General features: G+C 72.7%; 49 protein-coding genes and 2 CRISPR repeat arrays (2 of these 51 running past the window's edge). Of the genes, 24 read left to right on the forward strand and 25 right to left on the reverse strand.

Annotated features, from left to right (window positions below; all coding sequences use genetic code 11):
* The 3 genes in view from AC0VX6_RS27590 to AC0VX6_RS27600 are tightly spaced (at most 60 nt apart) and all read left to right on the forward strand, a layout consistent with a single transcriptional unit that may run on beyond the window.
* Positions 1–3,381, forward strand: the 3' end of a protein-coding gene (locus AC0VX6_RS27590) for an ADP-ribosyltransferase (RefSeq protein ID WP_475466816.1). The gene continues 9,600 nt to the left of window position 1, outside the view; the window shows 3,381 of its 12,981 coding nt (coding positions 9,601–12,981); the start codon falls outside the window, past its left edge; its stop codon occupies positions 3,379–3,381.
* 13 nt (positions 3,382–3,394) lie between these two features.
* A complete protein-coding gene (locus AC0VX6_RS27595; RefSeq protein WP_212642244.1) occupies positions 3,395–3,769 on the forward strand; it encodes a hypothetical protein in 375 nt (124 codons plus the stop codon).
* 60 nt (positions 3,770–3,829) lie between these two features.
* Positions 3,830–4,327 (forward strand): hypothetical protein, encoded by a 498-nt coding sequence (locus tag AC0VX6_RS27600; RefSeq protein WP_212642243.1) that lies wholly within the window; start codon positions 3,830–3,832, stop codon positions 4,325–4,327.
* A 110-nt stretch (positions 4,328–4,437) separates the two neighbouring features.
* Here AC0VX6_RS27600 and AC0VX6_RS27605 read toward each other — a convergent pair whose 3' ends face one another.
* Entirely contained in the window at positions 4,438–5,139 is a 702-nt protein-coding gene (locus tag AC0VX6_RS27605) for a GntR family transcriptional regulator (protein WP_475466818.1), read from the reverse strand.
* Positions 5,140–5,254: 115 nt separating this feature from the next.
* On the opposite strand from AC0VX6_RS27605, the gene AC0VX6_RS27610 reads away from it, so the two are divergent.
* Entirely contained in the window at positions 5,255–6,421 is a 1,167-nt protein-coding gene (locus AC0VX6_RS27610) for an enolase C-terminal domain-like protein (RefSeq protein WP_475466820.1), read from the forward strand.
* Positions 6,422–6,682: 261 nt separating this feature from the next.
* Positions 6,683–8,356: an SLC13 family permease gene (locus AC0VX6_RS27615; RefSeq protein ID WP_475466822.1), complete on the forward strand. Its 1,674-nt coding sequence runs from the start codon at positions 6,683–6,685 to the stop codon at positions 8,354–8,356.
* Between the two features lie 66 nt (positions 8,357–8,422).
* On the opposite strand, the gene AC0VX6_RS27620 is transcribed toward AC0VX6_RS27615, so the two are convergent.
* The 5 genes from AC0VX6_RS27620 to AC0VX6_RS27640 form a co-directional block, all read right to left on the reverse strand.
* Positions 8,423–9,487: a MerR family transcriptional regulator gene (locus tag AC0VX6_RS27620; RefSeq protein WP_274975390.1), complete on the reverse strand. Its 1,065-nt coding sequence runs from the start codon at positions 9,485–9,487 to the stop codon at positions 8,423–8,425.
* The gene (locus tag AC0VX6_RS27625; protein ID WP_475466824.1) at positions 9,481–10,281 is read right to left on the reverse strand and encodes a HEAT repeat domain-containing protein; all 801 of its coding nucleotides are present in this window, start codon (positions 10,279–10,281) and stop codon (positions 9,481–9,483) included. The genes AC0VX6_RS27620 and AC0VX6_RS27625 overlap by 7 nt, the downstream gene beginning before the upstream one ends.
* A gap of 72 nt (positions 10,282–10,353) precedes the next feature.
* Positions 10,354–11,013, reverse strand: coding sequence for a response regulator (locus tag AC0VX6_RS27630; RefSeq protein WP_475466826.1), 660 nt, complete (start codon positions 11,011–11,013; stop codon positions 10,354–10,356).
* Positions 11,010–12,167, reverse strand: coding sequence for a sensor histidine kinase (locus AC0VX6_RS27635; RefSeq protein ID WP_475466828.1), 1,158 nt, complete (start codon positions 12,165–12,167; stop codon positions 11,010–11,012). Before AC0VX6_RS27635 ends, AC0VX6_RS27630 begins: the two co-directional genes overlap by 4 nt.
* On the reverse strand, positions 12,164–13,000 hold the full coding sequence (locus AC0VX6_RS27640; protein WP_274975393.1) for a CPBP family intramembrane glutamic endopeptidase: 837 nt from the start codon (positions 12,998–13,000) through the stop codon (positions 12,164–12,166). Before AC0VX6_RS27640 ends, AC0VX6_RS27635 begins: the two co-directional genes overlap by 4 nt.
* A 546-nt stretch (positions 13,001–13,546) precedes the next feature.
* Here AC0VX6_RS27640 and AC0VX6_RS27645 point away from each other — a divergent pair.
* Positions 13,547–14,485: an alpha/beta fold hydrolase gene (locus AC0VX6_RS27645; RefSeq protein ID WP_475466829.1), complete on the forward strand. Its 939-nt coding sequence runs from the start codon at positions 13,547–13,549 to the stop codon at positions 14,483–14,485.
* A 205-nt stretch (positions 14,486–14,690) separates the two neighbouring features.
* On the opposite strand, the gene AC0VX6_RS27650 is transcribed toward AC0VX6_RS27645, so the two are convergent.
* From AC0VX6_RS27650 to AC0VX6_RS27670, 5 genes are all read right to left on the reverse strand, one after another.
* The gene (locus AC0VX6_RS27650; protein WP_475466831.1) at positions 14,691–15,515 is read right to left on the reverse strand and encodes an SDR family NAD(P)-dependent oxidoreductase; all 825 of its coding nucleotides are present in this window, start codon (positions 15,513–15,515) and stop codon (positions 14,691–14,693) included.
* Positions 15,516–15,528: 13 nt separating this feature from the next.
* The gene (locus tag AC0VX6_RS27655) at positions 15,529–16,851 is read right to left on the reverse strand and encodes an MFS transporter (RefSeq protein WP_475466833.1); all 1,323 of its coding nucleotides are present in this window, start codon (positions 16,849–16,851) and stop codon (positions 15,529–15,531) included.
* 222 nt (positions 16,852–17,073) lie between these two features.
* Complete coding sequence (locus tag AC0VX6_RS27660) at positions 17,074–18,552, reverse strand: FAD-dependent oxidoreductase (RefSeq protein WP_475466834.1); 1,479 nt, start codon at positions 18,550–18,552, stop codon at positions 17,074–17,076.
* Positions 18,545–19,378 (reverse strand): SDR family NAD(P)-dependent oxidoreductase, encoded by an 834-nt coding sequence (locus tag AC0VX6_RS27665; RefSeq protein ID WP_475466835.1) that lies wholly within the window; start codon positions 19,376–19,378, stop codon positions 18,545–18,547. The genes AC0VX6_RS27660 and AC0VX6_RS27665 overlap by 8 nt, the downstream gene beginning before the upstream one ends.
* Positions 19,379–19,520: 142 nt before the next feature.
* Complete coding sequence (locus AC0VX6_RS27670) at positions 19,521–19,934, reverse strand: nuclear transport factor 2 family protein (RefSeq protein ID WP_475466837.1); 414 nt, start codon at positions 19,932–19,934, stop codon at positions 19,521–19,523.
* Between the two features lie 119 nt (positions 19,935–20,053).
* On the opposite strand from AC0VX6_RS27670, the gene AC0VX6_RS27675 reads away from it, so the two are divergent.
* The 3 genes from AC0VX6_RS27675 to AC0VX6_RS27685 all read left to right on the forward strand — a co-directional run bounded on the left by AC0VX6_RS27675 (position 20,054) and on the right by AC0VX6_RS27685 (position 23,807).
* Positions 20,054–20,758 (forward strand): IclR family transcriptional regulator, encoded by a 705-nt coding sequence (locus AC0VX6_RS27675; protein WP_274975400.1) that lies wholly within the window; start codon positions 20,054–20,056, stop codon positions 20,756–20,758.
* Positions 20,759–20,958: 200 nt separating this feature from the next.
* On the forward strand, positions 20,959–23,337 hold the full coding sequence (locus AC0VX6_RS27680) for a molybdopterin oxidoreductase family protein (RefSeq protein WP_475469455.1): 2,379 nt from the start codon (positions 20,959–20,961) through the stop codon (positions 23,335–23,337).
* Positions 23,334–23,807: a hypothetical protein gene (locus tag AC0VX6_RS27685; protein ID WP_475466838.1), complete on the forward strand. Its 474-nt coding sequence runs from the start codon at positions 23,334–23,336 to the stop codon at positions 23,805–23,807. Before AC0VX6_RS27680 ends, AC0VX6_RS27685 begins: the two co-directional genes overlap by 4 nt.
* Before the next feature lie 127 nt (positions 23,808–23,934).
* Here AC0VX6_RS27685 and AC0VX6_RS27690 read toward each other — a convergent pair whose 3' ends face one another.
* Positions 23,935–25,191: an FAD-dependent oxidoreductase gene (locus tag AC0VX6_RS27690; RefSeq protein WP_274975402.1), complete on the reverse strand. Its 1,257-nt coding sequence runs from the start codon at positions 25,189–25,191 to the stop codon at positions 23,935–23,937.
* Positions 25,192–25,567: 376 nt separating this feature from the next.
* On the opposite strand from AC0VX6_RS27690, the gene AC0VX6_RS27695 reads away from it, so the two are divergent.
* Positions 25,568–27,157, forward strand: a complete 1,590-nt coding sequence (locus tag AC0VX6_RS27695; RefSeq protein ID WP_475466839.1) for an FAD-binding oxidoreductase — start codon at positions 25,568–25,570, stop codon at positions 27,155–27,157.
* Between the two features lie 89 nt (positions 27,158–27,246).
* On the opposite strand, the gene AC0VX6_RS27700 is transcribed toward AC0VX6_RS27695, so the two are convergent.
* Both AC0VX6_RS27700 and AC0VX6_RS27705 read right to left on the reverse strand, forming a co-directional pair.
* Entirely contained in the window at positions 27,247–27,639 is a 393-nt protein-coding gene (locus tag AC0VX6_RS27700; RefSeq protein ID WP_475466841.1) for a hypothetical protein, read from the reverse strand.
* 68 nt (positions 27,640–27,707) lie between these two features.
* On the reverse strand, positions 27,708–28,457 hold the full coding sequence (locus tag AC0VX6_RS27705) for a L,D-transpeptidase (protein WP_274975405.1): 750 nt from the start codon (positions 28,455–28,457) through the stop codon (positions 27,708–27,710).
* 222 nt (positions 28,458–28,679) lie between these two features.
* Here AC0VX6_RS27705 and AC0VX6_RS27710 point away from each other — a divergent pair, with 222 nt between their 5' ends.
* The 4 genes from AC0VX6_RS27710 (at position 28,680) to AC0VX6_RS27725 (ending at position 33,035) form a co-directional block, all read left to right on the forward strand.
* Positions 28,680–29,384 (forward strand): response regulator transcription factor, encoded by a 705-nt coding sequence (locus tag AC0VX6_RS27710; protein ID WP_475466842.1) that lies wholly within the window; start codon positions 28,680–28,682, stop codon positions 29,382–29,384.
* On the forward strand, positions 29,368–31,539 hold the full coding sequence (locus AC0VX6_RS27715) for an ATP-binding protein (protein WP_475466844.1): 2,172 nt from the start codon (positions 29,368–29,370) through the stop codon (positions 31,537–31,539). The genes AC0VX6_RS27710 and AC0VX6_RS27715 overlap by 17 nt, the downstream gene beginning before the upstream one ends.
* A gap of 222 nt (positions 31,540–31,761) precedes the next feature.
* Positions 31,762–32,436 carry a hypothetical protein gene (locus tag AC0VX6_RS27720; protein WP_475466846.1) on the forward strand — a complete coding sequence of 225 codons (675 nt, stop codon included), beginning with the start codon at positions 31,762–31,764 and terminating at the stop codon, positions 32,434–32,436.
* Positions 32,433–33,035 (forward strand): hypothetical protein, encoded by a 603-nt coding sequence (locus AC0VX6_RS27725; protein ID WP_475466848.1) that lies wholly within the window; start codon positions 32,433–32,435, stop codon positions 33,033–33,035. The genes AC0VX6_RS27720 and AC0VX6_RS27725 overlap by 4 nt, the downstream gene beginning before the upstream one ends.
* 4 nt (positions 33,036–33,039) lie before the next feature.
* Here the strand turns inward: AC0VX6_RS27725 and AC0VX6_RS27730 are convergent, their stop codons facing one another.
* From AC0VX6_RS27730 to AC0VX6_RS27760, 7 genes are all read right to left on the reverse strand, one after another.
* Positions 33,040–33,870, reverse strand: coding sequence for an ABC transporter permease (locus AC0VX6_RS27730; protein ID WP_475466849.1), 831 nt, complete (start codon positions 33,868–33,870; stop codon positions 33,040–33,042).
* Positions 33,867–35,099: an ATP-binding cassette domain-containing protein gene (locus AC0VX6_RS27735; RefSeq protein WP_475466851.1), complete on the reverse strand. Its 1,233-nt coding sequence runs from the start codon at positions 35,097–35,099 to the stop codon at positions 33,867–33,869. Before AC0VX6_RS27735 ends, AC0VX6_RS27730 begins: the two co-directional genes overlap by 4 nt.
* A gap of 147 nt (positions 35,100–35,246) precedes the next feature.
* Positions 35,247–35,453 carry a BldC family transcriptional regulator gene (locus tag AC0VX6_RS27740; RefSeq protein ID WP_274975412.1) on the reverse strand — a complete coding sequence of 69 codons (207 nt, stop codon included), beginning with the start codon at positions 35,451–35,453 and terminating at the stop codon, positions 35,247–35,249.
* Positions 35,454–35,552: 99 nt separating this feature from the next.
* Complete coding sequence (locus AC0VX6_RS27745; protein ID WP_475466852.1) at positions 35,553–35,843, reverse strand: hypothetical protein; 291 nt, start codon at positions 35,841–35,843, stop codon at positions 35,553–35,555.
* Positions 35,840–36,088: a hypothetical protein gene (locus tag AC0VX6_RS27750; RefSeq protein ID WP_475466854.1), complete on the reverse strand. Its 249-nt coding sequence runs from the start codon at positions 36,086–36,088 to the stop codon at positions 35,840–35,842. The genes AC0VX6_RS27745 and AC0VX6_RS27750 overlap by 4 nt, the downstream gene beginning before the upstream one ends.
* The gene (locus AC0VX6_RS27755) at positions 36,088–36,249 is read right to left on the reverse strand and encodes a hypothetical protein (RefSeq protein WP_475466855.1); all 162 of its coding nucleotides are present in this window, start codon (positions 36,247–36,249) and stop codon (positions 36,088–36,090) included. Before AC0VX6_RS27755 ends, AC0VX6_RS27750 begins: the two co-directional genes overlap by 1 nt.
* Entirely contained in the window at positions 36,246–36,686 is a 441-nt protein-coding gene (locus AC0VX6_RS27760) for a hypothetical protein (RefSeq protein ID WP_475466856.1), read from the reverse strand. Before AC0VX6_RS27760 ends, AC0VX6_RS27755 begins: the two co-directional genes overlap by 4 nt.
* A 225-nt stretch (positions 36,687–36,911) precedes the next feature.
* Between AC0VX6_RS27760 and AC0VX6_RS27765 the strand changes: the two genes are divergently transcribed.
* From AC0VX6_RS27765 to AC0VX6_RS27775, 3 genes are all read left to right on the forward strand, one after another.
* Entirely contained in the window at positions 36,912–37,763 is an 852-nt protein-coding gene (locus AC0VX6_RS27765) for a DUF5753 domain-containing protein (RefSeq protein ID WP_168443972.1), read from the forward strand.
* Positions 37,764–37,789: 26 nt separating this feature from the next.
* On the forward strand, positions 37,790–37,990 hold the full coding sequence (locus AC0VX6_RS27770) for a DUF397 domain-containing protein (RefSeq protein WP_061082160.1): 201 nt from the start codon (positions 37,790–37,792) through the stop codon (positions 37,988–37,990).
* 159 nt (positions 37,991–38,149) lie between these two features.
* Complete coding sequence (locus AC0VX6_RS27775; RefSeq protein ID WP_475464928.1) at positions 38,150–39,385, forward strand: IS701 family transposase; 1,236 nt, start codon at positions 38,150–38,152, stop codon at positions 39,383–39,385.
* Between the two features lie 166 nt (positions 39,386–39,551).
* On the opposite strand, the gene AC0VX6_RS27780 is transcribed toward AC0VX6_RS27775, so the two are convergent.
* From AC0VX6_RS27780 to AC0VX6_RS27790, 3 genes are all read right to left on the reverse strand, one after another.
* Positions 39,552–40,688 carry a methyltransferase domain-containing protein gene (locus AC0VX6_RS27780; RefSeq protein ID WP_475466857.1) on the reverse strand — a complete coding sequence of 379 codons (1,137 nt, stop codon included), beginning with the start codon at positions 40,686–40,688 and terminating at the stop codon, positions 39,552–39,554.
* 295 nt (positions 40,689–40,983) lie between these two features.
* A CRISPR array of direct repeats spans positions 40,984–41,683; the repeat unit is 29 nt; unit sequence GGGACCATCCCCGCGTGCGCGGGGAGCAG.
* 171 nt (positions 41,684–41,854) lie between these two features.
* Positions 41,855–43,396, reverse strand: a complete 1,542-nt coding sequence (locus tag AC0VX6_RS27785; RefSeq protein WP_475466858.1) for a type 1 periplasmic-binding domain-containing protein — start codon at positions 43,394–43,396, stop codon at positions 41,855–41,857.
* A 28-nt stretch (positions 43,397–43,424) separates the two neighbouring features.
* Positions 43,425–45,479: a hypothetical protein gene (locus AC0VX6_RS27790; protein WP_274975426.1), complete on the reverse strand. Its 2,055-nt coding sequence runs from the start codon at positions 45,477–45,479 to the stop codon at positions 43,425–43,427.
* A gap of 323 nt (positions 45,480–45,802) precedes the next feature.
* On the opposite strand from AC0VX6_RS27790, the gene AC0VX6_RS27795 reads away from it, so the two are divergent.
* From AC0VX6_RS27795 to AC0VX6_RS27810, 4 genes are all read left to right on the forward strand, one after another.
* A complete protein-coding gene (locus AC0VX6_RS27795) occupies positions 45,803–47,569 on the forward strand; it encodes an ABC transporter ATP-binding protein (RefSeq protein WP_475466860.1) in 1,767 nt (588 codons plus the stop codon).
* A 188-nt stretch (positions 47,570–47,757) separates the two neighbouring features.
* The gene (locus AC0VX6_RS27800) at positions 47,758–49,485 is read left to right on the forward strand and encodes an ABC transporter ATP-binding protein (protein WP_274978282.1); all 1,728 of its coding nucleotides are present in this window, start codon (positions 47,758–47,760) and stop codon (positions 49,483–49,485) included.
* 105 nt (positions 49,486–49,590) lie between these two features.
* The gene (locus AC0VX6_RS27805) at positions 49,591–49,866 is read left to right on the forward strand and encodes a hypothetical protein (protein WP_475466862.1); all 276 of its coding nucleotides are present in this window, start codon (positions 49,591–49,593) and stop codon (positions 49,864–49,866) included.
* A gap of 238 nt (positions 49,867–50,104) precedes the next feature.
* Positions 50,105–51,474: a CRISPR direct-repeat array (repeat unit 29 nt; unit sequence GGGACCATCCCCGCGTGCGCGGGGAGCAC).
* 255 nt (positions 51,475–51,729) lie between these two features.
* Positions 51,730–52,293 (forward strand): DNA-3-methyladenine glycosylase I, encoded by a 564-nt coding sequence (locus AC0VX6_RS27810; protein WP_475466864.1) that lies wholly within the window; start codon positions 51,730–51,732, stop codon positions 52,291–52,293.
* Between the two features lie 19 nt (positions 52,294–52,312).
* On the opposite strand, the gene AC0VX6_RS27815 is transcribed toward AC0VX6_RS27810, so the two are convergent.
* Complete coding sequence (locus AC0VX6_RS27815; protein ID WP_475466865.1) at positions 52,313–53,923, reverse strand: ABC-F family ATP-binding cassette domain-containing protein; 1,611 nt, start codon at positions 53,921–53,923, stop codon at positions 52,313–52,315.
* A gap of 154 nt (positions 53,924–54,077) precedes the next feature.
* On the opposite strand from AC0VX6_RS27815, the gene AC0VX6_RS27820 reads away from it, so the two are divergent.
* The 3 genes from AC0VX6_RS27820 to AC0VX6_RS27830 all read left to right on the forward strand — a co-directional run.
* Positions 54,078–54,695: a TetR/AcrR family transcriptional regulator gene (locus tag AC0VX6_RS27820; protein ID WP_475466867.1), complete on the forward strand. Its 618-nt coding sequence runs from the start codon at positions 54,078–54,080 to the stop codon at positions 54,693–54,695.
* A 169-nt stretch (positions 54,696–54,864) separates the two neighbouring features.
* Positions 54,865–55,689 (forward strand): NAD(P)H-binding protein, encoded by an 825-nt coding sequence (locus tag AC0VX6_RS27825; RefSeq protein ID WP_475466869.1) that lies wholly within the window; start codon positions 54,865–54,867, stop codon positions 55,687–55,689.
* Positions 55,690–55,926: 237 nt separating this feature from the next.
* Positions 55,927–56,417, forward strand: the 5' portion of a protein-coding gene (locus AC0VX6_RS27830; RefSeq protein ID WP_248772745.1) for a TetR/AcrR family transcriptional regulator. Its footprint extends 289 nt past the window's final position; only the first 491 of its 780 coding nucleotides appear in the window; its start codon is at positions 55,927–55,929; its stop codon lies beyond the right edge, outside the window.

Consider the following 56,417-nt stretch of genomic DNA (forward strand, 5'->3'; position numbering starts at 1 on the left):
GACGTGGACCGCGTCCTGGAACTCTTCCGCCTCCTCGACGACGCCACCGGCAGCCCCCTTCCCGAAGGCCTGGTCGTCTCCCGGGGCATGCACTCCATCGACCACCTGCTGCAAGCGGCCGGCGTGTACGACGCCGACGACCTCGAAGGCACGGTCCACACCGAGCCCGGGTACATGTCCACCACCCTGGGCGACCGGCCCTTCAAGACCGACGCCGCACCCTTCCGCTACCTCCTGCGGCTCAACGTCCCCCAGGACGCGCACGGCCTCTGGATCGGCTCCCGCAGCCACGACCCAGAACAGCGCGAACTCACCCTCGCCCGAGGTTCCACCTACCGGATCACCGGTGTCCGGGAGACGTTCGACATGAACACGGGCGGGATCGTGACCGTGCTCTCCGCGGAGGTGGTCCTGCGCCCGGAGGCCTTCGCGGACCCGCTCTCGGACGGACGGGTGGACGCGTCCGGTGTCCGACGGTTCCGGACCCCCACGGAGGCCCACTGGTACGCGCACCAGGCCGCTCACGCGGAGAGCGGCATGCCGGGGCTGGACACCCTCCCCGCGGAGGCACGCCGCGTCGCCAAGGCGTTCTCGAACACCCCGTTGCTCGCGGACCTGGCGCTGGTGCCCCCGGGCGACATGCGGACGCAACTCGACCGGTTGCGCTCGATGAGCCGTCCCGAGCAGCCCTCGATCGCGGACTCCCGCGGCAGCAGCGGCTGGGAGGTCTACGAGGCCAACGGTCTCACCTGGCCCACCCCGGAGCGGCTGCGGGAGATCGTGGACGCCGCCGAGGAGGGGACCCCCGGAACGCACTTCCTGCGGATGGTCCTCGCGCTGGGGCGCCCCGAGGAACGGCTGGCCAGTCTGTACCACAGGAGCGGTATGGCCGGGGCTCTGGCCGCGGCCAACGGGGGGACCTACCCCTCCGCCGAGGGTGTGCGGGACCTGCTCGAAACCTACGACGAAGCGGTGGGGCGCCCGCTCCCGGAGGCGGTCGAGACGACGTGGGTCCTGACCGACACCGACGACCTCCGGTTCCCCGAGGGGTACGACGAGAGGGACCCCTCCAGCTTGGTGGGCACCGTCCAGAGCAGTCCGGGGTACACCACGGTCTCCGTGAACCCGGAACCGAAGGGCCTGGGGCACCCCGCGGCGACCGTCCGGCTGACCCTGCCCGAGGGCGCGCACGGGCTCTGGCTGGGCACGGAGGGCCCCCGGCCGTCGAACCACGAGATCGTCCTGCCCCGAGGAATGTCCTATCGCGTCACCGGCGCGGAGACGACCGCTGACGGCCTGCTGCTGACCGCCGAGGCCATCCTGCCGGTGCAGGCCGACACCGCGTCCGGGGCCCGGCCGCCGGCCGTGGAGGAGGCCCCTCCCGCGACCGGCGGGGGGACCGGTCAGGGCACGGCCGCCCCCGACGAGGGGACGGGACACACGGCGCCCCCCGGCGAGGCGACGGGACACACAGCCACCCCGGACGCCTCCCCGGACGCCTCCGCCACCGACGCCGGGCTCCCGGTCGGCACCGGTACCGCCGACGACGACGGCAGGGGGTACGTCGACGACTTGGGCGTGCGGCGGTTCCGCTCCGTGGAGGAGACCGACGCCTACGGCCGCTGGCTCCACGATCCGTCGAACAACCCGCACGCCTTCGACTCCCTCCACGAGCGGCAGCGCGGCGACGTGCGCAGCTACACGGCCGCCGGATGGCTCAACGAGGTCGTCCGCGAGAACCTCTCGGCCGAGCAGGTCCAGAACGCCCTGGACGAGGTGCGGGAGGCGACCCACCTCGAGACCAACACGGACCCGATGGAGGCCCGCGGCTGGAGCCTGTACGAGCTGAACGACCTGTCCTGGCCCACCGTCGAGCGCCTTCGGGAACTCCTGGCGCAGGACCGGGTGCCCGAACACACCGCGGGCTTCGTCAGGTACATCCTCGACGCGCCGGACCCGGAGGCGGAGCTGGCGGGCTGGCACGAGAACGCGGGTGGCGCCGGTGTCCTGGCGCGGTCCAACGGGGACGTGTTCCCCACCACGGCCGAGGTGGCCGCGTTCCTGGACCGCCTCGACCGGGCCGTCGACCGCCCCCTGCCCGAGACGGTCGAGATGGTCCGCGGCCTGTACGAGGTCTCGTTCCTCGACGGGTACCAGGACCTGAACCCCTACTCCCTGGTGGGCACCGTCCAGACCGAGCCCGGGTTCATGTCCGCGTCCCTGGGCAACAAGCTGGCCGGGCACCACCAGACCGAATCCGGGAACGTCATCCACCTGACCGTGCCCGCGGGCAGCCGCGGGCTGTGGGTCGGCGAGAGGAGCGAGTACCCGAAGGAGCGCGAGGTCATCCTCGCCCGGGGCACCACCTACCGGATCACCCGCGCGGGATGGGGCGGGGCGTCCGGACTGCCGGGGTTCCACATCGAAGCCGAGGTGGTGGTCCCGCCGCCGGAGACCGTTCCGGCCCCGCAGCAGCGGGCCGGGGACACCTCGGACGTCCAGGTGCTCACCGTGCGGACCGACACGGACACCACCGTGACCGGTCCCGAACAGACGGGACTCAGCGGTGGCACCGAAGCCTTCCTGACCGCGCTCCTGGGGCTGGACGACGCCGCGGCCTCCGCGGAGGGCTCCGCCGGTCCCCCGGAGTCCGGGACACAGGCCGCCGGGCCGGACCTGCCCGACGACCGCCCCGGACGGGTCGACCCCGACGGCGTGCGCCGGTTCGGCACCGACGACGACGGCTCGGGGTACGGGAAGCTCGTCCTCGGCGACCGGTTCCCGTCCCTGGCCCCGGAGCAGCAGGACTCCGCCCGGGCCTACACGAAGAACGCGCAGTTCTACAACGACTTCTCCCGGCACTCCAACCCCGAGTCCGAGGTCCTGCGGCTCAGCGAGCAGCGGTTCTTCGGCTCCTGGGTCGAGAAGTGGTTCGACGGGCACACACCGACCCGGGAGAACGCCGAGAGGACCTGGGACCTGCTGCGCGAGGGGATGGACCGGCTCGACCGGGCGGTGGAGCCGGTCCCGGAGGCGGTCGAGGTCCGGCGCTCGGTGTTCAGCGTGGGCTTCATGGCCCCGCCGGGGCGGCCATTCCACGACCCCACGGACCTGATCGGCACGGAGTTCCTCGAACGGGGGTTCCTCTCGGGGTCGCTGGGGGTCGAGACGGTGAACCGGACCGCCGCCTACCAGTTCCACCTGGCCGTGCCCGCGGGGCACCCCGCCCTGTGGATCGGCGAGAACAGCGTGCACCGGACCGAGAGGGAGCTCCTCCTGCCGCGCGGAACGCGCTTCAGGATCGACGACGCGCTCCAGGACCCCGACACCGGCCAGTGGACCCTGCGGGTGACCGTGCTGCCGTTCACCCCGCGACCGTGACGAAGGAGGAGGGATGACCGACGAGGAGCGGGCCGCGCGGGACGAGTTCCGCCCCGAGTTCACGGGCGCCGAGCCCCGGTTCGCCGCCGACACCGACGGGCCGGTGCTGCACGTCCCCGTGCTGCGGGAGGACGGGAGCGCGCTGGGCCGCCTCTGGGCTTCGCGGGACGGGACCGCCGCGGGGTTCCTGCCCGTGCCCGGCCCGGCGGGGCTGAACGCCAAGGGCGCCTGGGTGCGCCGCCTGATCCTGGCCCGGGCCCAGGGGCTGGACGCCCTCGGCGCGCTGGCACGCTGGACCGGGGCCCCTCAGGACGACCGGGCCGGGGCGGTCCCGCCGGGGAGCGTGCCCGAGCACGCCGACCGACCGGACGGGATCCCTCCCCCCTGATCCGGGCAGGACACCCGGTACCGCAGTGGCAGTTGGAGACGAGAGGAAGTGGGGACGGCCATGGACGGTGGGCGCTCACCCGAGGACGGGTACCGAACGGACCGGGGCGGGGCGGAGCCCGACCCGTACCGCGGGACCGACGGCGCCGGGGATCCGGCGCGTGCGCCGGGCGCGGGGCAGGGGGCGTTCGACCGGTGGAGCGACGAGGCGCTGTCCCCCGTACTGGTCGGCCGCTCCTACGCCCCGACCACCGCGGGCCCCGTGGTGTACCTCCCCGTGCACCGGGACGGCGGCCTCATCGGGTACCTGTGGGCCTCCGAGACCGAGGAGGCCAGCGACTTCCAGCCCCTCCTGCCGCCCGACACGGCGGGCAACACCGCCCGAGGCTGGTGGACGATGGAGCACGTGCGCCTGCGCGGCGAGGGGCTGACCGCGCTGGAGGCGCTCCGGTCCTGCGCCGGGAGGGTCGACGACCCCCAGGGGGGACGGGTGGACGCCGACGCCCCCGAGTCCCGTGCCGCGAGCCTGGAGGAACTGCGCGCCCTGGCCCGCGGCTGAGACGCGGGACCCCGGCCGCGCGGTCCGGCCGCCCGGGCCGCTGGACCGCGCGGGCGTCGGCGGGGCGCGGAGTTCCGTTGCGCGGTCGTGGGGCCGGCGCTCCGGCGGTCTCAGACCGAGCGCTCGGCGATGGGGTGGTAGGCGCGCTGCCTGCCTTCCAGGGTGTCCGTGACCACGGCTCCGAGGCTGTTGCGGATGTGGGAGCGCACCAGTCCGGCCGCGGCGGCGCCGTCGCCGACGACCACGAGTTCCAGGATCTCGTGGTGCTGGTTGAGGTCGAGGGTGCGCGGTTCGGCGCCCGCGGGCAGCTCCAGGCCGATCCGCCGGTACCGGTCGGCCTTGTCCCACAGGTCGTCCAGGAGCCTGGTCATCACGCTGTTGTGCGAAGCGGCGTAGATCGACCGGTGCAGGGCCCGGTGCGCCGCGATGGCCTCCTCCCCCCAGGTGCGGGTGACCGGCAGGAGCCGGTCGGCGGCCTCCCTCATCGCGGCGATGTCGCGTTCGGTGCGGCGCAGCGCGGCGAGTTCGGTGGCGGAGGGCTCCAGCGAGAAGCGGGCCTCCAGCAGCTCGCGCGCCTCGGAGGCGCTCATGGGCGCCACGCGCACGTCCCGGTGGGTGTCCATCACGACCCAGTCCTCGCTGGCCAGTCGCCTGACGGCCTCGCGCAGGGGCGTGATGCTCATCCCCATCTCCTCCGCCAGTTCGTACTGCGGCAGGCGTGAGCCCGGGGCGAGCTCACCGGAGGTGATGCGGCGGCGCAGCTCCGTGTAGGCCAGCCCGCCCTTGCTGGAGAAGACGTTCGCCCCGGTCATCGTGACCTCTCTCACCAAAATCCCGCTCACGGTCTTGTGACCCCCGTCTCGGCCAGTATAGGCTCCGCATAACTTATAAGTGACTTATAAGATCAAGTTCGGCAGGAAGAGACCCATGCGAATCGTTTCCGCCCACGTCGGCACCATCCCCATCAGCTCGTCGATGCGCAACGCGTACATCGACTTCAGCAAGATGGACTGCACGATCCTGGCGCTGGTCAGCGACGTGGTGGTCGACGGCGAACCCCTGGTGGGCTACGGCTTCAACTCCAACGGCCGGTACAACGCCACGGCCATCCTGAACGAGCGGATGCTGCCGCGGCTGCGCGAGGCCGCCCCGGAGGAACTGCTGGACGGGCACGGCGAACTCTCGCCCGCCGGGGCGTGGGACGTCATGATGCGCAACGAGAAGCCGGGCGGGCACGGCGAACGCTCCGTCGCCGTCGGCGTGGTGGACATGGCGCTGCACGACCTCGCCGCCAAGGCCGCGGGTGTGCCGCTGTACCGGTGGATCTCCGACCACTACGGCGACGGCGAGCCGGACGAGGACGTCTTCGTCTACGCCGCCGGAGGCTACTACGCGCCCGGCAAGACACTGGAGGACCTCCGGGACGAGATGCGGGGCTTCCTCGACGCCGGGTACGAGGTCGTCAAGATGAAGATCGGCGGCGCCGACCTGGCCGAGGACATCAGGCGCATCGAGGCGGTCATCGACGTCCTGGGCGGTGACGGGTCCCGGCTGATGGTGGACGTCAACGGCAAGTTCGACCTGCGGACCGCGCTGGAGTACGGCCGGGCCATCGACCGGTACGGCCTCTTCTGGTACGAGGAGGTCGGCGACCCGCTGGACTACGCCCTGAACGCGACGCTGTCGGAGGACTACCGCAACCCCATCGCGACCGGTGAGAACCTGTTCTCCCTCCAGGACGCGCGGAACCTGATCCGCTACGGCGGGATGCGCCCGGACCGCGACTTCGTCCAGGTCGACCCGGCGCTGAGCTACGGGCTGACGGAGTACCGCCGGGTCCTGGACATGCTCGCCCGGCACGGCTGGTCCTCCCGCCGGTGCATCCCGCACGGCGGGCACCAGTTCTCGCTGCACATCGCCGCCGCCCTCAAGCTCGGCGGCAACGAGTCCTACCCCGGGGAGTTCCAGCCCACGGGCGGCTTCGCCGACGACGCGGTGGTCACCCGCGGCCGTGTGGCGCCGGGCGACCTCCCGGGCATCGGGCTCGAAGGCAAGGCTGAGTTCTACGAGGTCCTGCGGGGCCTGCACGGCTGACCGCCCGGGAAGGGCGGCTCCCGCGGCGGTCGCGGACCCGGGAGCCGCCGCCCCCGCACACGACCGCTCCGAGGCGGCGCGAACGGCAGTCCGGGCCACGGGCGCCGCCGACGGAGCCGGTGCCACGACCGGCGACGGTCCCCTGTTTCCCTCGCGGAGTCCCCACGGCCCCGTTCCCCGGCCGATGCCGACCCGCGTACCCCCCGAACCGGTCCCCCGCCGCGCTCCGCGCCGGGCGAGGGGCCAGAAGAAGGTGCAGTGATGGCAACCTCTTACCCGTACCCCCTGTGGGAGAGCCTGTGGGCGTCGCACAGGGAGGTCAAAGGGCTCCTGACGTTCTCCGGACGCGGGAGGTCGCGCCGGGCCGAGCCGGTGTCCTCCGGCGGCGGGCCCGCCGCCGCCCATGAGGGCCCCGGGGCCGCGGAACCGGACGCGGAGTCCGGCGGGCCCGGCCCCGGCTACACGCCCGCGCGCGTCACCGGGCTGGTGCTCGGTCCGCTGCTGTTCGTGCTGACGCTCGTGTTCTTCGAACCCGAGGGGCTCTCCTCGGCGGGGCGGGCGGTGCTCGCCACCACCCTCTGGGTCGCGACCTGGTGGATCACCGAGGCGATACCCATCCCGGTCACGTCCCTGCTCCCGGTCGCGCTCCTGCCGCTGACCGGCGCGCTGGAGGGCGACGCCGTGGTCGCGGCGTACGGCAACGACATCATCTTCCTGTTCCTCGGCGGTTTCTCTCTCGCGATCGCGATGGAGAAGTGGAACCTCCACCAGCGCATCGCCCTCTCGATCGTCGCGGCGATCGGCACGAGCCCGCGCCGCATCGTCCTCGGCTTCATGGTCGCGACGGGCTTCCTGTCGATGTGGGTCTCCAACACGGCCGCCACGATGATGATGATCCCCGTCGGGCTGGCGGTCGTGTACCAGGCGTCCCGTTCGCTCCGGGGCGGGGAGTTCGCCGACGACCTGCCCAGGTTCGAGAAGTCCGTGGTCTTCGGCATCGGCTACGCGGCCACCATCGGCGGCCTCGGCACGCTCATCGGGACACCGCCGCTGGCCGTCCTCGCGGCGACCTCCGGGGAGCTCTTCGGCGAGAGCGTCTCGTTCGGCGGATGGATGCTCTTCGGGGTCCCGATCGCCGTCGTCCTCCTGGCCCTCGCGTGGTTCTACCTGACGGGCGTCAAGCTCAGGGTCCGCTTCAAGCAGCTTCCCGGCGGCAGGGAGATCATCCGGGAGGAGAGGAGGTCCCTCGGCCGGATGTCCACCGAGGAGAAGCTCGTCCTCTGCGTCTTCCTCGGCACGGCGTTCATGTGGGTGACCCGGTCGTTCCTCTGGGAGGGGCTCCTCCCGGGGATCAGCGACGGGGTGATCGCGATCGTCGCGACGGTGGTCCTGTTCACGCTGCCGACCCGCGGCGCAGGGGAGAAGAGGATCCTCCGGTGGGAGGACTCCAAGAAGATCCCCTGGGGGATCCTCCTGCTGTTCGGCGGCGGGTTGGCCATCGCCGCGGGGTTCGTGGACACCGGCCTCTCCGCGTGGATCGGCGAGCAGCTGCGCGTGCTCGACGGGGTCGACGTGATCCTGACCATCGTCATCGCCACCGCGCTCGTGCTGTTCCTGACGGAGATCACCTCGAACGCCGCGACGGCGACGATGATCCTCCCGGTCATGGCGGCCCTGGCGGTCTCCCTGAACATCCACCCGTACGCGCTGATGGTCCCCTGCGCGATGGCCGCGAACTGCGCGTTCATGCTCCCGGTGGGCACCCCTCCGAACGCGATCATGTTCGGCACCGGCAGGGTGACGATCATGGAGATGGTCAGGAGCGGGTTCTGGCTGAACCTCATCGCCCTCGCCCTCGTGGTCGCGGGGACGCTGTTCCTGCTTCCGCCGCTGTGGGGGATCGACCTGATGACCCTTCCCGCCGCGTTCCGGTGAGCGGTGCGTCCGGTTCCGGCGGAGCGCGCCCGGAACCGGACGCGCCGGCGCCCCGGCGGCGCGCTCTCAGGGGCCCTCGTCGGCCCGGTCCTCCCCCTGCCCGAAGGACCGGGCCTCCCCGGAGGAGCAATCCCGGAGCGTCCCGGCCAGGGCCGAGGCGACGAGGGCGACGGAGCGGTCCCCGTCCCCGGCCAGCCGGTCCAGGATCCCGCGTACGGCGGTTCCCCCGATCTCGACCAGCGCCTGGACGAGACGGATCCGTGTCGCGGAGTCCGCGCCGGGTGCGGCGAGCTCATCGGTCAGGGCGGCCGTGATCCGGTCCGCGCACGCGGGGTCCCGGGACAGCCCTCCCAGCGCCTCCGCCGCCTCCACGTCCCTGCGGCCGTCGACCACCATGCCGACCAGCGCGGGCACGGCCGCGGCCTCGCCGTGCCCGGCCAGGGCCAGGGCGGCGTGCCCGCCCACCACGGGGTCCGGGTCCCCGAGGGCGTCCGCGAGCACCGCGGCCGCGCCCGGGGACCCGGGCATCCCGGCGATCGCCAGCACCGCACGCCGCCGGACGTCGGTGTCCTGCGACCGCGCACCGGCTGCCAGGGTCGCCGGGACGTCGCCGTCCGAGCGGGCGAGCGCCCAGCGCAGGGCGCCCGCGACGTGGGGGTCGGCTTCGCTCAGGACCGCCCCGGCCAGCAGTTCGGCGGAAACCGACGCGTCCCCCGGCCGGGACAGGACGGCCTGCTGCCTGCGCGCGGCGCTGGTCGCGTCGAGCCCCCGCATGAGCTCGACGACGCCCAGGACGTCCTGCCAGTCGGCGGGCTCCGACGCGTCGATCGCGCGGAGCCGCCGGAGCAGTTCCCGTTCCCGGGTCAGGCGCTCCCGCGTCCACCGGATGAGGTCGCCCACCAGGGCGGACGGGGTGAAGGCCGGGTCCTCCAGCGCTCGCCCGATCTGCTTGAGCGAGAGCCCGAGGGTCCGCAGGCTCTCCACCTGGAAGATCCTGCGGACGTCCTCGTCGGAGTACTCGCGGTAGCCGCCGGCGGTGCGGCCCGTCGGCCGTACCAGCCCCAGGGCGTCGTAGTGGCGGAGCATGCGGGTGCTCACCCCGGAGCGGCGGGCGACGTCACCGATCAGCAATCCGCGTCCTCCGTGTCCTCGGCGGCCACCGCCGTCTCGGATGCCCCCGCCGTCCCGGAGGCCTCCGGCGCCCCGGTGTCCGCCGACGCGACCGCGGCGGCGGCAGCGGCGGCCCGCTCCGGGCCGAGTGCGACCACGCGTCCGGCCTCCTCGACGGCGGCGTCGAAACCGCTCTCCGGGTCCCGCCGGAGCAGCTCGGTGGCACGGGCGTGCGCCGCCACCTCCGGGTCGGGGTCCTCCGCCGCCCTCTCCAGGGCGGGCGCGATCACGTCACCGAGGTCGACGAGGGCCCGGCTCAGGCTCAGCCGCACATCGCGGTCGCCGCGGCCGAGTTGGCGGACCAGTTCACCGGCCAGGCCCCTCCTCTCCTCATCGTCCTCGGGTGCGAGGGCGACCGCGACGCGCCACGCGGTCCGCGCGACCCGGTCGTTGGCGTCGCGCAGCATGTCGCGGGTGATCCAGGCCCGCGTGCTGCCGTCACCGATCTTGGAGAGCAGGTGCAACGCCTGGGCGCGGGCCTGGACGCGCTCGGAGACGAGCTCCCGGCGGATCCGCGGCAGGACGGTCTCCGGCGGGAGGCGGGTCAGCGCCCAGGACAGCATGTCCCGTACGAAGAAGTCGGGCTCGACCGCGCACCGTTCGACGAGCGGCTCCAGCAGCGAGGGGTCGGGGTCGGACCCGGCCGCCAGGGCGGCCTGGAGCCGGACCGACGTGTTCCGGGCGGACAGGGCGCCGGCGACGCGGGCGCTCTTCGGGGTCGTGTTGGCCGTGTTGATCGGAACCACCTCCTGCACCCGAGTGAAGACCCTGTCACCGTGTCAAGGTCAAGCCCGTGCCCGGCGAACGGCGTGCGCCCCGCGCGGGGGTCAGGTCACCAGCCCCTGCCGGTAGGCGTAGACCACGGCCTGGACGCGGTCGCGCAGGTCGAGTTTGGTGAGGATGCGCGAGACGAAGGTCTTCACGGTCTCCTGGCTGATGAACAGGCTCGCGGCGATCTCGCCGTTGGACAGACCGTTGGCGATCAAACGCAGGACCTCCAGCTCGCGGGGGGTCAGCCGGGCGTCGGCCGCGGCGGCGTCGGGGGGCCGGATCCGGGCGGCGTACCTGCCCACCAGCTGTCGCGTGACCTCGGGGTCCAGCAGCGCCGCGCCGGTGGACACGGTGCGGATGCCGTGCAGCAGCTGGGCCGGGGGCGCGTCCTTGAGCAGGAACCCGCTGGCGCCCGCGCGCAGCGCCTCGTAGACGTACTCGTCGAGGTTGAACGTCGTGACCACCAGAACCTTGACGGGGCGGTCCACCCCGGCCCCGGCCAGGCGCCGGGTGGCCTCGATGCCGTCGAGCACGGGCATGCGCACGTCCATCACCACCACGTCGGGGCGCAGCCGCCCGGCGAGTTCGACGGCGGCCGCGCCGTCCCCGCACTCACCGGCGACCTCCAGGTCGGGCTGGGCGTCGATGATGGTGACGAGGCCGGTGCGGATCAGCACCTGGTCGTCGCAGACCAGGACCCGGATCGGCGCGCTCATGCCCGGTCGCCCACCGGGGCGTGCGCGGGGATGGTGGCGTGGACGGCGAATCCCCCGCCCTCGCGCGGGCCCGCGGTGAAGACACCGCCCAGGACCTCGACGCGTTCGCGCAGGCCGACCAGGCCCCGCCCGCTTCCGCCGGGGGAGACGCCCGGAGGCCCGGCGTGGTCGGTGCTGACGTTCACGGTGATCTCCTCGGGGCGGTGGCGCACCCGCACGGTGGTGGGGCTTCCGTGCGCGTACTTGAGGGCGTTGGTCAGGGCCTCCTGCACGACGCGGTGCGCGACGAGGTCGGCGCTGCCGCGCGAGGAGGCCGGGGTGCCCTCCTCGCTGAACTCCACCGGCTGCCCGGCCCGGCGCGTCTGCTCCACCACGGTGAGCAGCCCTTCGTCGGACGCGGGGGCGGAGTGGTCGGGGTTGAGCAGGTCGAGCAGGTGGCGCAGGTCGGTGATGGCCCGCCTGCCGGTGTCGCTGACCGCGGTCAGGGTCTGGTCGAGCCGGTCGGGCGCGGAGGTCAGGTAGCGCGCCGACTCGGCCTGCACGACCATCGCGGTCACGTGGTGGGTCACGACGTCGTGGAGTTCGCGGGCGATGCGGGTGCGTTCGGCGGTGCGGGTGGCCTCGGCGACGAGGCGGCGGCGTTCGGCCTCGGCGAGGCGGGTGGAGCGCAGCCACGCCCCGACCCCCCAGGCCAGGGCCAGCGCCCCGTAGAACGTCACGTACCCGGCCGGGGTCTCGCCCGTTCCGAGCCGGTCCACCCCGACCGAGAGCACCACGTAGGCGGCCGAGGCCGCGAGCACGGTGGCCCACCGGTACCGGTGGACGTGGGCGCCGGCGCTCACCAGCGCGATGGGCAACGCGGTGCCCGCGAACAGGTGGTAGCCGTTGAGCTGGTCGAGGGCGAAGCCGCTCGCCACCAGGGCCAGGGACAGGATCGGCCACCGCCGCCGCCCGGCCAGGGGCAGGCACTGGAGGGCGATCGCGACCAGGCCCAGGGCGTCCAGGGGGCGGTCGGCCACCCCGCCGAACTCGGTCCCCTGCCCGTGCAGTGACGGGATGAGCGAGGCGGTCAGGAGCAGCAGCCCCAGGGGCAGGTCCCGGAGGGTGACATCGAGTCGCTGCCACAGTTCGGGGAGCCGCCGGAGACTGGTCACTGGGGAAGTGTAGTGGTGGCGGCGGGGCGCTCGCCGCGCCGGCGGACGGGGACGATCCGGTCGCGGCGGCGGGCGATCCACATGAGGACCACGGTGACGATGACGCAGAACACCACGGAGTACATGCTGCCTTCGGGGCCGAAGTCGCCGCCGGTGATGATCGTGGGGCCCGAGATGGTGACGTCCAGCAGCCCCTGGGGGGTGTTGCTGCCCGAGACCGCGGTGCTGAAGATGGCGGATCCGGCGATGTTCCAGCCGAAGTGCAGGCCGATGGGCAGCCACAGGCTGCGGGTGGCGATGTAGGCGGCGGTGAGCATGCCGCCGGCCTCGATGGCGATGGCGATGGCGCCCCACAGGGTGGCGTGCGGGTTGATCAGGTGTACCAGGCCGAAGGCCAGGCCGGTCAGGGCGAGGGCGATCCAGCTGCCGGTGCGCTCCTCGATGATGCGGAACAGCACGCCGCGCCACATCAGTTCCTCGGTCACCGCGACGGCGGCCATGAAGCCGACCAGTCCCAGGGCGCTCATCGGAGAGCCCAGGCCGTTGACCTGGTAGCCGCCGAGGAAGACGATGTTGACGATGACCAGGGCGAACAGTCCGACGCCGAGGAGGGTGCCCCAGCTGGTGGCGGAGGCGGCGCCCTTCCAGGCCAGTTCGGTCACGGTGCGGCGCTCGGTGCGGCGCACCACCCACCGGTAGACGAACACCGAGGCCACGGCGACCAGGAGGCCCAGGACCAGGGCGACCAAGGGGACGTCCTGGAACGCCATGACTCCCTGTGCGCCGATGAAGGCGACCGCGGCGACGGCCAGGAGCTGCCAGACAAGTCTCATCGGGATTCCTTCGTTGGGGGTTTCGCGTCTGGCCGGAACGCTACGGAAGGCGGTGGTGCGCGGTCGTCACCGTGGAGTGGACACCTGCGCGTAGCTCGCACGGGGGACACGGGGGCGCGGGGCGGACCTTCACCGGTCCCCTCCGGTGCGCGGCCCGCGCCCGTCCGCGGCGGTCGGCGGTCTTCCGGAGGCGGTAAGCGGGGCGCGTCCCGGCGCCCCGGACACGGCAACGCGGCCCGGGAGGGGCGCGTCTTCGCAGGTGAACGGGTACCGCCCCGCGCAGGGGCGAGGTGTGCGGCTCGGCGCGGGCGGACGGGCGCCGCCCCGGGTCGGCTGCGTGGCCCGCCCCGGTAGACGGCCGGCCCGTCCCCCGGAGGAGCCACACACAGGTGTCCACCGTGAGGTGACGACCCGGGCGCCGCCGCGTCCGTAGGTTCTTCCCCAGTCGCGGAGTGCCGGTCCGCCGGAGCGGGCTCGACTCCCTCTTCCCCGGCCCCGCGGCGCCGCTCGACGACCCCCGTCCCGATTCCCCCGCTGGAGGCCCCGGTGTCACGCACCGTCCGGACGACCGCCCTGACCGCACTGTGCCTGGCCGTGGCCGGGACCGGCCTCGTCGGGTGCTCCGACGTGCGGTCCGGCCTGGAGGACGTGGGCGCCGGTCTGGAGGAGGTGGAGTCCGACCTGGAGTCGGCCGCTGAGGACGTGATGACGGACGGGGAGCTGTTCACCGGGACCAAGACGCTCGACGTCGAGGGCGGTTCCCTGAACGTCTCCTGCTCCGGCGCCCCGGCCGACGAGCGGCCGGTCGTCGTCCTCCTGGCCGGGATGGGCGACGGCCTGGACACCATGGCGGATTTCCAGGAGACCCTGGCCGAGGGGGACCGGGTCTGCTCCTACGACCGGTTCGGCGAGGACGGGAGCGACCAGCCGCCCGGCCCCCAGAGCGTCGCCGACGCCGGGCGGACCCTGACCGCCGTCCTGGACGACGTCGCCGGTGACGGCCCGGTCGTCCTGGTCGGCCACTCGCTGGGCGGGCTGATCGCCGCCCGCTACGCCCCCGACCACCAGGACCGGGTCAGGGGCCTGGTGCTCCTGGACGCCACGTCCCCGACGATGCTCGACGACATCACCGAGGTGATCCCCGAGTCGGCCACCGGCCCGGGCGCCGAGGTGCGCGAGCAGAACCTCGCGGTGTTCGGGGGCGAGAACCCCGAGGGCATCGTCATCGACAGCGACGCGGAGGTCCGCTCCGCCGGGGACATCTCGACCGAGGTCGTCCAGCACGGGGTCCAGTACCTCGGCGAGATCCCCGAGTACGGCGCCGAACTGGAGCGCGTGTGGACCGAGGGACAGGAGCAGTGGCTCCAGGTCTCCGGCGACAGTCGGCTCAGCACCGCCGAGGAGAGCGGCCATTACATCCACGTCGACCAGCCCGGACTGGCCGTCGAGGCGGTCCGGAGCGTCACCGACCGGGCCGCCGCCTGACGGCACCGGCACGGCTCGGGCGTGGTGACCCGGCCCTACGGCCCGGGGCCCGCGCGTGCGGGTCCCGGGCCGCGGACCGGCCCCGGAGGCGCCGCGGGCCGCGCCGGTTCCGGCAGCCCTGGGGGCACCGGAGCCCGCGCGTGCTCCGGGGACCGGGGAGGCGCACCTGGACGGTGGGCGCCTCCCCGGAGCCGTGTCCGGACACTCAGACGGGCCCGTTCCGCAGGCCCGAGGTGATCCGGTGGTAGAGGCCGCCGGAGGTCAGGCCGCCGTCGACGACCAGTTCGGCCCCCGTCACGTACCGGGAGGCCTCCGACAGCAGGAACAGGACGACGTCGGCGACCTCGCCGGGTTCGGCCACCCGGCCCGCGGGCACCGAGCGCAGGCTCTCCTCGACGAAGTCGTCGGTCCCCGAGCGCAGCAGCGGGGTGTCCACCAGCCCGGGGTGCAGGGAGTTCACCCGCACCCCCCAGGGCGCGAACTCCAGCGCCCCCACCTTGCTCAGGCCGCGCACGCCCCACTTGCTCGCGCCGTAGGAGGCGGAGAAGTAGCCGGTCATCCCGGCGATGGAGGACACGTTGACCACCGAGGCCGACCCCGACGCGCGCAGCAGCGGGGCCATGGACCGCATTCCGTAGAACACGCTGGACAGGTTGACGTCGAGCACGCGGCGCCAGTCCTCGTCCGTGGTGTCGGCGATCCCGAAGCGGTGGCTGACCCCGGCGTTGTTGACCAGCCCGTCCAGGCGTCCGCCGTCCTCGTCCGCGATCCGGTCGCGCAGGCGCGCCCAGTCGTCCGGGTCGGCGGCGTCCAGGCGGGCGAACCGGGCCGTCGCGCCCAGATCACCGATCTCCCGGGCCGTGTCCTCGCCCCGCTCCGCGTCCAGGTCCGCCACCCAGACCCGGGCGCCCTCGCGTCCCAGTGCCAGGGCCTCGGCCCTGCCCATGCCGCCCGCGGCGCCCGTCACCAGGACGACCCGCCCGGCCAGTCCGTGTCCGGTTCCGCCGCTCGTCGCGTCCGCTGTCCTCATGTCCCTCGTCCTCTCAGTCGATCGGCAGTTCGGTGCCGCGGGTCTCGGTGACGAACAGGACGGCCACCAGCGTCACCAGGGCGGTGAGGACGAAGTAGCCCGCGGGCGCCAGCGGCTGGCCGGTGGCGCTGATCAGCCAGGTGGCGACGAAGGGCGCGGTGCCGCCCAGGAGCGTGTTGGTGACGTTGTTGCCGAGCGCGATCCCGCTGTAGCGGGTGGAGGCGCTCAGCATCTCGGCGTAGGTGACGAACGAGGCGCCGTTGACGACCGAGACGCACACGAACAGCACCGTCTGGCCCACGATCGCGGCCCAGGCCGGACCGGCGGACATCATCATGAACATCGGGAAGCCCAGGAGCGCGGCCCCGACGCTGCCGATGAGGATGACCTTCTTGCGGCCGATGGTGTCGGCCAGGTAGCCCGAGAGCGGCAGCGTGGCGGCGCCGACGACCATGGCGACCGAGGTCGAGGCGAAGGCCAGCTGGGCGGAGTGCCCGGCCGTGGTCTGGAGGTAGGTGGCCGCGTACACCGAGACGATGTAGTAGCCGCCGGTGATCACCGCGCCCAGGCCGATGATCTTCAGCACGGACCGCCAGTTGGTGACCAGCAGGGTCCGGATCGGCATGCGCTCGGTCTCGCCCTTGTCCTCCAGCTGCTTGAACTGCGGGGTGTCGTCCAGGTGGCTGCGGATGTAGAGGCCGATGACGCCGATGGGCAGGCTGAGCAGGAACGGCAGGCGCCACGCCCAGTCCAGCATCTGCTGCTCGGTGAAGACCGTGGTGAAGGTGAGCGCCACCAGCGAGGCGAACAGCGAGCCGAAGTAGGTGCCCGAGTTGACCAGGGAGGTCTGGGTGGCCCGCCAGCGGGCCGGGGCGGACTCGGCCACGAAGGCGTTGGCGCCGCCGAGTTCGCCGCCCGCCGCGAAGCCCTGGACACAGCGGCACAGGACCAGCAGGACGGTCGCCCAGACGCCGAGCGTGTAGTAGTTGGGCAGCACGCCGATGGCCGCGGTGGCCAGGACCATCAGCAGGATGGTCCAGGACAGGGCCCGCTTGCGCCCGTAGCGGTCCCCGATGTGGCCGAAGAGGATCCCGCCGGGCACACGCATGAAGAACGCGACGGCGAACGCGGCGAACGTGCCCAGCAGGGCCGCCGTCGGGTCCTCCGAGACGAAGAAGAGCATCGCCACGAACGTGGCCATGTAGCCGTAGATGCCGAAGTCGTAGTACTCGACGACGGTGCCGATGACCGCCGCGCGGATGACCTTGATCCGCGACTGGAAGCCCTCTTCCGGCGCCGGTGCTGGCCCGGACGCCGACTGCTGGTGGAGTGACATGCTGCCTCCCTGGGGAGAGGATCGGATCGGTGTGTGCGCCGCCCGATCCCTTGGTCGTGGGGGATGGCGGGGGGCCGGGGCGCGTGCTGTCGGCTGTCGGGAGGACAGCGGGAGCCGTGCGCCGAGGGGACCGCGTGAAGCGTCCGGTGCGGTGGGGCGGAAGGTGCGGGGCGGGTGCGCCTCAGGACATCCGCCCCGGGGCGTGTCCGGTGGCGCCGCCCGTCACGCGACGGGTCGCGCCCGCCGGGCGGGTCCGGTCCGCGCGCCCGCCGCTCCCCGGCCGGCGACGCGGCCCATGGTGAGGGCGTTGGCGACCGCGTTGCCGCCGCCGACGTAGCGGGGGCCGAGGACACCGGCGCCCGCCTCGCCCGCGGCGAAGAGCCCGGGGACCGCGGTCCCGGTGCGGTCGCGCACGGCGGCGGCGGAGTCGATCTCCAGACCGGCGTGCGTGCAGACGATCTCGGCCGGGAGCACGCGGGCCGCGTAGTACGGAGCGGTGTCCAGGGGCTCGGGATCGGTCTGCGCCCCCTTGCCGCGCAGGGTCAGGTGGCGCAGGAAGTCCGGGTCCCGCCCGTTCGGCAGCTGGGAGTTCCAGGTCCGCACCGTGGTGAGCAGCGCGGCCTCGGGAACCCCCATGAGGGCGGCCAGTTCCTCCAGGGTGTCGGCGCGCAGGGTGCGGCCCGCGTCGGCCTCCTCGGTGACGCGTTCGGGCGTCCAGTCCGCGTACCCGGCGGGCAGCGAGGCCCGGGCCCGGTCGTCGAACACGCACCAGACGGAGCCGCCCTGGGCGTCGATGATGCCGGTGGAGACGGCGTAGGAGGCGTCCTCGTCCATGAAGCGGCGCCCGGCCCCGTTGACGTACACGCGCGAGAGCGGCGGGAACCCCGACTGCCAGTGGTGCTGGCGCTGGAAGTAGACGGTGGGCAGCCGCAGCCCCCAGCCCGTGCCGGTCACGGAGGCGCCCACCTGTTCGGCGAAGCGCATGTGGTCGCCCCGGCTGCCGGGCGCGGCCACGACGAACGCGTGCTCGCCCGCCTCCAGGGCGTCCGGGTAGTACTCCTTGAGCAGTTCGGGGTCCTGTGCCAGGCCGCCGGTGGCGACCACGACGGCGTTCGCGCGGACGGTGACGCCGTCGGCGACGACGCCGCGCACCCGGCCGTCCTCGAACAGCAGGTGCCGCACCCGCGTGTTGAGCACGGTCTCGACCCCGAGGCGGCGGCAGGCCGCGGCGAGCACCTGGACCAGTCCGAGCCCCTGGTCGGCGGGGACGTGGGCGCGCCAGACGTCCTCGACCCCGGCCCGGGTCAGGCCGGGCATGTGCGCGTTGGTGGAGGTCCGGGCCGGGAATCCGGCGCCCAGTCCGATGAGCCATTCCAGGGTGGGTCCGGCGTTCTCGCAGAAGGCGCGGACCAGCCCGGGTTCGAGCATCCACTGGTTGAGGTCCATGTAGTGCTGGTAGAAGCGCTCGGCGCTGTCCTCCACGCCCGCGCCGCGCTGGACGCTGGTCGCGGCGGCGGTGAAGAGCCCCGCCGAGAGCTGGGTGGAGCCGCCCAGTTCGGACTCGGACTCGAACAGCAGGACGCGTGCGCCCTCCTCGGCGGCGGTGACGGCCGCGGCGAGCCCGGCCCCTCCCCCGCCGATGACGACGACGTCGGCGGTCTCCTCGTCGTCGTGGTCGTGCTGGCCGACGTGCTCAGACATGGCGGGAACCCCCGTCGACGGCGATGCTGTGCCCGGTCACGTAGCGGCTGCTGTCGGAGAGCAGGAAGAGCAGGACGCCGACGACCTCCTCGGGGGAGCCGACCCGGTGCAGCGGCACGTTGTCCAGGGCGGCGGCCAGGGCCTCGGGGTCGTCCTGGAGCCAGCGCGTCATCTCGGTGTCGATGAAGCCGGGGGCGATGGAGTTGACGCGCAGCCCCTTGTCGCCCAGTTCGACGGCGAGGGACTCGGTCAGGTGGGCGACGGCGGCCTTGGACGCGCAGTAGGCGGCGCGGCCCCGGCGCACGCGCACCGCCGACACCGAGGACATGTTGACGATGACGCCGCCGGGCCGCATGCGGCGGGCGGCGGCCTGGGCGCCGTGCAGGACTCCCTGGACGTTGACGTCGAGGACGGCGGACATCTGCTCGGCGGTGATCTCGCCGACGGTGGCGTACGGGAAGACCCCGGCGTTGTTGACCCAGTAGTCGAGGGTGCCGAACTCGTCGACGGCGGCGCGGGCGAGGTCGTCGTGCTGCTCGGGCACGACCACGTCGACGCGGCGGGGGGCGACCCGGCCGGGCCTCTCGTGCAGAGCGCTGTCGGCCAGGTCGCGGTTGATCTCGTCGGCGACCCGCTTCATGTCGACGTCGTTGATGTCGGCCGCGACGACGTTGACGCCGCGGGTGGCCAGGGCGGCGGCGAAGCTGCGGCCCATGCCGCGCGCCGCCCCGGTGACGACCGCGGTGCGGCCGGCCATCTCGGGGTGGACGGCCTCCATCACGCGGTGGACGACGCGGGCGGGGCCGGTGCCCTCGTGCTGGGTCATGGTGTGCGGCCTTTCCTTGGTGGGACGGGACCGGGGTGGCGGGTCCGGGTCTGGTGGGGAGCGGGTGCGGTGGAGCCGGTCGTGGCGCGGCCGGGGTTCAGCGGGTGCGGCGGGCGCGGGTCCGGTCGGGCGCGGTCGGGGTTCAGGCGGTGTCGTCGCGCCGGACGTCCCGGCGCGCGACGCGCCAGTCCTGTCCGTCGTGGACCAGCCGGTCGCTGACGGTGGTGAACCTCAGGATTGCGGTGTCGCCCGTCACACGGGTGCCGATGACCTGAAGATAGGCGCTGACCTGCGCGTGTGTGGTGTCCGCGGACTCCACGAAGAGGTTGGTGACCACGTGGCGGCGCACCTCGCCCGCCTCCCGGGCCGCGTGCGCGAAGTCCTCGGCGAAGGCCCGCAGGCGGTCGCGTCCCACGACCGGCGCGGGATAGGTCGGTGAGTGGAACTCGCCGTCGGGGGCGAAGGTCCGCGCCCAGGCGTCGGCGTGGCCGCCGTCGATCAGGTGGGACTGGCGCGCGTAGAGCTGGTGGATGCCCGTGACCAGCGATGCGTCCATAACCTCCCCCTTGATGTGCGATAATCGCACTAGGTGTGCAATTAAGGCTTAACGTATGTGTCACACGTCACCTGCGTCAAGAGGCGGGAGGTGTATCTTCGCGGTGCGAGAGGAGCCAGATGCCCGAGACACCGGCCGACAGGCCCAACACCCGGACGTCCAAGACCCTGCACAACGGGATCGAGGTGTTGGAGCTGCTCAGCCGCAGTCCGCACGGACTGTCGCTCACCGAGATCGCCGAGGGGGTGGGGGTGCACCGCACGGTCGCCCACCGATTGGTGCGCACGCTGGAGGAGCACCGGCTGTGCAAACGCGGCCCCTTCAAGCGCATCACCCTGGGGCCCGGACTGGTAGCGCTGGCCGAGTCGGTGGAGGCGGACCTGCGCCAGGTCGCCGGTCCGGTCCTGGCCGAGCTGGCCGAGTCGCAGGCGGCCACCGCGCACCTCGTCGTTCCCGAGGGTGAGGGCGAGGCGCGCGCCCTGATGGTGGTGGAACCGCGCGGGGCCACGGCCCACATCGCCTTCCGGACCGGGCGGGTCGATCCCATCGACAAGGGGTCGGCCGGGCTGGCGCTGCTCGCGGCCATGCCGCCCCGGCCCGGGGAGCGCGAGGAGGTCGCCCTGGCCCGCGAGCGGGGCTACGCCGTCTCCCACGCCGAGGTGACCAACGCGGTGACCGGGGTGTCGGCGGCGGTGGTCGGGACGCGTTCCGAGCCGGTGGCCAGCGTCGGCGTCTCGCTCCTGGAGCTGGACGATCCCGCCCCCTTCGGCGCCGCCGTGCGGGAGGCGGCCGGCCGGATCGCCGGGATGGTGCACCTGCCCTGAGCCGGGGCCGGGCGCGATCGGCCGGCCCCGCCCGGGCGGCGCAGGTCCCCGTACCGTTTACGCGTTCGCCCCCCGGGTAGCGGCGTCCACGCGTTTCGGCCGCACGGGAAGGGGTGGTGTCGGTGCCGTCCAGGGACAGGATCGCCGAACCATGGGGGACGCGCACCCCGTACGGGCCCGGTCAGGAGTGGCCGGCCAGAGTGGACGGCCACCTGGCCGAGGGGGTGGCCCCCGACCAGGTGGACCGCTGGGTCCAGTCCGCGTCGATCCTGCACTCCAACGGCGACGCGCTCGACATCGCGGTCAAGGACGACCGGATCGTGGGGGTGCGGGGCCGCGGGGGCGACCGGGTCAACCACGGGCGCCTGGGCCCCAAGGACCTCTACGGGTGGCAGGCCAACCACTCACCCGACCGGCTCACCCGGCCCCTGGTGCGCCGGGACGGCGAACTGGTCGAGACCGACTGGGACACCGCGATGGACCTGGTCGTGCGGCGCAGCAGGGAGCTGCTCGACGAGCAGGGCCCCAGCGCGATCGGCTTCTACACCAGCGGGCAGCTCTTCCTGGAGGAGTACTACACGCTCGCCGCCATCGGGCACGGCGCGATCGGCACCAACCACATGGACGGCAACACCCGGCTGTGCACGGCCACCGCCGCCGCCGCGCTCAAGGAGTCGTTCGGCTGCGACGGGCAGCCCGGCTCCTACACCGACATCGACCACGCCGACGTCATCGCCCTGTACGGCCACAACATGGCCGAGACCCAGACGGTGCTGTGGACGCGCGTGCTCGACCGGCTGGCCGGGCCCAACCCGCCCCGGATCCTGTGCGTCGACCCCCGGCCGACCCCGGTGGCGCGGGAGGCCGCGCTGCACCTGGCGCCGATGCCGGGGACCAACGTCGCGCTGATGAACGGCATCCTGCACGAGATCATCCGGCTGGACATGGTCGACCACGACTACGTCGAGGCCCACACGGTCGGCTACGAATCCCTGGTCGCGGAGGTGGAGGGGTACCCGCCCGAGCGCGCCGCCGGGATCTGCGGGGTCCCCGCGGAGCGGATCCGCGAGGCCGCCGCGCTCCTGGGCGGCGCCGAGCGGCTGATGTCGACCGTGCTCCAGGGCTTCTACCAGTCGCACCAGGCGACCGCCGCGTCCGTGCAGGTCAACAACATCCACCTGATCCGCGGCATGCTCGGCAGGCCGGGCGCGGGCGTCCTCCAGATGAACGGGCAGCCCACGGCGGAGAACACGCGCGAGTGCGGTGCCGACGGCGACCTCACGGGCTTTCGCAACTGGAGCAACGACGACCACATCAGCGACCTCGCCGCGGTGTGGAACCTCGATCCCATGCGGATCCCGCACTACGCGCCGCCCACGCACGCGATGCAGATCATGCGGTACGCCGAGAAGGGGTCGATCAGGTTCCTGTGGGTCAGCGCCACCAACCCGGCGGTGTCACTGCCCGAGCTGGCGCGGATCCGCTCGGTGCTCGCGCGGGAGGGGCTGTTCCTGGTGGTGCAGGACATCTTCCTGACCGAGACGGCCGAACTCGCCGATGTGGTGCTGCCCGCCGCGACCTGGGGCGAGAAGACCGGCACGTTCACCAACACCGACCGCACCGTCCACCTGTCCGACAAGGCCGTCGAGCCGCCCGGCGGGGCCCGGTCGGACCTGGACATCTTCCTGGACTACGCCCGGCGGATGGACTTCCGCGACAACGACGGCGCGCCGTTCCCGCAGTGGCACGACCCCGAGTCGGCCTTCGAGGCCTGGAAGGGCGCCACCGCCGGACGGCCGTGCGACTACACCGGCCTCACCTACGGCAAGCTGCGCGGCGGCAGCGGCGTGCAGTGGCCCTGCAACGACCAGAACCCGGACGGCACCGAGCGCCTGTACGCCGACGGCCGGTTCTGGGCGGCGCCCGACCAGTGCGAGAGCTACGGCCGCGACCTGATCACCGGGGCGCCGCTGGAGCCGACCGAGTACAAGGCGATGAACCCCGAGGGCCGGGCGATCATCAAGACCGCCGAGTACCTGCCGCCGCACGAGGAGCCCGGCGGGGAGTACCCCTTCGCGCTCATCACCGGCCGCACGCTCTACCACTTCCACACGCGGACCAAGACCGGGCGGGCACCGCAGTTGCAGGGGGCGGCCCCCGAGGTCTGGGTGGAGGTCTCGCCCTCCGACGCCCGGGAGGCCGGGATCTCCGAGGGCGACCCCGTCGAGGTGGCCTCACCCCGCGGGGTGGTCCGGGCGCGGGCGCGGATCAGCGGCATCCGCCCCGGGGTGCTGTTCGTCCCGTTCCACTACGGCTACTGGGACAGGGACGCCGACGGCGGCTCCCCCGACCGGGACCGGGCGGCCAACGAGACGACCGTCACCGACTGGGACCCGGTGTCCAAACAGCCCCTGTTCAAGACCTCGGCGGCCCGGCTGCGGCGCCTGGGAGCCGGGGACGGCACACCGGCGCCCGCGCCGACGACGACCGCGTCCCGGCCGGTCGGCGGCGGGGTGCCCGAGACCGCGGGCGGCCCCGACGCCGCCTCCGAGGAGAACGTCACCGGAGGTGCGCGATGAGGATCACCGTGGCCCTGCGCGAACTGCACGACGCCGAGAGCGCCCTGGCCGGGGAACTGCTCAGGATCGCCGACCGGCACGAGAAGGAGCAGGAGATCCACCACGTGGCCCGGGACCTGGTCCGCTGGTCGCGTGAGCACGTGCGGGAGATCGCCGAGGCCGGTGCCCGTTACGGCCTGGACCTCGGGGAGCCGGAACCGGAGAACCCGGGCCCGCCCACCGAGGAGGCGGGCGAGCTGCCGGGGGACGACTCCGACCCCGACCTGCTGCTCCTGGCGGACCTGCGTCGGCTGTACCGCATGGCCGCGGGCGTGTCCCTGGACTGGGACCTGCTCGGACAGGGCGCGCAGGTAACCGCGGACGCCGAGCTGCTGGCGCTCACCAAGCGGTGCCATCCGCAGTCGCTGCGGCAGATGAGCTGGGCCGACGCGATGCTCAAGACGGTCTCGCCGCAGATCCTGGTCACCTGAGGCAGCGCGCGGATCCGCTCCGCCCGAGGCTGGCACGGAACCGTTCCGCGCGAGGCCGGTGCGGATCCGCTCCGCGCCGGGCCGACGCGGCCGCCCGCACCGACTCGTACGCGCGGCCGCGTCGGGCTCACCGCCCGTCGAGGTCGGCCAGGACCGCGGCGGCGGCCCGCGCCCCGCTGACCAGCGCCCCCTGGAGCGAGGGCGTGTCGCGGTGGTCGCCCGCGACGTAGAGGCCCTCCTCCAGGCGGACCGGACGGCGCAGGTCGCCCAGGGGCGGCGGCGCCGCGGGCAGGGCGTCGGGCACGTGCACCGTCTCCAGGTGTTCCCAGTCCCCGTCGCGCGTGCCCAGGATTCCGGCGGCCTCCGCCCGCACCTCGGCCTCCGGGGGCTGGTGGGGGCCCACCGTGGAGGAGGCGATCAGCGCCCGGCCGGGCGGCGCGTAGGACGGGGCGGTGGCCGTCAGCACCATGACGCTGCTCAGCCTGGTCCCGCTGCGCCGGGAGCGCCCGTCCACGTGCAGGAGCGGGTCGTCGTCGGGTCCGGCGGGACGGGAGTGGTAGTAGGTGGTGGCGGGGTTGAGCACCGGCGCGGGCAGCGAGGGCAGGAGCCTGGGCGCCGCGCCCGGGCCGACCGCGACCACGACGGCGCGGGCCCGCACGGTGCCCGCCTCGGTGCGCACCAGCCCCGGCGCCACCTCGTGCGCGGGCGTCCCCAACAGGAACCGCGCGCTCCCGGCGCGCGCCGCGAGCTGGTCGGAGACGGCCTGGATGCCCGCCTCCGGAACGGCCAGCCGACCCCGCGCGAAGCTGCGCCAGACCAGGTCGTTGACCCTGCTGGACGTACTCAGGGACTCGTCCAGGAAGACGCCGGTCAGGAAGGGGCGCACCAGGGTGTTCACGGCCCGTTTGCCCAGGCCGAGGCGGCGCAGCGCGGTGAGGGTGTCGGTCTCGGGCCTGGCCTTGATCCGGTCGGCCGGTTCCAGGGCGTCCGCGGCCACGGCGCGCAGCAGGCGGAAGAGGTCGGAGGGCCGGACGAGCGATCCGGACAGCAGGGACAGCGACGACAGGGCGCCGGAGGGCGACGGGTGCAGCCGCAGCAGCCCCCGGTCGGTGCGCACGGCCATCCCCTTGGGGAAGGACCGCAGGCGCAGGGCGTCCAGGTCCAGGCGGCGGCGCACGGCCGGGTAGGCGGTGTTGAGGATCTGGAAGCCGCGGTCGAGCACGTAGCCGTCCCGCACGTCGCTGCGGACGCGTCCCCCCACGGACTCCCCGGCCTCCACGACGGTCACGTCGAGCCCGGCGGCGGCGAGGTCGGCGGCGGCGACCAGTCCGGCCATGCCCGCCCCCACGACCACGGCGTCGCAGCGCTGCGGCAGATCAGTCATGGCGCCAGCGTAGGTCAGCCGCCCGCGCCCGGCCCGGACGCGGACCGGCGAGCCGCGCGGGCCCGGGGCCCGGGGCCCGGAGGGGCCCTCCCGGTCGCCCGTGGGGCTCCAGAGGGACTGGAACGGTGCCGGGAGGCCGAAGGAGTTCCATGAGGGTTCAAGGACCCGGGGTCTCGGATGCCGCAGAGGGGTCTCCTGCGGCTCCGCCCCTGCTCGGGGGCGGATGTGCACCAAAAGCCTTTTCGGCGACCGGCCCCGCCCCTTACGGGCCTCCGTCACCGTCCGTAACCACACAGGGCGGTCGGTTGCTTTTCGCATCCGAACACGCTGGGTAACCACATGGCGTCTCTTCGTCCTCGCAGCTCAGGCGGCTCACATGTCCCATGACCACGGCATTCCTCCCCTGACCACCGTCAAGCCCTCCGACAAGCGCTATCCCGCGCTCAACCGGGGGTTCAACCAGCGCTGGATCGCCCGTCCCGACTACGTGCGGATGGTGGCCACGCCCGAGGGCGCCGCCCGCGCCCTGTCCGAGGCGGTCAACCAGACGGCGGCGGACACGGACCGCACGCGGATCACGGTGCGCTCGGGCGGCCACTGCTACGAGGACTTCGTCTGCGGCGACGACGTCCGCGTGATCCTGGACGTCAGCCCCATGTGCGGGATCGGCTACGACCCCGAACTGGAGGCGTACTGCGTGGAGGCGGGCGCCACCAACTGGCACGGCTACAGCCACCTGTACCCGCTCAGCGGCAGGGCCCTGCCTGGCGGGTCCTGCTACTCGGTGGGTGTGGGCGGGCACATCACCGGGGGAGGCTACGGTCTGCTCTCCCGCCAGTACGGGCTCACCGTGGACTACCTGTACGCGGTGGAGGTGGCGGTGGTACGCCCCGACCGCTCGGTCGAACTCGTCCTGGCCACCCGGGACGACCCCGACCCCGACCGCCGGGAGCTGCTGTGGGCGCACACCGGGGGCGGCGGCGGGAACTTCGGGATCGTCACCCGGTTCTGGTTCCGCGACCTGCCCGAACCCCCGTCGAACGTGCTGCTCAGCGGCCTCTCGTGGAAGTGGTCCGACTTCACCAAGGACGACTTCGCCGCCCTGGTCACGGCGTACGGCGAGTACTTCCGCGACCACCAGGACCCGGACGAGGCGTCCGGCAGGCTCTTCGCGCTGCTCAAGCTCAACCACGTCAGCAACGGTGAGATCGGCCTCGTCGCGCAGGTCGACGCCGACGGCTCCGAGGGCGGACGGGCCATGGAGGAGTTCCTGGACGCCGTAGACGGCCGGATCGCACCGAAGTCCGGGCAGATGACGACCCCCATGGGGGAGCACCCCGCGGTCCGGGGCATGCAGACCCCCCGGAAGCTGCCCTGGCTGACGGCCACCCAGGTGCTCAACGGCTCCGGCGAGAACCAGTGCGGCAAGTACAAGTCGGCCTACCTGCGCAGGCCCTTCAGCCCGGCGCAGATCGAGGCCATGTGGGCCTACCTGGGCAAGGAGCACTACACCGACTACGTCAACAAGGAGGCCCTGATCCAGGTCGACTCCTACGGCGGGGCCGTCAACCAGCCGCCGGTGGACACCGCAGTGCCCCAGCGCGACTCCGTGCTCAAGGTGCAGTACCAGGTCTACTGGAAGCGCACCGAGCCGGAGTCCGACGTGGCCCGGCACATCGCGTGGATCCGCGACACCTACCGCAAGACGTTCGCCTCCACCGGCGGGGTCCCCGTGGTCGGCGACGCCACCGACGGGTGCTACGTCAACTACCCGGACGTCGACCTCGGCGACCCGGCCTGGAACACCTCGAAGGACCGCTGGTCGAAGCTCTACTACAAGGACTCCTACCCCCGGCTCCAGCGGGTGAAGGAGCGGTGGGACCCGCTCAACGTGTTCCGGCACCGGCAGTCGGTCGAACTCCCCGCGTCGGCGGGCGGTGCCGGTCAGGGCTCCGGGGCCTCCTGAGGGGACCGGCCCCGCTGAGGGGACCGGCCCCGTACACGCGGTGTCACCCCGTGCGCGCCACGGGGTGACACCGGTCGTGGACCAGCTGGTCAGCCGGTGTAGTTCGGGTCCGCGGGCATGGGGACCGGAGCCGCGGCCTCCTCGATCTCCCGCTCGCGGTCCCGCTGCTCCTGCTCGGCCGCCTCGTCATCCTCGGCCGGGGCGGGCTCCTCGGACGGAACCGCGCTCTCACACGGCTCGACCCCCGCACCGGACTCCTCGCCCGGCGCACCCTCACCGGGCGCCCATCCGCCGGGCTCCTCGGACGGGGCCACGGCACCGGAGTCCTCGGCGGGGGCCGCGGAACCGTCCTCGGCAGGCAGCCCCGCGCACTCGGCCGGGGCGGGGGCGGGGGCGGACGATTCGTCGGCCCAGACGGGAGATCCGCCGAACAGGGCGGCGGCCGCGAAACCGGCGACGATCAGGTAGTTCTTCAGACGCATGTCGGTCCTCGTGTGTGAGTTCGTGTGCGCGGGATACCGTCCCGCGCGGCGGTCCGGAGCCGGTCGCCTCAGCCGGAGATCTCGACCGGGGTGCCGATCGGCAGGTTCTCGGCCATCCAGGTGATGTCCTCGTTGGAGACCCGGACGCACCCGTGGCTGATCTCGCGGCCCAGGGCGTCCTCGTCGTCGGTGCCGTGCACGGCGAGCTGGCCGGGCCCGCCGGCGAACGTCTCCAACGTCTCGGAGAACCCGCTCAGGCCGAAGGCGTAGACCCCGTAGGGCCCCTCCGGGTCCGGCGGCTGGAGCAGCTCGGTGAAGTAGTAGCGGCCCTCGGGGGTGGGGGTCTCGCCCTCCCCCGTGCCGATCACCCCGGTGCGCACCTCCTCGTCCCCGTCGAAGACGGTGAACTCGAAGTCGCCGGTGTCGACCTCCACGCGGTACGCCGTGGAGGTCAGCCACACGTCGTCGCTCCTCACCCAGCCCGTGCTGCCGTTCGGTCGGACCGGCAGCAGGACCTGGAGCCACTCGCCCTCGTTGCGCTCGACGAGGAACGCGCGCTCCACCCCGAAGTCGTTCGGACTCGCGAGGGTGTGCAGCACCTCCTCGCCGCCGGGCTCGGCGTGGACGTCGACCCCGTCGCCGACGACCGTCGCGATCTCCACGCCCTCGACGCCGTTGCCGGCGGCGTCGACGGGCGCGTCCTCCGACGCCGGTTCGTCGGCCGTGGCGGACGAGCAGGCCGTGAGCGCTACCAGGACAGCGGCGGCCGCGAGGGACGTCAGAGTCCGGCTGGGGCGTGCGGGCATCGTTGGGCGCATGGGGTTTCCGTCCGGCTTCGTTCGGGGAGGCGTCCGGCGTGCTCGCGCTCCGGACGACAACGAACACTGGCCGACGAATGTGAAGAACCCGTGTGCCCGTCGTGTGGGACCTGTGTGGTGACCTGCGGAGGCTCCACCGGCCCGCCCCGGCGCCCTCGCGCGCACGCGTACGATCGAGCCGCACCGAGGCCCGACCGGGCCGGAAGCCGATCGGAGGTCACCGTGTGCGCGCATGTGCTGGTCGCCGAGGACGACGTCAACCAGGCCGACCTGATCCGGCGCTACCTGGAGCACGAGGGGCACTTCGTCCGCGTCGTGCACGACGGGCGCGCGGCGGTCGCGGCGCATCACCGGGACCGCCCCGACCTGGTCGTCCTGGACGTGATGATGCCGGTCATGAGCGGCCTCGACGCGTGCCGGGCCCTGCGGGCGGAGTCCGACGTGGCGGTGCTGATGCTCACCGCCCGCTCCACCGAGGAGGACTTGCTGACCGGGCTCGACCTGGGCGCGGACGACTACGTCACCAAGCCCTACAGCCCGCGTGAGCTGATGGCGCGGGTGCGCACGCTGCTGCGCCGCTCGCGCAGGGACCCCGCCGAAGCGGACCGGGTGCTGCACGCGGGCCCGGTCTCGGTGGACCCGTCGCGCCACGCCGTGCGGGTGGACGGAACTCCGATCACCTGCACGCCCGCCGAGTTCCAGCTGCTCGCCGCACTCGCCGCCCAGCCGGGCCGGGTCCTGACGCGCGCGCAGCTGCTGGAGCACATCCACGGCATGAGCCGGTTCATCACCGAGCGCACCATCGACGTGCACGTGAAGAATTTGCGCCAGAAGCTGGAGCCGGACCCGCGCAGACCGGTGCGGCTGGTCACCGTGTACGGCGTCGGCTACAAGCTCGTCGGGAAGACCGATGACCGGTCGGCGTAGGGGCGCGCTGCGGCACAGCCTGCTGGCGCGCCTGCTGGCGAGTTCGGTGCTGGTGGCGGTCTGCTCGATCTTCGCGACGGCGTGGCTGGCGGTGCAGAGGACGTCGGAGTCGCTCACCGTGCAGCAGGGGGAGACCCTGGCCGTGGACACACGCATCCACGACACGCTCGTCGCCTACGCCGCCGCCCACCCCGGGTGGGACGGCGTGGGCGAGACTGTGCGGTACCTGTCCGAGGACACGGGTCGGCGGATCGTCCTGACCACCGAGAACCACGGGCTGGTCGCGGACTCGGCCGAGGAGGTCCGGCCGCTTCCGCCGCGGACGACCTCGGTGGTCGATCCGCTGGCCGTGGACGTCACCCTCGCCTCCGACGTCACCGGGCGCATCGACCCCCGCGCGGTGGGGCCGTTCGCGCTGCCGGAGCGGGAGCGGCTCCACCTGGCCGAGCGGGCGGAGAACACCGCGTCCTGCCTGCGCGACCTGTACGGGATGGCGGTGGAGGTGGAGGCCGGGCCCAGCGGACGCCCCGCCGTCACCGTGGCCCAGGCGGACCGGTACGCGTGGCTGGACTGCGGGCTGGAGGCGCTGGAGGAGCCGACCGACGGCGAGCGGGAGGCGCTGGAGGAGCTGAACGGCCTGGTCAGGACCTGCCTGGGCGTGGAGACTCCCGAGGAGGCGGAGGCGGAGTACCGGATGGACGGGGTCCTCGGGGTCCCCGTGGCGTTCTCCGTCAGCTCCGCGACGGCCCCCGGGGGCTTCGCGGACGAGGCCCGCGCCCCGCGCGACCTCCCGGCGCCCGGGGAGGAGACGGTCGCTCCCGGAGAGGTGCCGGGCGACCCCGGCGGCGGGAATCCCGTGCCCGTGGAACCCTCCGAGGAGGTCCGGGACCCGGCCGGGGGCTCGGGCGCGCCTCCCGCTCAGGACGAACCGGCGCCGTCGCGGGAGCCGTCGCCGCCTCTGGTGCCCCAGGAGGTCCCGACCCCGGGGGCGGTTCCCGAGGAGATGGGCGGTTGGGGGTCCGGGGCGCCCCAGCCGCCGCGCTTCGACGCCCGCACCTCCGCGTGCCTGGACTCCGCCCGGCGCGAGCAGTTGGACCCCTACGTGGCCCCGGCGGCGCTGCTGTTCACCGACGATCCCGAGGCGGAGGCGTCGGGTGTCGTGCCGCTGACCGGCGAGGGTCTGGGCCGGGTCTTCGGTGTGGTGCTGCTGGTACTGGTGTTGACGGTGGTGGTGAGCGTGGCGGTGTCCACGCGGCTCGTCCGCCCGGTGCGCGCGCTGACCGACGCGGTGCGGCGGATGCGCGAGGGGCGGGGGGACTCGCGGGTGGAGGTGCGCGACTCCGGCGAGCTGGGCCAGCTGGCGGACGCGTTCAACGAGATGGCCGAGCACCTGGAGCGGTTGGAGAAGCAGCGCCGGGCGATGGTCAGCGACGTCTCGCACGAACTGCGGACGCCGCTGAGCAACCTGCGCGGCTGGCTGGAGGCGGCCCAGGACGGGGTCGCCGACCTGGACCGGGAGCGGATGGGGATGCTGGTCGGCGAGACGCTGCTGCTCCAGGACATCGTCGACGACCTCCAGGACCTGGCGCTGGCGGACGCGGGCAAGCTGCGGCTGTCCCCGGAGCCGGTGGACGCCGGGGCGCTCGTGGAGCAGGTGGTGGACAGCCAGCGGCTGAGGGCCGCCGGGGCCGGGTTGCGGCTGGTGGCGGAGGCCGGGGACGAGGCCGGGCATGAGGCCGGGAGCGTGGTGGTCGTCGCCGACCGGACCCGGCTGGTGCAGGTGGTCGGGAACCTGCTGGGGAACGCGCTGCGGCACACCCCGGCGCCCGGAACGGTGACCGTGCGGGCGCGCCGCTCGGGCGGGGAGGCGGTCGTCGAGGTGGCCGACACCGGTGTGGGCATCCCGGCGGAGGACCTGCCGCACGTGTTCGACCGGTTCTGGCGGGCGGACAAGTCGCGCAACCGGCGCACCGGCGGGAGCGGGCTGGGGCTGGCCATCGTGCGCAACCTGGTGGAGCTGCACGGCGGGTCGGTGGCGGTGGAGAGCGTCGTCGGTGAGGGAACCACGTTCACGGTGCGGCTGCCGTTGGAGGGACCGCGAGGGGCGGAGGAACCGGAGTGGCCGGAGGGATCGGAGTGGCTGTCGGAGGACTGAGGGGGTCGTGCCGCTGGCCGCCGGGGCCGGAAGGCGGAGCCCAGCGCGGCAGCCGGTGGCGGTGACGGTGACGGTGACGGTGACGGTGGACCGTACATGGAAACGCGTGCGCGACCGGAGGCGGCCACGCCACGTCCGGAATGCCCTGTCTCGTCTAGGATTCGGACAGGCGCGACACCGGCCCGACCGCGCTTCCCCCTGCCCCGGGCCCGCGGAGGATGTGTGCACCAGCCCCCGAACGTCCGCCGCCCGAGCTACACGGACCTGTACGGCCCGGGGTTCGGCGCGATGGTGGTCTGCTGGATCACGTCCTTCCTGCTCCTCGTCATTCTTGCGGTGGCGAAGGGCCTCCATGCCGTCATGAGGGATCTCGCCTGGTTCGGCGTGGACGCCGCCTGGGCGGACGCCGCCGCAACCTTCTCCGGCACTCTCGGAACCGCCTTGTTGGTTCCTCTTCCCCTGCTCAACGTCCTCGCTCTGTTTCTCACCGCCTCCTTGGACGCGGTGCACCCGAAGAACCTGCCTCCATGGACAACGCGCGAACAACTGCGTGAGGCGCGGGTCCTGTCGAGCAACGCCGTCATGGGCGGTGACCCCTGGACGAACTTCCTCGCGCGTGTCCACGCCGGAGTGCACCTCAGGTCCTTCGGTTGGGTGTTGCCCCGTTGGGGGCTGGTCAGCTATCTCGTCCTGAACGGGCTGATGATCGGCAACGCTGTGTTCCTACTCGTGCGAGGGTTCCGACACGAGGACCCCGCCCTCATGGCGATAGCTCTGAACAACATCTCCCTCTTCGCCGGATTCGCCACCCTTATCCTGGCTCTCAGGGCCCGGCGTCAGCGAATGCGCACCTTCTGCGACCTCTACGACGCGGCCCAGGGACGGATGGTCCGATGAGCCAGGAGCGCCCTTCCCTCTCCTACCGCATGCGTCTCTACGCCCACCGGAACCCGCAGCGGTACGCAGTTCGCTCCGGGGTCCTCGGCGGCGTCTTCTTCGGCTGCTTTACGGCGCTCTTCTTCGCGTTCTTCCTTCCGAGTGTCGGGAGTAGCGCTCTGTGGTACTTACTGATCGGTGGGTTTTCTGCAATCCTCTTCGGACTGTTCATCGGGGTGGTCACCAGGGGGGAAATCCCCGAGGAGCTTCTCCCGGACGTCGGCCGCGCCCGCTTGCGCGCGGCCGGGCGTCTGGTCCTCCGTGGAGTTCCCGGAACCGATCCTGAGACCAACCAGATCGCCCGGCACCAGGCCAGGGCGGTTCTGAGGGCGCCGTACTGGCCGAAGACCATGGTCGTGCTCTTCGGTCTGAGCTTCGCGCTGCAACTGTGGATAGCGTTCACCAATACCGGACCGCTGGCTTGGGGAAACGCCGTGACCCTAGCCGTGTCCGCCCTCGCGCTGTTCCTGGTGGCACCGCTCACCGCACGCCAACGCAGGCGGGCCCGGGCCTTCCTCGCCGCGCTGGAGGAGGACCCGGGCCCGCGCCCGGACGCCTGAGCCCTCAGCGGCCGAGCGCCCGGAACCGCCGCACGCACAGCGGGAAGAAGACCGCCGTGAGCACCAGCGGCCAGACCACCGCCATGAGCACCGCGTTCTGCGCGATCCAGCTCTCCCCGCCCCACCCCGGGTTGCCGAACAGCTCCCGGGTGGCGGCGACCGTGGACGACAGCGGGTTCCAGTCCGCGACCGCGCCCAGCCACACCGGCATGGACGCCGTCGCCACGAAGGCGTTGGACAGGAAGCCCAGCGGGAACTCCAGCATGTGCACGGCCCCGAGGGCGCCCTCGCCCCGCACGGCCAGGCCCACGTAGACGCCCACCCACACCAGCGAGAAGCGCAGCAGCAGGAGCAGCCCGATCCCGGCGGCGGCCTCACCGAGGGTGCCGTTCCACTGCCACCCCACCAGTAGGCCGCACAGGACCAGCAGGACCAGGGTGATCGCCGACCGGAGCATGTCCGCCGCGCACCGGCCCACCACGACGGCCGAGGGCGCCATGGGCATGGAGCGGAACCGGTCGGTGACGCCGCGCGCGGCGTCCTGGGACACGGCGGTGACCGTCTCGCCCACCCCGAAGACCATCGCCATGGCGAACATGCCGGGCATCAGGAACTCCCGGTAGTCCCCGCCGCCGGGCACGGTCATCGCCCCGCCGAACAGGAACCCGAACATCAGCACCATGACCACGGGGAACAGCAGTCCCGCGACGAGCTGGCCGGGCTGGCGCAGCCAGTGCACGACGTCGCGCCGGGCGATGGTCCACCCGTCCGCCAGCGCCCAGCGCAGCCGGTCGGCGGGCGCGGACACCGCGCCCCGGATGACGGTGTCGTTCATCGGCTCTCCCCCACTCGGTCGTCGCTGTCCTCGTGCTCTCCGCGCTCGCCGTGTTCCCCGCTGTCACCGCGTTCCCCACGAACGTCGTGGCCGTCACCGCCACCGGCGTCGCGGTCACCTCCGTCACTGACGTCACGGCCGCCATCGGCGTCACGGTCGCTCCCGCCACTGCCGTCACGACCGCCACCGCCGTTACCGACTTCGCCAGCTTCACCGACGCCCTCACGGCCACGGCGGTCCCCGTGGCCGTCGCGGTCACCGTGGTCACCGCGGTCCCCTCGGTCGCCATGACCGCCGGTCAGGTGCAGGAAGACCTCGTCCAGGGTCGGGCGGCGCAGTGCGACGTCCTCCACCTCGATCCCCTCCTCCTCCAGCGCCCTCACCACTTCGGTGAGGGCCGCGACCCGGTTCCGAACACCGGCGCCGATCCGGCGCGCGTCGGCCTCGACCTCGGGCCGCTCTCCGGTCACCCGGCCGATGAGGGCGGCGGCCCGGTCCAGCGCGGCGGCCTCGTGGAGCACCACGTCGAGCCGGTCACCGCCCAGCCGGGACTTGAGTTCCTCCGGCGTGCCCTCGGCGACGACGCGGCCGGAGTCGACCACCGAGATCCGGTCGGCGAGCTGGTCGGCCTCCTCCAGGTACTGGGTGGTGAGCAGCACCGTGGTGTCGCCCGCGACCAGGGCGCGGACGGCGTTCCACACCTCGTTGCGGCCCCGGGGGTCGAGTCCGACGGTGGGCTCGTCCAGGAACAGCACGGGCGGGGACAGGATCATGCTGGCGGCCAGGTCCAGGCGGCGGCGCATTCCGCCGGAGTAGGCGCTGACCGGCTTGCGTCCGGTGTCGGCCAGGCGGAAGCGTTCCAGCAGCTCGTCGGCCCGCGCGGCGGCGCGCCGGGCGCCCAGGTGGTAGAGGCGGCCGAACATCTCCAGGTTCTGCCGTCCGCTGAGCACCTCGTCCACGGCGGCGTTCTGGCCCACCAGGCCGATGCTCCGGCGGACCGCGTCCCCCTGGGAGGACACGTCGTACCCGGCGACGTGCGCGGTGCCCTCGTCCGCGCGCAGCAGCGTGGCCAGGACGCGTACGGCGGTGGTCTTGCCAGCGCCGTTGGGCCCGAGCAGCCCGCACACGCTGCCCGCGGGCACGTCCAGGTCGAACCCGCGCAGCGCCCAGCTCTTCCCGTAGCGCTTGCCCAGACCGCGCGCGGTGACCGCGCCTCCGGTCGTGTTCACAGCGTTCCCCTCTCCACGCTTGTCGTACGCCGTACAGTACGGCCTACGATCGAGGGAACACAAGGGATTCGGAGATAATTCCGTACGGCGTACAGAATCTTTTTTTCCGGCCTGGGACGGGGTACCGCCTCCACTCCGCGCCGGGGTTCAGGCGGTGGGCCGCTGGTCGGCCCGGAGCAGTCGGCGGACCTCGGCCGGGACGAAGCGCAGGTGGCCGCCGGGAGTACGGACCACGGGGATGCGGCCCTGTGCGACCCACCGGTTCACGGTCCTGGGATTGACCCTGAACAGGTCGCCCACCTCGGCCACGGTGAGCAGGGAAACGGGCAGGTCGGTGCGGGGTGCGTGGGCCATGGGAGTCCTTCGTCAGGGGCGTGGCGGGGCGGAAGCCAAAGGGGTTAAGGGTGGAGGGCCGCGCGCCGGGGGCCCGGAGCCGCCCGGCGCGCGGCCGGTTCAGGGAGTGCGCTGCCGGGGGATGGACGGCGGCTTCTCCAGTGGCAGTGCCTCCAGTGGTGACCTCCACACGACCGGGTGGAAGCGGTGGTGTTCCCACGGGGTGCGGCAGACGCGGACCTGCGTGCCCTGCTGGGCGCCGTAGACCTCCTCGTGCTGCCAGGTCGAGCCCAGGTAGCGGACTCTCACCCTGTGGGCGCGGGCCCAGGCGCGCAGGGCCTCCCTGCTCTCGACCTCGTGCACCTCGAACACGGTCCTCGGTTCGCGGCGCGGCTCGGGCACGGCGGTCATGGCTTGTTCCCCTGCCGTTGACCGGATTCGCGCAGCTCGCGGGCGGCCTGCTGAGCCAGGCGGGCGAGCTTCTCCAGGGCGGCGACGCGTGCGGCGCGGCCGTGCGCGCTCCAGCCCGGGGAGAGGTCGACGTGGCAGGCGGCCACGGCCAGGGAGACGAGAGAGCCGGAACCGTTGGCCTCATGACACAGGCGGACGTCGTCGCACGTCAGGTCCGTGATGGTGACGGCGGTGGTCGCGGACATCATCGCTTCGCCTCCCGGAGTGCCTGGTGTGCGGCGGTGAGCACGATCGGGAGGGCGCCCGTGGCGACGCTGACCCATGCCGTGGGCAGGACGGTGAGGAAGGGGCGGACGCGGTTGCTGCGGCTGCGGCTGCGGCGCGACCGGAAGGCGAGGGAGTTCACGCCCTCACCCCCTCGAAGGTTCGGGCGGCCTGGATGGCCTGGACAGTCTGGGCGGTCTGGGCGGCCTGGGCGGTGTGCCACTGGCGGACCACGGCGGTGAGGTCGGTGAGATCGCCCGGTGGGCGCGGTGGTGGCGCGGCTGGAGCGATGACGTGCAGGAGGTCGCCGCCGAGGTGGTCGGGGACGGACCGCTTGTCTGTTCGCGCCTGTTCCCATGCCCGGTAGTAGGGCGGGATGAGGTCGCGCTCCACCGGGGGTTCGACGGGCTCCGGAGGAGGGGGCGGCGGGTCCTGCCACTCCCAGCGGCGGCGCACGGGCGTGCAGCGGCTCGGGGCTTGGGTTCGAGCGGGAGGCGGCGCGGACCGCGTGTGGCGGCCCCGGGCGGGCGGGGCTATCGCCCGCCACAGCATGACGAAGAACTGGATCAGGTATCGCACGAGGCGACTCCTCAGTCGGGCGCCGGATGGGTGGTCCGGCAAGGGCACTTAGGTGCCTCCATGGTGACCCATCGTCACCGAATCTGCAATATCCACCTGACATGAATAATAAGATCAAGGTGAACCAGTCGATACATGTGGATGGTGCGAACAATGTCTGCTTCGCGTGCACGGAGCGTAGGATCGAAGGCCAAGAAGCCCGCCCGACCAAGGAGTCCTGCGCCGTTGCCCGCCTCCCCCACGTTGAGAAGAAAGCGCCTGTCGCGGCAGCTCGACGCGCTGCGCGAGGCGAACCATCTGACCGTGGACGCCGCCGCGAAGAAGGCGAAGGCGCTCCGTCCAGACCGGCCGTGGTCAGCCGCCAAGATCACCAGGATGGAAAACGCGGACTGGAAGAGACTCCACACCGATGACGTCCTCACGCTCCTCGACGTCTACGGGGTGACCTCCAAGGAGGAGCGCACCTCCTACGTGCGCACCGCGACGGAGGCATCCCAAACGGGCTGGTGGACCAACTACGGCGACATCTTGGGCGCAGGTCTCTACGTGGACCTGGAGACAGAGGCGATCCGTCTTCGTACCTACGAGTGCCTGTACATTCCTGGCCTGCTGCAGACCGAGGAGTATGCGCGCGCCGTCATCAGCGCTGGCACCTCGGACGAACGAGAGATCGAGCGCCGGGTTGAGGCGCGCATGATGCGGCAGACCTTGATGGAGCACGGACAGGGTCCGCGGCTGTGGGCGATCATCGACGAGGCGGCCTTTCACAGGATTCCGCCTGAGGTCGTGGACGGACAGATCCAGAAGCTCCTTGACGCACAGCTGCCGTCGCGACGGGTTCAGATCCAAGTGCTGCCCTACAGCGTCGGTCCGCATGCCGCGATGACGGGCCAGTTCGTCATCATGGACTTCCCCGCTGACCCGAGCACTCTCTACCTCGAACAGGCCATGAGCAGTTTGTTCCCCGAGGATTCAGTGGTCCTGGAACACTACGAGGGTCTGTATGACCGTGTACACGCGCAAGCGCTGTCCGTGGATGACTCGCGCCGCTTCATGCAGGAACTCATCACCAAGTAACCGCCCGGTACCGGTAGAGGACGCCGATGCTTACCCACAGCTCCACCCACCTGACCTTCCGCAAGTCGAGCTACTCCTCCGCGCAGGGCGAGAACTGTGTGGAGGTCGCGGACCTGCCCAGCGGTGCTGCGGTTCGCGACAGCCAGAACCCTGCTGAGGGACACCTGGCGTTCTCCTGCAGTCAGTGGACGGCGCTCCTGGGGACTGTGCGCTCCAGCAGCCTGTAGACCGCCCACGAAGAAGGCCCCCGACGACGTGCGTCGAGGGCCTTCCCCGTGCTTATACCTAAGCACCCGCCACGGAGTGTACTCGTGTTCGCGTCCTTTCGACTAGTAGTACTTCGTTAAGTCTATGATTTCGCGGTCTGGTTCCGCCATCATGGACCCGTGGACCTGACCGCTGTAGAAGAACTCCGTGAGGACCTCGACGCGTTCTGCGCCGAGGTCCTCGCCTCCATCCCCCGTAAGGACTCCCGGGCCTGGGGCAGCTGCTACCTGCGCGGATTAATGCTGGACGGGCGACGCAAGTCCATCCAACCCATGGCCGAGCGCCTGCCCGACGGCAACATGCAAGCGCTGCAGCAGTTCGTGGGCCAGTCCCCCTGGGACCACGTCCCCGTCCAACGCCGCGTGGCCACCAAGGCCAGCCGGGCCATCGATCCGGATGCGTGGGTGATCGATGACTCCGGTATCCCCAAAGCGGGCACCGAGTCGGTGGGAGCGGCCCACCAGTGGTGCGGCGCCCTGGGCAAGCAGGCGGTGTGCCAGAGCGCGGTCAGCTTGCACGCGGTCACCGACACCGCGTCGGTGCCGCTGAACTGGCGGCTCTACCTGCCCAAGGAGTGGGCCAACCCCGCCGATGAGCGCCGCGCCAAAACGGGTGTGCCCGAGCAGGTGGGCCACCGGGAGAAGTGGCGGCTGGCCCTGGACATGGTGGATCAGGCCCGCTCCTGGGGGCTTGAGGACCAGGTGGTGGTGGCCGATGCGGGGTACGGGCAGATCCACGGCTTCCGGCAGGGTCTGGCCGAGCGCGGTTTGGACTACGTGGTCGCGGTACGCGGTGATCTCAACGCCCACCCCGGTGGGGTGGTGCCCCAGGCACCCGAGCGGCCTGGTCCGGGTCCGCGTCTGCCGCGCTATCGGACCCCGGCCCGGACGCTGAAGGAGTTGGCGCTGGAGCGGGGGCGTGGGGCCTTGCGCCGGTGCACCTGGCGGCAGGGCTCACGTGGGGCGATGCGGGGCCGGTTCCTGGTCATGGACGTGCGTTTGGCGGGTAAGTCCGCCCGCGAGGCGGCTCTGGCCCGGGCAGGAGGCCGGGGTGGTTGGGACGGGGTGCTGCCCGCTCAGACGCTGATCGCCCAGTGGCCCCCGTATGAGCAGGCGCCGACCGATTACTGGTTGACCAGCCTGGATACGAAGACCGCGCTACGGCATCTGGTGCGGTTGGCCAAGATCCGGTGGCGGATCGAGCACGACTACCGCGAGCTCAAGCACGGTCTGGGGTTGGATCACTACGAGGGACGGACCTGGCGGGGCTGGCACCACCACGTCACGCTGGTCAGCGCGGCCCAAGCGTTCCTGACCCTGCGGAGGCTGGACCCAAAAAGTCGGACGTCGGTCTGAGTCTGTACCAGGTGTTGGAGGAGCTCCAACGGGTGCTGCTGTGCTGGACCGGCGTGTGCCACACCTGTCACCGACCACTCGCACAGCAGCACCCACCCGACACAAGTTAACGAAGTACTACTAGATACCGCCCCCGGGAGACGAGCCTGCACGAAACGAGACACGGTCACGCCGGGGCCGCCACCAGGCGGGTGGGCTCGTCGAGCCACACCTCCTGGCCCTCGGTAGTGACTGTCAGCCCGAACCGGGCCCGGCCGGGCTGACCCCAGCCGACCCAGGTGAGGTAGGCGCGCTCCAGTTCCTCCCACAGGGCCCGAGGCCCCTGCTGCTCGACGCCGCACCGCGTGTACCGCGGATCGTAGGCCACGCGTGCGGCCGACCCGTTGCCGTCCCAGAGCCAGAGCTGGAACGTGCCCGCCTCGCCGTTCGCGCCATGCCCGAACAGACCCGGGAGCATTCCCGCGATGGCGACGTGCGCACCCGGGTCGGCGCCGACAACGCGCCGCGGATCGAGCAAGGTGGAACCTTCCCGCCAGTCGCCGCCCTCGTCGGCCGCTGGGGCGGGCGGGCGCTGGGAGCGCAGCATCATGTACGTGCTGCCGTTGGTGAACCGACCGACCGCACAGTCTTCACCGATGACGGTGAGTCGGGTCTGGTGGCCATGGCCGAAGCCGGGCACCCACGGCAGGACTATGCGACCACCGGGCCGGGTCTGCGCGACCCAGGCGCGCGGGACGGTGCGGACGCCGCAGGTGACGTGTACACCGTCGTAGGGAGCCCCGTCCGCCCAGCCGTCCGTGCCGTCACCGACGATGAGGGTCGGTGCCCACTCGGCGCGCTCCAGGTTGGCGGCGGCGCCCTTGGCGACCTGGTCGTCGACCTCGATGGTGGTGACCGCCCCCGCTCCCAGCTCGGAGGTGAGCAGGGCGGCCGTCCATCCGGTGCCGGTGCCGATCTCCAGGATCTGGTCTCCCGGATAGGAGTCCAGCAGCTCCAGGAAGTCGACCACGATCCCGGGGGCCGACGCGGAACTGGTGTAGTCGCCGACGCCCACGGACAGCTCGGTGGCGCCGTCGTCGAGCTGGGTGACGATAGCGGTGTCGGTGTACACGGCGGTGCGCCAGGCGTCGGGGGCGGCGTCACGGTCGATCGGGTACGGGGGTGAGCCGTCCACCGGCACGGCCATCGCAGCGGCCGGGATGAACAGCTCCCGGGGGACGGCGGCCAAGGCGGCGTGCCAGCGCCGGTCGGTCAGGTACCCCGACCGGCTCAGGTCGTCCGCGAGGGACGCGGGGCCCGTCATCCCTTGGGCTTCTCACGGGTGCCGCCGCCAGGTGTCGGGGAGTCCGGCGAAGGCGGTTCGGGCTCGAACGGCCTGCTGGGCTTGGGCTGGCCCTCATGCTTGGCCATGGCGCTCCTTACACAGGGGAACAGGTCACACAGAGGGTAACCCTCCTGCCACTACCTGCCATGAAAATCGGCCGGTCCCGGACAGCGCCGGTTGCGCGGTGCCGGACCGGGGTAGCGCTGGCTCCCAGCCGTTCGTGTCTGTCGCCTTCCCTGTCGGCGATCACAGCCTGGCTGTCGAAAATCTCCATGGGACCATCCCCGCGTGCGCGGGGAGCAGGGCCTACCGGAGGTGCCTGCCGACATCGTCATGGGACCATCCCCGCGTGCGCGGGGGGCAGCGTGAGCGTCCGCGAGGTGACCCGATGAGCGAGGGACCATCCCCGCGTGCGCGGGGAGCAGCCGAGGCTGCCGTCCGCATCCAACTGGCGGGCGGGACCATCCCCGCGTGCGCGGGGAGCAGCTCGGCGCGGTCATGCTCATCGGTGCCAGCTGGGGACCATCCCCGCGTGCGCGGGGAGCAGCCGAGCGTGGTCTGCAAGGTGAGGCGGTTGCCGGGACCATCCCCGCGTGCGCGGGGAGCAGCAACTAGTCATTGACTAAAAATAGGGACCTCGGGGACCATCCCCGCGTGCGCGGGGAGCAGGGAGGTCGCCGCCGCCCGCGCCGAGGTCGCCGGGGACCATCCCCGCGTGCGCGGGGAGCAGCGCACCGGCGCGTAGTACAGGCGGGTGGCGTCGGGACCATCCCCGCGTGCGCGGGGAGCAGTGCCCCGAGGGGCAGCACCGGCACAGGCCGGAGGGACCATCCCCGCGTGCGCGGGGAGCAGGGGGGTGTGCAGGGGAGCGGCGCGCCAACGCCGGGACCATCCCCGCGTGCGCGGGGAGCAGCGTGCCCGGCCGGGCACGGGCGAACTCTCTTTGGGACCATCCCCGCGTGCGCGGGGATCAGACTCGCTGAACTGGGAACTTACCAGCGGCAAGCAGCCGAATTTCCAACTTCCCGAGAAACAGACATTCCACCCACAAAGCCGAGTCCGATCCAACCGATGATTCCACACAGGCCCACGCGTTCACCGTGCCGAACGGGCACACGATCAGCGAGCCGCCCAGAACCAGGAAGTCACACCCCTGCGACACCGCCGATGACGTGCGGGTGGGCCCTGGGCTCCTCACCCTCCAGAGGCAGCTCGACCACGGGCACGTACCGGCCGACCGCCTCCCCGCCGTACTCGTCGCTGTAACCGAGGGTCCCGCCGCCCGCCCGTACCTCGTGGGCGCTGTTGAGCAGCATCAGCTGGGAGGCCACCTCCTCCGCGGTGGGCGGGCCGCCGTCCAGGTCCATCCCGTTGGTCATCCGCACCGCACTGGCCGCCACGGCGAACGCGTCGTGGTTGACCAGGGCGTATCCGTTGTTGAGTGCGTCGGTCCCCTCGTCCCCCACGTACTCGTGGAAGGCGCTCACGAAGGACCCGTAGTGCGGCGGCGCGTTCTCGGGAACCCGTCCGGTACTCCAGCGCGGATCGATCGACGAGGCGTAGACCAGGGTGATGTCCCCGTCGCGCAGGTAGCCCATCACCTCCTCGTCGTCCACGGCGGTCAGGCCGATCACCGAGAACAGCACCCGGAAGTGCTGGTCGGAGCAGGCCCGGCTGGCCAAGGAGGCGAGGAACTCCTTGAGGTCCGGGGCCCGCCCCGCGAAGAGCACCGTGTCGGTGTCCGAGGCGCACACGTTGAGGGTCACCGTGTGGAACAGGCCCGCACGGGGCGGGTCCCCGACGGTCGTGCCGGTGTACTCCTGAGGGTGCCCGGTGATGTACACGCCGAGCTGGTTCTCGTAGGCCTCGCGTAGTGAGGAGACGAACAGGTCGGGTTCGTTGGCGTCGTAGACCAGGCTCGCCCTGGGCGCCTCCTCCAGATCGTCGAGGTAGGCACGCAGCGCCCGCACGTACTCGGTGTTGCTGGGCGCGGCGCGCATCAGGCCCGGCGTCTCGGGGTGGGCCAGGCCGTCAGCGGTGACCGCGGCCGAGACCATGGGGATGCCGTGCACGTCCAGGCGGGCGGCCACGTCCCGGGTGGAGCTGACGCTCACGCCCATGCCGATCACCGCGACGAGGGGATTCTCCTCGTCTTCGGCCATGGCCACGAGTTCGTCCACCACCGGCTCCCAGCTCTCCTGCTGCCCGCCCACGTTGGCCAGGTGGAGCTGGATCGCCGGCCTCCGGTCACCGAAGTGGGGGGTGTGGTTGGCCCGCATCTGGGCGGTGTGGGCCCCCTCCAGTGACCTGACCATACGGACGGGGTCCATGGGGCTGACGTCGCCGAAGGTGAGCGTGCCCAGGAGGGCGATGCGGACGACGTGCCCGTCGGCCTCCTCCGCCACCCGGGTGTTCTCCTCAGCGATGGCCGCCTGCACCTCGGTGTACTCCTCGTGGTAGATGTACGACCCGTCGGTGACGCCCACGCACTGCCCCTCGGACAGGCGCACGCCGCTTCCGGGCCCGCCGCAGGTGAACACGTCCCAGTAGAGGGCGACCGGAACCAACAGCAGGAGGACCAGCACCGGGACGACCAGCTTCCACCAGCGCCGCAGCCGCCTGCGGACGAGGGAGCCCGGACCGCCGGGCACGTGCGGGGACAGGGGGGCGTTGTGGGGGCCGGTCATGGTCGTCCCTTCTGTGGTGGGCGGTCGCTCACGCCTTGGCGCCGAACTTGGCGACCAGACGCAGGTGCCACGCCGCCTCGTCGAAGATGTGCGCCGCTCCCTTCGGAGCCCGTCCGGCGAGGTCGTTCAGCGCCATGTGGCAGACCGAGTGGAGCGCCCCGGAGCGGAAGAGGTCGGGGTCGTTGAGGATCTGGCGGGCCGCGACGAGCTTGAGGACGGTCTCGGTCTCCTCACCTCCCTCCGCCCCCTCCGGGGCCGCGTGCCGCTGCCAGGTGTGCGTCCACGCGTCCAGGAGCGGGAACGACGGACGGACCCGCAGGGGCGCCGCGGTGACGCCCCGCAGCAGGCGGACCCACTCCTCGCCGCCGATGTCGGGTGCCTTGAGCCAGCCCTGGAGGTGCCAGGCCACGCGGGTGAGCTGCCCCGCGCAGAGGCGGTGGTAGATCGCGCACTCGGCGGAGCGCCGGTTGTCGGACTCCCCGCTCTGGTAGTGGTCGGCGAGCCTGCGGTGGACGGCGTCCCAGTCCCCCGGGGCTCCGCTCGGGCGCCGGGCCAGACTGCGGGACAGGAGGCGGCGCAGCACGGTGGTCGCCTCCGGAGCAGCGCGGTCCCACAGGGGGTGGTCGAGGAGGCGGTCCTCCTCGACGCGTTCGGTGAGCTCGCCCGACCGGTTCAGCCACAACCCCGCGTCGGGGTCCCTGGCGGCGGAACAGGTGACCAGCGCCTCCCGCAGGCGCTGGTCGAGGCGGTCCGGGTCTACGCCCAGGGCCGTGGCGAGCATGCCCTCCTCCACGGTCACGGCCGACTCCAGCCTGGTGGCCGGGTCGACGGGGCGGTGGGCGAGGGCGGCGTGCAGGCTGGTGCCCCGGACCGCGACCCAGGCGTCGGCGAGCTGGGCGGTGGTTCCGGGGTGTCCTCCGGTGAAGTCCGCGAGGAGGTCGACGATCTCGTTGGAGACGTGACCGCTGCCCTTGGCGCGGGAGCGGGCGCGCGAGAACAGTTCGCCGATGGCGCGCCGGTCGAGCGGTTCCAGGGGGGAGAAGCGCATGTACTGCCGGGTGTCCTCGTAGAACCGTTGGAGGGGTACGCCCTCGACCGTCTCGGACGAGGTGGCGACCACGGTGAACGGTTCCGGGAAGCCGACGCCGCCGAGGAGCCCGCTCCGGGCGAAGGGCGCCGGGACCTCGGCGAGGGACCGCAGGAGCACGGGCCCCACGCCCCGGTCGGCGTTGTCCAGCAGCAGGACCGGGGTGGGCTGGTAGCCCACGCGCCTGGCCGCGTGCTGGAGGTCGGTGAACAGGGCCTCGCTCAGGAAGCGGGCCACCTTCTCCCGGTTGGAGATGCGGGACACCGCGTCCACGGCGTCGGGCTCGCGGGCTTGGAGCCACAGGTGGTAGAGGGAGTCGGCCACCTGTTCCCGGGCCTGCCCGCCCTGGCCCTGCGCGCGCATCCACTCGAAGACGCGCTCCAGGACGCGGGCGCCCATGCCGGACACGGCGGCGGCCCACCGGGCGAGGTCGACGGGCAGCGGGTCGACGCCGACCAGTTCGGCGGGCGGGATGAGGTCGCCCGCCTCGCTCAGGAACCTGCTCAGCCGTCCCATTCCGCTGGGCCACACCTGGTCCACCAGGGCGGTGATCTCGGCGTGCGCACGGTCGTTGCGGCTCCTGATGTCGCCCTCGTCGCCCGGCGCCGCGTCGGCGTCGATCTCCAGGCGGACGGTGATCAGGCTGATCCAGAGCCGGGGGAACTGGAGACGTCCGTAGTAGCGCAGGGCGCGGGCCAGGCCCCTCTCCTGGTGGGAGGAGATCGCGGCGAAGGCGTCGGGAACGCTGGAGTGGTACCTGACGTCGGCGAGGTCGAGGTGGGCGTGGGGGACGCCGAGCCTCTCCAGTTCACGGGCCTTGTGCAGGGCGAAGTGGGACTTGCCGTACCCCCGGGGGCCGTGCACGAGCAGGACGGGGCGTCGGCGGCCGGGCGGCCCCGACCAGCCGGGGTCCACGAGTTCCTTGTAGCACACGGCCTGCGCCTCCTGCCCGACCGGTGTCTCATGACCGTCCGGCACCTGCGCGCCATTCGTCACGACCCGATGGCCTCCCTCTGTCCGCTCCCGTTCCGACTCGCCACCGACATATGATGCGCGCCCTGCTGCGGTTTATGGCCATATCGGGTTTTTGTGACGTACGCGTTATGAGAAACATCCGCATATGAGTGCTCTGTTTTCTCATGTGAAGATTGATTTTGGTGTTTCTGATGTTGCTGATGGTGCTTCTGAGAGCGCGTTAAAAGCGCGTACTCCGGAGTTTTCCACAGAAGTAGGAGCCGCCTTCCGGCGCGGCGTCGGCCCTGTTTCCATGAAGGTGAAAGAGCGAGAACCCCTGGTCCGACGATCCGAACGGAGGCCCCGTGACCGGCACCGAGGCGGCACCCGCCCCCCGCACGTCCGCCGCCGACACCGGCCCGCGTCCGCGCGTGCCCGAACCCGGCGCACCGGACGCCCGGGGCCCCTGGCGCTACCTGTGGTGGCTCATCGCCTCCCAACCGTGGCGAGTCCTGGCCGGAGCCTTCTGGGGAACGGTCTGGATGGTCGGCCTCATGGTGATGCCCTACCTCATCTCCCGCGCCGTCGACGACGGACTACGGTCCGGGGACCGGGGCGCGCTACTGCTGTGGGTGGGCGCCTTGGCGGGCACGGGGATCCTCAACGCGGCCGTGTCGATCATGCGCCACCGCACCATGACGCTCGTGCGGATGGACGCCTCGCTGCGGACCATGCGCGTGATGGCCAGACACGCGGCCCGGCTGGGCGCGGCGCTGCCCCGACGGCTCTCCTCCGGAGAGCTGTCCGCCCTCCAAGTGCTGGACGTGGGCCGGATCGCGCACACGCTCACCATGACCGGGCCGGGAGTCGGCTCGGTGATCGCCTACGCCTCGGTCGCCGTCCTGCTGCTGACCGTGTCACCCCTGCTGGCCGCGGTCGTGCTGATCGGCGTACCACTGCTCGCCCTGACCCTGGGACCGCTGCTGCGCAGCCTGCGCGGCGGGCAGAGCGGCTACCGCGAGCAGGAAGGGCTCCTGACCACCCTGGCGGGCGACATCGTCGCCGGGCTGCGCGTGCTGTCCGGCATCGGCGGACGGGAGCGGTTCGCCACCCGCTACCGGGAGCGCTCGGCCTCACTGCTGCGCCAGGGGTACCGGCTCGGCGCGACCAACAGCTGGTTCGAGGCGGTCAGCTCCTGTCTGCCGGTGGTCTTCCTGGCGGTGGTCACCTGGATCGCCGCCCGGCTCGCGGTGGCCGGGGAGATCACCGTGGGCGAGGTGGTCGCCGTGTACGGCTACGTGGCCGTGCTCATCATGCCGGTGTTCTTCCTGATCGAGGCGGCCAGCGCCCTCACCCACGGCCACGTGTCGCTGGAGCGGGTGGTGAAACTGCTGAGGTCCGGGCCCGACCTGCCGGAGGGCGGCGGCGCGGCTCCCCCGGAGGGCCCCGCCGAGCTGTTGGACTCCGAGAGCGGAACGCGGGTGCCGCCGGGGTCGATGACCGCCCTGGTGTCGCTCCGGCCCGGGGACGCGGCGCTGGTGGTGGACCGGCTGGGCCGCTACACCGACTCCGACGCCCGCTGGGGCGGGGTGCCGCTGCGCGACATGGACGTGGAGCGGGTGCGCGACCGCGTCCTGGTCGGCGACAACGAGTCGTACCTGTTCGCCGGTCCGCTGCGCGAGGTGATCGCGGTGCACGGCGGCCGGACTGACGAGCAGGTCATGGAGGCGCTGCGGACGGCAGGGGCGCTGGACCTGGTCTCGTCCCTGCCAGACGGACTCGACTTGGCGGTGGAGGAGCAGGGCCGCAACCTGTCCGGCGGGCAGCGCCAGCGGGTGCGGCTGGCCCGCGCGGTCCTGGCCGAACCGGAGGTGCTGATGCTGGTCGAGCCCACCTCGGCGGTGGACGCGCACACCGAGGCGCTGGTCGCGGCCCGGCTGCACGAGGCGCGCGAAGGGCTCACCACCGTGGTCGCGGGCACCTCGCCGCTGCTGCTGGCGCGGGCGGACCGGGTGGTGCTGCTGGACGAGGGGCGGGCGGTGGCGGTGGGCACGCACGGGGAGCTGGTGGCCACGCGGCCGGACTACCGGGAGCTGGTCCTGCGCGGAGCGGACGAGGGGAGCCGGTCGTGAGCACCGAGACAGGGAAGGGCACAGAGACCGGCGGGAGCACGGGCACCGACAGGAGCACGGACGCCGGGGAAGTAAGGGAGACCGGAAAAGGGGCGGGGGCCGTCGCAGGCGCGGGAGCCGAGGCGGGAACGGGAACCGGGCAGGTCGTCGGCGACGGGCACGGGGCACGCACCGGGGAGGAGGAACGGCTGCCGGTCGCGGAGCCCGCCCAGGCGCGCCGGGACGCCTGGCGGCTGGTGTCGGCCGACCGCGCGGGGCTGTCCGCGACGCTCGCGCTGACCTGCCTGGCCAGTGCGGCCGGGCTGGCCGGGCCCTACCTGCTGGGCCGGATCATCGACCTCCTGGAGGCCGGGCGGGCCACCGTCGCAGCGGTCGACGGGTTAGCCGCCGCCGTCCTGGCCTGCGCGCTGGCGCAGCTGGTGCTGACCCGGTACGCGCGGCTGGGCGCGTACCGCTTCGGGGAGCGGGCACTGGCGCGGCTGCGCGAGGAGTTCGTGGACCGGGCCCTGGCCCTGCCCGCCCGCGTGGTGGAGCGGGCGGGCACCGGGGACCTCACCAACCGGGCGTCCGGCGACATGGGGGTGATCGCGACGACCCTGCGCGGAGCCGTCCCCGAGGTGTTCCCCGCCCTGGTCCAGATCCTCTTCCTGCTGGCCGCGGTGTTCTGGCTGAGCCCGTCCATGGGTGTGCTGGTCCTGGTGGTCGTGCCCCCGCTCTGGTGGGCGCTGCGCTGGTACCTGCGCCGGTCGCGCGCCGCCTACCTGGCGGAGGGGGCGGCCGCCTCGACGGCGCTGGCGGGTGTGACCGCCACCGCCGAGGGCGGGCGCACCGTGGAGGCGCTGGGGCTGCGCCGGGGGCGGGTGGCCCGTACCGACCGCGACACGCTGGAGCTGTACGGGGCGCGGCGGCGCACCCTGCGTCTGAGATCGGTGCTGTTCCCCGTCGCCGACGTCGCGTTCTCCCTGCCCGCCGTGGTGGTACTGCTCGGCGGCGGCCTGCTCTACCTGGAGGGCGGGGTGAGCCTGGGGGTGGTGGTGGCCTGCTGCCTCTACATGCGCCAGATGGAGGAGCCCGCCACCGGGATCATGTACTGGGTGGAGCAGTTGCAGCGGTGCGGGGCGTCGTTCGCGCGGGTGCGCGGCGTGGGCCGGGTGGCGGCTCCGGTGGGCGCGGCCCCGACTCCCGCCGATGACCGGATCGAGGTCCGCGGCGCCCGCTACGCCTACACGGCGGGTACGGACGTCCTGCGCGGGATCGACCTGACGGTGCGGCCCGGCGAGCGGCTGGCGGTCGTGGGCCCCTCGGGAGCGGGCAAGACCACGCTGGGGCGGTTGCTGGCCGGGGTGGACGCGCCGGACTCGGGGAGCGTGCTGGTGGGCGGGGTGCCCGTGGCCGACCTGGACCCGGAGGAGCTGCGCCGCCGCATCGTCCTGGTCAACCAGGAGCACCACGTGTTCGCGGGGACGCTGCGCGAGAACCTGGCCCTGGCCTCGGAGGAGGACGACGACGCCGACCTGCTGTCCGCGTTGGAGGCGGTGGACGCGGACTGGCTGCGGGAACTGCCGGAGGGACTGGACACCCCGCTGGGCGCGGGCGGCACGGCGCTGGACGCTGCGGCGGCACAGCAGCTGGCCCTGGCCCGGGTGGTGCTGGCCGACCCGCACACGGTGGTGCTCGACGAGGCCACCTCGCTGCTGGACCCCACCACCGCCCGGGCGGCGGAGCGCTCCCTCGCGGCGGTGCTGGAGGGCAGGACGGTGATCGCGATCGCGCACCGGCTGCACACCGCGCACGACGCCGACCGAGTGGCGGTGGTGGAGGACGGCCGGATCACCGAACTGGGCGCCCACGACGAACTGGTGGACGCGGGAGGCGCCTACGCGGCCCTGTGGAGATCCTGGCACGGCACCACCTGAGCCCTTGAACACGGAGGCCCGTGGAGACCACAGTGGAGCGACGCCGTGCGCCCCTCACCGACTCACAGCTTGAAGACCACCACGCGGTCACCGCAAAGTTGGTCCATGTCGTCCTTGTCGGAGGTGAAGACGGTGACGGGCTCCTTCACCAGCCTTCCGAAGAGGATCGCGTTTCCGGACCAGTTCGGCATGGCGGCGCTCGATCTCACGGTGCTCAGCCTCGGACTCGGCGAGTTCCTCATCGGTGATCGCACCGTATTCGGACTCCCACCATTCAACGTACTCGTGGAGCCGGTCGCGCTCGTGCTGACGCTCGACGGCCTGAGCAACGTAGCGGCTGAACCCACCGGGACCCACCTCGGCGCGGATGGCTTCGGCTAGTTCCTCCGGAAGGGTTACCAGGTACTTCCTAGTTGCCATAGCGCGAACCGTACCTCTCACTCTGAAAGGTGGCGGTTAATTTTTCGTGAGCCTAATGAGCGGGTTCCTCACCGTTGGAGTTTTCGAGAATCCCCGGACGCGGAGCGTCCGTGTCGGTCAAGAACGCTCCTTCCGGCTCAAGCCCGCCCCGCGTGCGCGGGGAGCACCCCACGAGGGCGGAGGCCACTTGCTTAGGGCTGGGACCATCCCCGCGTGCGCGGGGAGCACTCCAGGAGCTGGGCGAGCCACACACGGTCCGGGGGACCATCCCCGCGTGCGCGGGGAGCACTCGTCGCCGGTCATACCCGACGTGTAGCGCCAGGGACCATCCCCGCGTGCGCGGGGAGCACCGGGAAACCCTGTACCCGGTGGTGGCCGACCGGGGACCATCCCCGCGTGCGCGGGGAGCACAAGGTCTCCCTCCAGCTCATGCAGGACTCCGCGGGACCATCCCCGCGTGCGCGGGGAGCACACCACCGCCAGCGACCCGGCGCCCGCCAGGTCGGGACCATCCCCGCGTGCGCGGGGAGCACATCGACGGCGTCACGCCCGAGCAGATCACCGAGGGACCATCCCCGCGTGCGCGGGGAGCACCGAACACCTGGTGGAGACGCTGCGGCGGGCGTGGGACCATCCCCGCGTGCGCGGGGAGCACTGCCCCGAGGGGCAGCACCGGCACAGGCCGGGGACCATCCCCGCGTGCGCGGGGAGCACAGCTTCAAGGGCGGTCAGCGCATGGCCGAGCTGGGACCATCCCCGCGTGCGCGGGGAGCACGTGGAGGAGCCCGCGCTGCTGACCCTGGGGCAGGGACCATCCCCGCGTGCGCGGGGAGCACCTCCTGGGGCGGTGGCGGCCCGGGCGGACCCGGGGACCATCCCCGCGTGCGCGGGGAGCACTCGGGCAGCACAGCCCCACCCGACGCGCGGTCGGGACCATCCCCGCGTGCGCGGGGAGCACCATTGACGTTGTCCGCCATGTCCCCTCCTGGGGGGACCATCCCCGCGTGCGCGGGGAGCACCGAGGCCGGACAGGACAGTCTGCGCACGAGGGGGGACCATCCCCGCGTGCGCGGGGAGCACGCGACCGTGCCCAGCAGGCCGGGTGAGTTCTTGGGACCATCCCCGCGTGCGCGGGGAGCACGCCAGGTGTGCCAGACGTTGGACGTCGCCCATGGGACCATCCCCGCGTGCGCGGGGAGCACCGCGTACAGCACCACCTGGTCTGCAGCCGGAAGGGACCATCCCCGCGTGCGCGGGGAGCACCGGAGCGAAGGTACCTGAGGGGCACACCAATGGGGACCATCCCCGCGTGCGCGGGGAGCACTCATTCGCCCCCCTCGCCCCGGTGGCGGGTGGGGGACCATCCCCGCGTGCGCGGGGAGCACCTGGTCCTGGGCCGCTTCCGCCACGCCACTCTGGGACCATCCCCGCGTGCGCGGGGAGCACCTCTTCGTCGCTGCCCGTGGTGTAGCCCTGCGGGGACCATCCCCGCGTGCGCGGGGAGCACGGGCAAGAAGAACGCCGCCGCCCTGAACCGGGTGGGACCATCCCCGCGTGCGCGGGGAGCACAGTCACTGACCTGGAAACTTACCAGCGGCAAGCAGCCAAATTTCCAACTTCCCGAGAAACAGACATTTCACCCACAGAGCCAGGTCCGAACCGACCCATGGTTTCACACACAGGACCGGCGGACTCGCCCCATTGCCCAGGACCGCGACCAGCGAGACACCCGCACAACGCACCCAGACCGGAGGCCACCCCCGGAGTGTCGCCGACCTGCGGCACCATGGAGGCGACCACCGCCGCCGGCCCCGAGGAGCTGCCATGTCCGACCAGCGCTGTGCCTGGGCCCGGGGGTCCTCCGAGCTGATGCGGGACTACCACGACCACGAGTGGGGCAGGCCCTCCCGCGACGACGCGCACCTGTTCGAGATGCTCGTCCTGGAGGGAGCGCAGGCCGGGCTGTCCTGGTCCACCGTGCTCAACAAGCGGGAGAACTACCGGCGGGCCCTGGAGGGCTTCGACCGGGACCGGATCGCACAGTACGGCCAGGAGGACACCGACCGGCTCCTCCAGGACGCCGGGATCATCCGCAACCGGCTCAAGGTGGCCTCGCTCCCCCGCAACGCCCGGGCCTTCGGGGGCGTGCGCGAGGAGTACGGCACCTTCGCGGCCTACCTGTGGGGCTGGGTGGACGGAACCCCCGTGGTCAACCGCTTCGCCGAACCCTCCGAGGTCCCGGTGAGCACCCCTCTGTCGGACCGGGTCAGCAAGGACCTGAAAAAGCGCGGTTTCACCTTCGTGGGCACCACCATCGTCTACTCCTACCTCCAGGCCGTGGGCGTGGTCGACGACCACCTGGTCGCTTGCCCGGCCAAGCCCTCCTGAGCCCCGCCGCCGTCCCCGGTCAGTCGGCCCCGGACGCCTCCACCGGGGCGCGCCCGCGCTCGGTTCGCCACCAGCGGCTTACCCCGACCTCGCGCAGGAACGCGTGGTCGTGGCTGGCCACCAGCAGGGCGCCCCGGTAGTCCGCGAGGGCCTCGGCCAACTGCCGCTGGCTGTCCAGGTCGAGGCTGTTGGTGGGCTCGTCCAGCACCAGCAGCCGGGGCGGCTCGTCCGCCAGCAGCAGCCGGGCCAGCGCCACCCGGAACCGCTCGCCGCCGGAGAGGTCGCCCGCCCTCTGCTCCACCCGGTCCCCGCGGATGAGGAAGCGGGCCAGACCGGCCCGCACCCGGTGCGGCGTGGCGGAGGGCGCCGCCGCGCGCACGTTGTCGAGCACGCTCAGGCCGTCGTCCAGCACGTCCAGCCGCTGCGGCAGGTAGCCGATCCGGTCGGCGGCGTGCACCACCTCGGCCTGCGGGTGGCGCCCCCGGCCGACCACCGCCCGTAGCAGGGTGGTCTTGCCGGACCCGTTGGGCCCGACCAGCGCCACCCGTTCGGGCCCGCGCAGGTACAGCCGCCCGCCGCCCGGGGTGACCAGCTCCAGGACGCCGTGCCCGGCCGGGACCTCGGTTCCGGGCAGGGCGATGCGGATGGCGTCGTCGTCGCGGACGGCGTCCTCCGCCCGGCCCAGCTCCTCCCTGGCCCCGACCAGTTTGGCCTCCTGCATGATGCGGTGCTTGCCTGCCGCCACCTGGGCGTCGCGCTTGCGCTGCTTCATGACCACGCGGGGCTCGCGCTTGGTGTCGTACATCTTCTTGCCGTAGCGAACCCGCCTGGCCAGCTTGACCTGGGCGTCGGCGAGCTGGCGCTTCTCCCTGCGCACGTCGGCCTCGGCCACGCGCACCATGCGCCGGGCCGCCTCCTGCTCAGCGGCGAGCTGCTCGGTGTAGGCGGAGTAGTTGCCGCCCCACACGCGCATCCTCCCTTCCCGGAGTTCGGCGATCTGGTCGACGCGTTCCAGGAGTTCGCGGTCGTGGCTGACCACGACGAGCACCCCCTGCCAGGAGGCGACCGCGTCGTGGAGCCGCTCCCGGGCGCGGCGGTCCAGGTTGTTGGTGGGCTCGTCCAGCAGGGTGACGGCGGGGCGGCGCAACGCCAGCCCCGCGAGCCCGACCAGCACGGCCTCCCCTCCGGAGAGGGTGCCGACGGGGCGGTCCAGCGGGCCGTCCCCAACCAGGGCGACGCCGAACCGTTCGAGCTGGGCCAGGGCGCGCTCCTCCACGTCCCAGTCCTCGCCGACGGCGGCGAAGTTCGCCTCGGTGGCCTCGCCCTCCTCGATGGCGTGCAGCGCGGCGCGGGCCCGGTCGACGCCCAGCAGTTCGGCGACGGTGCGGCCGGTGTCCAGGGTGAGCCCCTGGTCCAGGTAGCCGACGTCGCCGTCCACGGACACCGCGCCCGACGCCGGGGTCAGCCGCCCCGCGACGAGGCGGAGCAGGGTGGACTTGCCGCTGCCGTTGCGGCCGACCAGCCCGGTCCGCCCGGCACCGAAGGCGGCGTCCAGGCCGGTCAGGACGGGCGTGCCGTCGGGCCAGGCGAAGGACAGTCCCGTGCAGACGACGGAGAAGGCAGAAGACATGCGGACCTCTCGATGGTGGTGGAGAACTGCCGGGGACCCTGGGTGCGGCGGAATCGGCCCATCGTGATCTCCTCCTTCGAGAGAGCTTGATGCGACTGTTGTCGCGATAAGGAGCATGGCACACGAAGAGAGCAAATGCAACTAGAGTTGCGTTATGACCTCTGACACGGGAACTCCGGGCGCCGCCAGACCCGGCGGCCGCACCGCGCGCAACACCGCCGCCGTACTCCAGGCCACCCTCGACGAACTGGGCGAACACGGCTACGCCGGACTCACCGCCGAACGCGTCGCCACCCGCTCCGGCGTACACAAGGCCACCGTCTACCGCCGCTGGGGAGGGGTGGACGGACTCCTGTCCGCGGCGCTGGAGTGGTCCACCACCCGCGACTGGGAGCCCGAGCGCACCGGCTCCCTGCGCACCGATCTGCGGGCCCTCAACGCGACCGTGCTGCACGGCTTCACCGAGGCCCCCGAGGGCGCGATGTCCGCGGCCTCCATCGCGGCCGCTTTCGCCTCCCCGCGCGTGGCCGGGGCACTGCGCGTGTTCATGGCCGACCGCCACGCGCGCGCCGCCGTCCTGGTGACCGAGGCCGTCGCCCGGGGCGAGGCCCCCGAGGGCACCGACGCCGAGGAGGTGGTGCGCTCGGCGATCGCACCGGTCTACTACCGCCTCTTCGTCAGCCGCGAACCCGTCACGTCCGCCGACCTGGACCTGGGCGCCCTGGTCACCGCCGAGGCCGCCGCCCGGGGCGCCTTCGTCCGCGCGTCCTGACACCGGCGCCGCCCGGGCCCGAGCGCCCTGGACCGAACGCGAAGGCACGCTGACGCCCAGGGTTTCGCGCTCCTCCTCGGACACCCGGGCCGCCCTTGCGCACTGTTCCCGTACGCCGTACTGTACGCCTTACGGAAACCAGAATCCCCCACTGAACGGATGGAGAGCCATGACCTTCCTCGTCGCCGGAGCCACCGGCAACGTCGGCCGCCACGTCGTCGGGCAGCTGCTTGACGCCGGGCACCCCGTACGCGCGCTGACCCGCTCCCCCGGCCGGGCCCGCCTGCCCGAGGACGCGCAGGTCGTCGGCGGCGACCTCACCGACCCGGACGGCCTCGCCCCGCACCTCGAAGGGGTCACGGGGCTGCACCTGATCACCTTCGGCGGGGACGACTACAGCCCCCTCACCTCGGCGCCGCGCCTGGTCGAACTCGCCGCGAAGGCGGGCGTGCGCAGGGTGTCGGTGCTGTGCGACTTCTATCCGGGACCGGTGGAGGAGGCCCTGGCCGCGAGCGGCCTGGCCTGGACCCTGCTCCAGCCGGTCGAGTTCATGGCCAACACCCTGGAATGGGCCGGCTCCGTGCGCGCGGAGGGCGTGGTCCGGGAGGTTCGCACCACGCCGAGCGCCCTGGTCCACGAGGCGGACATCGCCTCCGTGGCGGTCACCGCCCTCACCGGGGACGGCCACGGCGGCCGCGCCTACCCCCTCACCGGTCCCGAGGCGCTGACCCCGGCGGAGCGGGTGGCCGTGCTCTCGCGCGGGATCGGCCGCGAGGTCGGGATGGTCCGCCTCACCCTGGAGGAGGAGGCCGAGCGGCTGCGCGCCCTGGGCCACGACGAGGAGTACGTGGCCTTCGGCCTCCAGCTGGCCACCGACCCGCCCGAGGTCGGCACCAGGGTCCAGGACACCGTCGAGCGGGTCACGGGCAGGCCCGCGCGCACCTTCGCCGAGTGGGTCGCGGAGAACGCGGACGCCTTCCGCCCGCGGGACTGACCGCGGGACGACGGTCCTGATGACACCCCCGGCGGACGCCTTCCGCCCTCGGGCCTGATCCGCAGGCCCGACCCGCGGACCGCCGCGTCCGGCCGGGGCGCTCCCCCGGCCGGACGCGGTCCGGCCCTGCCGAACCCCCCGACGCCCCGGCCTCCCCCGCGACGCCCCGCTGCGGGGTGTGCGCCCGTGGAACACGCCCTAGACTGGCCGGACACCGGACCGAGAGCAGGACGGCCGATGCCCACGCAGTACACCAAGAGCGGCGACCCCGCGCGCAGTCTCGCCCTGCTGTGGCGGACCCAGGAGCCCGTCAGCCGCCGCAACAAACCGGACCTGAGCGTGGACCGGATCGTGGCCGTGGCCTCGGAGATGGCCGACACCGACGGGCTCGCCGCGCTGTCCATGCGCAAGGTCGCCGAACGCCTGGGCGTGGGGACCATGTCCCTGTACACCTACGTGCCCGGCAAGGGCGAGCTGGTCGACCTCATGCTCGACGCCGCCTACGCCGACATGTACGCGGACGGCGAGCGCCCCGAGCACTGGCGCGAACGGCTTAGCGCGGTGGCGTACGCGAACTGGCGGCTGCTCCTGCGCCACCCCTGGATGCTCCAGACCCCGCGGGGCCGCCTCCTGGGCCCCCACCTCATCGCCAAGTACGAGTACGAGCTGTCCGCCGTGGACGGCCTGGGCCTGTCCGACGTCGAGATGGACTCCACGGTCAGCCTGGT

The organism is Nocardiopsis sp. iso_25, from assembly GCF_056173305.1.

Excerpts from the sequence above, each read along its gene's own strand:
- AC0VX6_RS27690 (WP_274975402.1), bottom strand. The coding sequence starts at position 25,191 with ATGACTGATCTGCCGCAGCGCTGCGACGCCGTGGTCGTGGGGGCGGGC.
- AC0VX6_RS27595 (WP_212642244.1), top strand. The coding sequence starts at position 3,395 with ATGACCGACGAGGAGCGGGCCGCGCGGGACGAGTTCCGCCCCGAGTTC.
- AC0VX6_RS27745 (WP_475466852.1), bottom strand. The coding sequence starts at position 35,843 with ATGACCGCCGTGCCCGAGCCGCGCCGCGAACCGAGGACCGTGTTCGAG.
- AC0VX6_RS27610 (WP_475466820.1), top strand. The coding sequence starts at position 5,255 with ATGCGAATCGTTTCCGCCCACGTCGGCACCATCCCCATCAGCTCGTCG.
- AC0VX6_RS27770 (WP_061082160.1), top strand. The coding sequence starts at position 37,790 with ATGCTTACCCACAGCTCCACCCACCTGACCTTCCGCAAGTCGAGCTAC.
- AC0VX6_RS27780 (WP_475466857.1), bottom strand. The coding sequence starts at position 40,688 with ATGACGGGCCCCGCGTCCCTCGCGGACGACCTGAGCCGGTCGGGGTAC.
- AC0VX6_RS27820 (WP_475466867.1), top strand. The coding sequence starts at position 54,078 with ATGACCTCTGACACGGGAACTCCGGGCGCCGCCAGACCCGGCGGCCGC.
- AC0VX6_RS27785 (WP_475466858.1), bottom strand. The coding sequence starts at position 43,396 with ATGACCGGCCCCCACAACGCCCCCCTGTCCCCGCACGTGCCCGGCGGT.
- AC0VX6_RS27750 (WP_475466854.1), bottom strand. The coding sequence starts at position 36,088 with ATGTCCGCGACCACCGCCGTCACCATCACGGACCTGACGTGCGACGAC.
- AC0VX6_RS27695 (WP_475466839.1), top strand. The coding sequence starts at position 25,568 with ATGTCCCATGACCACGGCATTCCTCCCCTGACCACCGTCAAGCCCTCC.
- AC0VX6_RS27725 (WP_475466848.1), top strand. The coding sequence starts at position 32,433 with ATGAGCCAGGAGCGCCCTTCCCTCTCCTACCGCATGCGTCTCTACGCC.
- AC0VX6_RS27705 (WP_274975405.1), bottom strand. The coding sequence starts at position 28,457 with ATGCGCCCAACGATGCCCGCACGCCCCAGCCGGACTCTGACGTCCCTC.
- AC0VX6_RS27605 (WP_475466818.1), bottom strand. The coding sequence starts at position 5,139 with ATGACCGGGGCGAACGTCTTCTCCAGCAAGGGCGGGCTGGCCTACACG.
- AC0VX6_RS27700 (WP_475466841.1), bottom strand. The coding sequence starts at position 27,639 with ATGCGTCTGAAGAACTACCTGATCGTCGCCGGTTTCGCGGCCGCCGCC.
- AC0VX6_RS27675 (WP_274975400.1), top strand. The coding sequence starts at position 20,054 with ATGCCCGAGACACCGGCCGACAGGCCCAACACCCGGACGTCCAAGACC.
- AC0VX6_RS27730 (WP_475466849.1), bottom strand. The coding sequence starts at position 33,870 with ATGAACGACACCGTCATCCGGGGCGCGGTGTCCGCGCCCGCCGACCGG.
- AC0VX6_RS27665 (WP_475466835.1), bottom strand. The coding sequence starts at position 19,378 with ATGACCCAGCACGAGGGCACCGGCCCCGCCCGCGTCGTCCACCGCGTG.
- AC0VX6_RS27640 (WP_274975393.1), bottom strand. The coding sequence starts at position 13,000 with ATGAGACTTGTCTGGCAGCTCCTGGCCGTCGCCGCGGTCGCCTTCATC.
- AC0VX6_RS27615 (WP_475466822.1), top strand. The coding sequence starts at position 6,683 with ATGGCAACCTCTTACCCGTACCCCCTGTGGGAGAGCCTGTGGGCGTCG.
- AC0VX6_RS27810 (WP_475466864.1), top strand. The coding sequence starts at position 51,730 with ATGTCCGACCAGCGCTGTGCCTGGGCCCGGGGGTCCTCCGAGCTGATG.
- AC0VX6_RS27805 (WP_475466862.1), top strand. The coding sequence starts at position 49,591 with ATGTCGTCCTTGTCGGAGGTGAAGACGGTGACGGGCTCCTTCACCAGC.
- AC0VX6_RS27825 (WP_475466869.1), top strand. The coding sequence starts at position 54,865 with ATGACCTTCCTCGTCGCCGGAGCCACCGGCAACGTCGGCCGCCACGTC.
- AC0VX6_RS27655 (WP_475466833.1), bottom strand. The coding sequence starts at position 16,851 with ATGTCACTCCACCAGCAGTCGGCGTCCGGGCCAGCACCGGCGCCGGAA.
- AC0VX6_RS27715 (WP_475466844.1), top strand. The coding sequence starts at position 29,368 with ATGACCGGTCGGCGTAGGGGCGCGCTGCGGCACAGCCTGCTGGCGCGC.
- AC0VX6_RS27685 (WP_475466838.1), top strand. The coding sequence starts at position 23,334 with ATGAGGATCACCGTGGCCCTGCGCGAACTGCACGACGCCGAGAGCGCC.
- AC0VX6_RS27650 (WP_475466831.1), bottom strand. The coding sequence starts at position 15,515 with ATGAGGACAGCGGACGCGACGAGCGGCGGAACCGGACACGGACTGGCC.
- AC0VX6_RS27630 (WP_475466826.1), bottom strand. The coding sequence starts at position 11,013 with ATGAGCGCGCCGATCCGGGTCCTGGTCTGCGACGACCAGGTGCTGATC.
- AC0VX6_RS27815 (WP_475466865.1), bottom strand. The coding sequence starts at position 53,923 with ATGTCTTCTGCCTTCTCCGTCGTCTGCACGGGACTGTCCTTCGCCTGG.
- AC0VX6_RS27660 (WP_475466834.1), bottom strand. The coding sequence starts at position 18,552 with ATGTCTGAGCACGTCGGCCAGCACGACCACGACGACGAGGAGACCGCC.
- AC0VX6_RS27740 (WP_274975412.1), bottom strand. The coding sequence starts at position 35,453 with ATGGCCCACGCACCCCGCACCGACCTGCCCGTTTCCCTGCTCACCGTG.
- AC0VX6_RS27670 (WP_475466837.1), bottom strand. The coding sequence starts at position 19,934 with ATGGACGCATCGCTGGTCACGGGCATCCACCAGCTCTACGCGCGCCAG.
- AC0VX6_RS27600 (WP_212642243.1), top strand. The coding sequence starts at position 3,830 with ATGGACGGTGGGCGCTCACCCGAGGACGGGTACCGAACGGACCGGGGC.